Source organism: Candidatus Fermentibacter sp., from assembly GCA_030373045.1.
Taxonomy (GTDB): domain Bacteria; phylum Fermentibacterota; class Fermentibacteria; order Fermentibacterales; family Fermentibacteraceae; genus Fermentibacter.
In genome coordinates this window covers 1-57,671 of record JAUCPW010000067.1, presented here as the reverse complement: position 1 = coordinate 57,671, position 57,671 = coordinate 1, and the positions used below count along the sequence as shown (strand labels likewise).

The following is a 57,671-nucleotide window of genomic DNA, read 5'->3' as shown; positions in this document are numbered from 1 at the left end:
CAGGGCCTGGGCATCGGCCTCTCGATAGTCAGGAGGTTCACCGACGGCATGGGAGGCACCATCAACGTGTTCAGCCGGGAGGGCAGGGGATCGCGCTTCATGCTCCGCCTGCCGGTGCCGGGCAGGCAGGAGTAGGCTTGGGCCTGACCCGGAGCGACATCTCGTTCGATCTTCCCGTGGAGCTGATCGCCCAGCATCCCGCCCCCGAGCGCTCGGGCAGCAGGCTCCTCCTCGTCGAGAGGGAGGCCCGGAGGCTCTCGGACTGCATGTTCCGGTCCCTCCCCGACCTCCTCTCGCCCGGTGACCTGCTCGTGTTCAACGACACCAGGGTCACCAGGGCGAGGCTCAGGGGCAGGAGGAGGGACACGGGCGGCCTGGCCGAGATCCTCCTGCTGGAGAGGATCTCCGGGGATACCTGGTCGGTCATGCTCAAGCCGGCCCGAAGGTGCCGGCCCGGAGCCGTGCTCGATCTGCAGGGAGGGCTCGAGGGCACGGTCGTGGAGGTGACGGGGCCGGGAAGGGCGAAGGTCTCCTTCAGGGCCGCAGGAGACCTCGAGAACGCCCTGGATGCAGCGGGAGAAGTCCCGCTCCCCCCCTACATAAGGCGGGAGGCGGCCCCGGAGGACTCGGAGAGATATCAGACCGTGTACGCCGACCGGCCGGGCGCCGTCGCGGCCCCCACGGCCGGCTTGCACTTCGACTCCGGCATCCTGTCGCGGCTCCGCGAGCGCGGCATCGAGACGACGATGCTCACGCTCCACGTCGGCCCGGGGACGTTCGAGCCCCTCAGACACGACGAGCTCGACAGGAACTCTCTCGAACCTGAGCGGTACGAGATAGGGGAGGCCTGCGCGAAGGCGGTTTCGACCGCGCTTTCGGAGGACAGGAGGGTGATCGCCGTGGGCACCACAAGCGCCAGGGTGCTCGAGACGGCCGGCAGGGGGATCGCCCCGTCCGAGGGGCGCACATCCCTCTTCATCAGGCCGCCCTGCAGTTTCGGGGTGGTCGCGGGGCTCGTCACCAACTTCCACCTCCCGGGCAGCTCCCTTCTCTGCCTGGTATCGGCCCTGATGGGGCTCGATTTCATGCACGAGGCATACTCCCACGCGATAGGCGCGGGCTACAGGTTCTACAGCTATGGCGACGCCATGCTGATCCTCTGAGGACGCGACATGACGGTAACCGCCCGGAACATCGCCTGGCTCGGGAGGATCGGCCTCTCCACCAGGCAGCACCTCGGACTCGCCCTCATGGAGACATCCATCCTGCTGGCCTGGACCGTGCTCCTCGATTCCATCCTCAGGTTCGTCACCAGCATGTTCCTGAACGCCCTCCCCCTGACCTTCCTCGTGTCGGCCAACATCCTGGCTCTCCTCGAGAGCCCCAGTTACACGAGGATGGCAGACCCTCTGAGGGCCTTCGGCCTCGCGGAGGTGGACAGCCACGGCAGGGTGCCCTCCGGATGGCGGACCCTCCTGAGGGTACTCCTGACCCCGGTCTCCTTCATGCTCCTGCTCGCGGGATTCATCCCGGTCTTCTTCGGGAGGCGGTCTCTGCCCGAAGCCGCCGCCGGTGTAGAGCTGGTCTTCCTCGATCCATCCCACGACCCGAGGCCCCTCGACACCATCCTCGACGAGAGGAGGAGGAACAACAGGAACGTGCTCATCTACACCTTCCTCTCCCTGGCGATGGCCGCGGTGATCCTCTTCGTGCCGCTCGGGAGCGTGCACATCACGCAGACCGGGCGCGTGCAGCCGGACCTCGGCATATCCGCCGAGGACACCGAGCTCCTGACCATGTACCTCGAGATGAAGCAGAGATTCCCGGACAGCATCGAGTACCACGTGAGGCTCGCCAGCCTCTACTACCGCAACGACATGGACGATGACCTCGCGGCCGAGCTGAGGGAGATCGCCCGGCTCGACCCGGACCATCCCATGCTCCTGCTGGCGGAGGACTACGGCCTCTACGTGCCCGGCCTCATCGAGGAGGCGGGCGGCTTCCCCCCGGTCGAGGACACCGGCTTCGGCCCGGGCTCCCTGGAGATGCCCCAGTCTCCCGACTCGACCTCTGACTCGACGTCGACCGAACCGGTCCCGGCCGCGGAGATCCCGCCCGCGGAGCAGCCCGCGCCCGAACCGGACTCGACTCCCCCCGCCGGTCCGGAACCGTCGGGCGAAGCCCCGCAGGCCGGGTCCGACGCATCCACCGGATCTGGCCAGGGCGCGCCGGCCCCGGGAGAGGTCTAGGATTTGCCGGGCTCCCCGGGCTTCGAGCTGCTGCGCACCTGTGACAGGGCCAGGCGCGGGAGGCTCTCCCTGCCGCACGGCAGCGTCGAAACCCCGGCCTTCATGCCCGTGGGCACGCAGGGCACGGTGAAGACCGCCAGGGTCACCGACCTCGACGGATTCGGGATGATCCTCGCCAACACCTACCACCTCTACCTACGGCCCGGGGAGGATGTCATCGAGGCCGCCGGGGGGCTCCACGGGTTCACGGGATTCGGCGGAAACATCCTCACCGACAGCGGGGGCTTCCAGCTCTTCAGCCTCTCCACGCTGAGAAGGCGCACCGAGGAGGGCTACGAGTTCCAGAGCCACGTCGACGGTTCGCGCCACCTCCTCACGCCGGAGAGGGTCATCTCACTCCAGGACACCTTCAGGAGCGACGTCGCGATGGTGCTGGACGAGTGCCTCGAACAGCCCGCTTCGCGCGAGAGGACGGAGGAATCGCTCGCCCTGACGCTGCGCTGGGCCGGCAGGGCGAGGAGGGTCCACCCGGAGGACGGGAGGGCGATGTTCGGGATCGTGCAGGGCGGTGCGTTCGCCGACCTGAGGGCCCGCGCGGCCCGGGAACTGGTCGCCATGCGCTTCGACGGCTATGCGATAGGCGGGGTCTCCGTGGGCGAGCCCAGGCCGATGATGGAGGCCGCGGTGGAGGCATGCATCGACCTCCTGCCGGCTGACAGGCCCAGGTATCTCATGGGCGTGGGCAAGCCCGAGGACATCGTCGACTTCACAGCCATGGGGGTGGACATGTACGACTGCGTCGTGCCCACGAGGAACGCCCGCGGAGGCGGCTTCTTCGTCCCCGGCGGGCATGTCAACATCAGGAACGCAAGGTTCCGGAACGACCACCGGCCCCTCCAGGCCGACTGCGACTGCCTGGCCTGCACGAACCACTCCAGGGCCTATCTCAGGCATCTCTTCACGGCCAGGGAGTGGCTCGCGCCCATACTCGCCACGCTCCACAACCTCAGGTTCTACGAGAGGCTGCTCGCGGAGATCAGGAACGCCATTGCACAGGGCGATTACGCGTCCTGGCGCAGGGAGTGGCACGCCAGACGCGCCTCCTTCGATCCGGGAGCCTTCTGATTGGAGGAGCTGCTCGTCGAGTCTCTGGGGAACGGCGTGGGCGGCGTGGCGAAGCCCGCGGGGAGCCGGGTGACCTTCATACCGGGCGCTCTGCCCGGGGAGAGGGTGCTCTGCGAACCGGGCCCGCCGCGCGGGTCCTGGCGGGAGGCTTCACTCGTCGAGATCCTGTCACCATCGCCCGGCAGGGTGGAGCCGTTCTGCCCGCTCTCGGGGGAGTGCGGGGGGTGTTCCCTGCAGCACCTCCGCTATGACGAGCAGCTCGTCTGGAAGAGGGAATGGGTCTCCTCGGCCCTGTCCAGGGCGCGGATAACCCACCCCGGAGTCGAGCCGGTCAGGCCCTCGGTCGAGACCAGGGGCTACAGGAACCGCGTGACCTTCGAGGTCGAGCGCGGATTCCTGTGTCTGCACAGGCGCAGGGGGGATATGCTGGCCGCAGGTGACTGCCCCCTGCTGCACGGAAGGGGCAGGGAGATCGCGCGGGCGGTCTCGGGGAACGCTGGTGCGGGACCCTGCAGGATCGCCGTGAAGGCGAGCTTCCTCGACGGGCGTACAGCGGTCGAGCTCGACGGGGAGGCGCCTCCGTTCCCCGGGCTGCCTCCCGGCACCGCGGCATGGCGCAGGGGCCGCAGGGGCTGGGAGGGCCGGGCCGATGCGGAGCCGCTCCGCGAGGAGATCGCGGGTGCGACACTGCGGGTGCCGGTCGGGGGCTTCTTCCAGGTCAACACGAGAGCCGCTTCAGAGATGTCCTCGTTCATCGCGGACTCCCTGGGCGAAAGCGTGGGGCTGCGCGTCCTCGACCTCTACGGCGGAGCGGGGACCTTCTCGATCCCGCTCGCGGCGAGGGGTGCGAGGGCGCTCTGCGTAGATTCGTCCCCCGAGTCCATCGAGGCCTCCCGGGCGAGCGCCGCCGATCTCCGCCCGGCCGGCGCCTTCGAGGCCCTCTCGGAGGACGCCGGCGCCTTCCTGTCGGATGCCGGGCGCCGCGGCGGGTTCGACGCGGTGATAGCGGATCCGCCGAGGGCGGGGATGGGCGCCCGCGAAGCGGGCGAACTCGCCGGGCTGGAGGCCGGGATGATCGTCATGGTGAGCTGCAATCCCTTCACGCTCGCCAGGGACCTCCGTGTCCTGTCGGGATCGTACCGTGTCACGCGGGTCACCCCCTTCGACCTGTTCCCCCACACGGACCATGTCGAGACAGTCTGCTTCCTCGAGAGGAAGCCCAGGGAGGCGAGGGAATAGAACATGGCCGGCATTGCTCTTCTGGTTGTCCTTTCCGGGTTCCTCGGCGAAGGGTGGGTCCCCTCCGGGCACCCTCTTGCCGGATGGGTCCTGGCAGGCCGCGCATCCGATCCCGTCGTCCGGCCGGCGGTGTTCCCCGGCGATCTTCCTTCAGGAGCGGCGGACGGGCTGCCGGAAGGCCTGGTGGAAAGGCTCCGGTCGATCCTGAAGCCCGAAGGCAGCGAGGTGGACGGCCTGGGGAGGGCCGGGGCGATCCTGCTCGCCGCGGCGGAGGCGGAGGATTCGGCGTCGCTCGAGACCCGTGCAGGACTGAGCCTCGATGCGTTCCTCGAACCCGCCGGCGGGCTCCACCTCCGCGAGAGACTCTCGGTCTGGGCCTCCTCCGACGAGAGGCAGCCCGGCGGGTTCACTCCCTTCCACGAGGGGGCCGAGCAGGGCAGGCACCTCTACGTCGACTGGGGCTTCGCGGCCTGGCGCGGAGGCTCGTTCGAGGCCTCCATAGGCAGGATACCGCAGGTCTGGGGGCCCTGCCGCTACACGAACCTGCTCGTCTCCGACAATGCACCGCCCATGGACATGCTCAGGCTGGCGTGGGACCCGGCGCCCTGGCTGGCGTTCACGAGTTTCACGTCCACCCTCGACAGCGACTCGGGCACCTACCTCTCCGCCCACAGGCTCGACGTCTCGCCGTACCCGTGGCTGGGGTTCGGCTTGTCGGAGGCGATACTCTTCGCGAGCGAGGGGCTCGAGCTGGCCTACATGAACCCGGCGATCCCCTGGTATCCTGTACAGTGGAACGAGCGTGACGACGACAATGCGATGCTCGCGGCCGATGCATCCGTAAGGCCCTTCCGCGGCCTCGAGCTCTACGGCGAGATCCTGGTCGACGACCTCCAGTACCAGACCGAGTGGGGCAGGCCGAGCAGGCTGGGCTGGACCGCGGGAGCCGGCGCCCTGACCGGCGCCACGGCCGTCACGGCCGAGTACACCAGGATCGACCGCTTCGTCTACAGCCAGAAGCACCCCAGGAACTTCTACCTCCACGACGGAGACATCATCGGTTCGGCCCTGGGCCCCGACTGCGACAGGGTCACCCTCGGCGTCTCCACGGCGGAGATCTGGCCCGTCACCGCGGGTTTGAGGATCGAACACGCCCGCCACGGCGAGGGGACGGTCTACGAAGGCTATCCAGACTCGCTGTTCTCCGACGACGCCTTCCCCTCGGGAGTGGTGGAGCACTCCACGGGTGTGGAGCTGGATGCGTCCGTCTACCTCGGATGCGGCCTGGAGGCCCATGCCACCGCAGCCAGGAGGTGGATCAGGAACCTCGGGCACGCCCGCGGCATGGAGGGGGAGGAGACCGAGGCGGGCATCGAGGCCGTCGCGAGGTTCGGGCTCTAGTGTAACGCCCCGCCCCCGCCGCGCGTCGTTATGGGCGGTGGAACTCCGGAGGTGATGCGGATGGACGGAAGATTGGCAATGGGTGTCCTCGCCTCGGTTGCGGGACTCCTCTCGGGATGCGGCCGCGCCGGGATCATCGAGACGCGGCATCTCGCCTGGCCGGCGATGGAGGGGCAGGTGCTCTCGGTCTCCTCCTTCAACGGCGACGTGGTGATCAGGGTCGCCGAAGGCGACAGCATAAGGGCGACCGCCACGATCAGCTCCAGCCTGGGCGCCGCCGACGCAGCCCGGATAGAGACAGCCTTCGTGCCCGGCCTGGCCACCTCGCTCACGGCGTCGAGACCCGACCTGCTCAACGACGCAGGCGTGTCCTTCGAGATCGAGGTGCCCCCGTGCGTTTCACTGGGCTCGATCTCGACGAGCAACGGCAGGATCGAGGTCGAAGGCGGCAGCGGCAGCCCTGTGCTCGAGACATCCAACGGCGACGTGACCGTGTCGGGCTTCGCCGGAAGGGTGAGGATCGACACCTCGAACGGCGACGTGACTGTCGGCGGCAGGGACCTCGTGATCCTGGGCATCGACACGTCGAACGGCGACATCCAGGCCTCCCCGGCATCCTTCGCCGACGGCGCGGTGCTCGACACGTCCAACGGCGACATCGTCGCCGGCCTCGCCCCGGGCGCCTTCGCGGAGTTCACGATGGACACGTCGAACGGATCGGTGTCCGTCGAAGGGCCGGGCTTCAGCGAGGTGAGGCTCGACGACTCCGAAGGATCGGCTGTGATGGGTCCGGGAGGCCCCCGGGTGGAGCTCTCCTCCTCGAACGGGAACATCACGGTCTCTTCTCCGGGAGAGTAGCGCCGCACGCACGAGGGGCCGGGCATGCCGCCCGGCCCCTCTCCCGATCCGTGATCCCTTCTAGAACAGGCTCTTCAGAGCCCCCCAGGTCGTCTCCGTGAGTGACGATACCGGCAGGCCGTGGCACCTGATGAAGAAGTCGCCCATGTCCCACGGCTCCCAGACCACGATGTCATCGCTCGTGAAGCTGTGGAAGGCTCCGGTGAAGTTCGGCCCGTTGTCGCCGAACAGGTACGGCGCACCGCAGCCCGACATCTCGGTGTTCACCAGCACCCAGAAATCCGGGGGCACTTCGAGAGGCGGGTCGAAGTACACCAGGGTGGGCCCCATGTGGCTGGCCGTCACCGAAGTCTGCGAGATCTGGTCCGCAGGCCCTCCCTCGTCCCCACCGTAGACCTCGAGGTAGAACGAGGCAGTGTCCCAGGGATATGAGGAATAGTGGTAGAACCAGAGTTCCACCATGTACAGGCCCCAGACATCCTCGGGTTCCATGGGCTCGAAATCGGTAACGTCGAACCAGACGCCCCTGTAGAGCCCCCCCCAGGTCAGCCAGCATGCCGTACCGTCGTCGTACTGGAGCACGGTTTCCTCATCGCTCGGGCAGACGACCGGCCGGTCGAGCCGGAGGTCATCTCCCTCCCCTGCGGGGGCGGCAGGAGACGGTGCGGCCGAAGCGACTGCGAGACATATCGCGAGAACCGTCATATCGACACCTCCTCGATTCCGGTTCAGCATTCCTGATGCCAGAGCTGCAACGCCATGCCGTTCCGATATGTAGCAGATCAGCCCACCAGGCGCGCGCTCTCTTCTCCGCCATAATTTCCACGAATAGGGAATATTTCCCCGTTTTCTCGCACAGTAACCCGCATCACCGGTGCCATGGATGACAGTGGTCCGGGGTGCTGTTGCCATCATCTTGCCAACCTATACGTTGCCGGGTTGACCACCTGACTTGAATGCGGGATATTTTGGCATGCGAAAACCGAGATGCATCTCCAGGAGGTTCCTCCCGGGAGGCAGGGAGGAGGCGATATCGGAGTCCGGGAGCGGGCTGTCGCTCTCCAGGTCATTCACTTCCGGCATCGGGGAGAAGGCGGTCCGGGCCTGGTTCGAGGCCATATCACGGGTATCGGTCGAAGGGGTGGTCGTGCCCTCCTGCCTCGCATCGACGGGTACCGACAGGTACAGCCTCTCGATCCCCCTCGATGATCCCGGCGGCATCGACAGGCACCTCCCCCCGCCCGGGGAGGTGGCGCGATCCCTCGAGGCTCTTCATGGAGCCGGATTCCTCCATCTCGATCTCGCATCCCTCCCGTTCGCCGCATCGGGGGGCAGGGTCGCGACCATACTGTGGGGTGACGCCTGCATTTCGGCTCCACCTTCATCCATGGCCCCGGAAGTCGCGGCCGGGGGCTTCTGCGGCCCATGGTCCGACTTCTGGCAGTTCGGCTGCTACCTCAAGGTCTTCATCGAGAGGTTCGGAAGCGATCCCCGGCTCGCGCGCATCGCGGAGGAGCTGACCTCCCATTCTCCCCGGAAGAGGGCACATGCGGCCTACGAGGCGGGGCTGTTCCCCGGGCGGGCGGCGCCGGAGCCTGTTCCGAGACTTCCAGACCGGCCTGTTTCGGTCATCGTCGGAGGGGCCTGGCAGACACGGGACGCCGTGCTTGACGAGGCAGTCTGCGCCGCGACGAGGAGAGGGTGGCCTGCCAGGATCGTCCGATGCTCTCCGTTCGAGGAGGGCAGGCCCTTGCCGGGCATCCCGCCCGGCTCGAGGAGGACGGTGTCGGCGCCCGATCTCATCTCGAAGCTGTTCACCGGGGTCTCCGGCGTGACCCGCCTGCTGGTCGTCGACCAGGCGGACTTCGCCTCTCTGGATCTGCTCCACATGCTGTCCGAGATGGCGGAGACGAAACCTCCGCATCTCCGTCTCATCGTCTCCGCGGCTTCTGCCGGGTCACTCCCGGACCTGCCCGGAGCCCAGATGCTGGAACTCGATGACGGGCCTTCGCTTGCGGAGGACGTCCCTTTCGAGGCAGGCTCTCCGGGATGGGCAGGGCCTTCGTGCTACGGTCCCCTGACCAGGAGGTCCCACGGTGAAGTCCGGCGCCCGCCAGCGGCCGACACTGACGATCTCTGGGCCGAGGGGGCCTTCCGGCACATCGCCGCGGCATGGGAGAGGGGGCTGCTGCCTCCCGGGACGAGGGGGCGGGCCGCAGAGTGCTTCCTGAAGACGGGCAGGCCGGCGGAGGCCCTCGCCACGGCCGGCCCGGAGGACGGTCTGGTGAGAGCCGGGGCGCTCCTTCAGTCGGGCCTTCCCGCCGAGGCCGAGCGTGCCCTCACGGCTCCAGGGGTTCAGGGTCACCCTGCGGCCAGGGCCAGGCTGCTCTCGGACATCCTCCTCGACATGGGCAGGCTGGCCGAAGCGGAGGAGTGCCTCGCCGGCTTCTCGGACCCCGAATCGGTCACACGGAGGGCCTCTGTCGCAGACCTCCGCGGCGACCCCGCCGGGGCCCTGGCCCTGACCGAGGAGGCTCTCGCTTCCGGTGACACGGAGGGCAGATCAGGCCTGCTCTGTGTCCGGTGCACGATGCAGATGCGCCTGGGCTTCTATTCCGACGCCTCTGTGTCGGCGGACGAGGCTGTCGCGATAGACCGCGACCGCGCCGATTCCGCGGGGCTCGCGCGCAGCCTGCAGGAGAGGGGTAGGGTGCGCGAGGTGCTCGGCATGTGGAGGGAAGCCCTCGAGGACTACAGATTCTCTTCCCTGCTGTCCTCGGAACTCGGTCTCCGGGCGAGGCGTCCGGTCGAGATCGACATGTTCGTGCTCGAATCCAGGATGGGCCTCCTGGAGGATGCGGCGCGGACCAGGGCCGTCCTCGGGAGGCTCCCGGGATACGAGCCCGGCTCCACTGGCTCGATCACGCTGGATCTGGTCGACTCGTGCGCCGCAGCCCTGGTCGGAGGCGGACAGGAAGCCCTCTCCAGGGCCGAGAGGGGCGCCGCGAGGTCGGCCGAGCTCGGCATGCCGCTGAGCCAGGGGCTGTGTCTCCTCTACAAGGGAGTCATGCTCGACATGGCCGGCGAATCCGACGAGGCAAGATCCGCCCTCAGGCATTCCAGGGCGCTCGCAGGCCTCCTCGGGGACAGGCATCTCTCGCTCCTGTCAGGCATCGCGCTCGCGGAGACCGGTGAACCTCCGGAGCCGGGTGCGCTCCGCGGGCTCGCATCCGGACTCGGTCTGGCGAGTGAGGAGCTGGAGGCCGGGATCGTCACCGGGCCGGATGACGCACGTTCCGATGCCCTCTCGAGGCTCGTCGGGCTCCCCTCCCCTCTTCGGGCCTGCATTCTGGCATCCCGATTCGGACACGGCAGGGACCGGTCGGTCCTCGAAGCCCTTCGGGCGGTTCGCCGTGAACTCATGTCGAAGATGGACGAGGAGACCGCTGAGAGATTCGGCAGGATCACCTCGCCCCTCGAACCGCACTCGTCCTCATGCGTTCCCGGGACTGCGGAGCGGATAGCCGCGGTCCTGTCGGCATTTTCGGAATGGTACAGAGGTCATTCGGCGGGCCTCGAGGGCCTGGATGAACTCGCAGGCAGGCTCGGGCTCGAGAGCCTTTCGACGACGCCCGAGGCCGGCGTGCTGCTCGATGCCGGGCCTCCTCCAGTCTACGCCTCGGGCTCCGAACTCTCTGACGCGCGCATGATCGCCCCCCTCGTCTCCGCCGTCCTCGGCCAGTTGGTCGAGACTCCGCGGCCCGACGCTGCCGGAGACGAGTTCCCCGAGATAAGGGGCGGATCCGAACGCATGATGGAGCTGAAGTCGGCCATGAGCAGGGTGGCCAGGCTGGATCTGCCGGTACTCGTCACCGGCGAGACCGGAACCGGAAAGGAGCTGGTGGCCAGGGGACTGCATGGCGTCGGACGACCCGGGGGCCCGTTCGTCGCAGTCGACTGCGGGGCGATCCCGGAGGGCCTGCTCGAATCCGAGCTCTTCGGAGCCAGGAGGGGAGCCTATACCGATCTCCGCAGCGACAGGTCCGGGCTGCTCGCCGAAGCCGACGGGGGAACGCTGTTCCTGGATGAGATCGGGAACCTGCCGGCCGCCCTCCAGGCCAAGCTCCTCAGAGTCCTGGAGACAGGGAGGTTCAGGCCTCTGGGAGCGAACACCGAGATGAAAGCCGGTTTCAGGCTGGTGGCCGCCACGAATGCCGATCCGGCTGAACTCGCAGGTGGCGGTAGATTCAGACCCGACCTCTACTACAGGATTTCGGTCATCATCCTCAGAACGCCACCCCTGAGGGAGAGACCGGAGGACATACCCGAACTCGCCGCGCTCTTCGCGCGGCAGGTTTCTGGATCCCGGGACATCTCCATCCCGGGCCCGGTCCTCCGCAGGCTGAAGGCGCATCCCTGGCCGGGGAACGTCAGGGAGCTGCGGAACGTGGTGCAGAGGGCGGCGGCCTTTTCCACGGACACGAAGCTCGGAGAGAAGGACCTCGCATTCGACCCGTCCCCCTCTCGAACCGACCGTCATTTCCTGATGGAGCCCCTCGAAAGGGCGGTTGGAAGACATGTGGCGGAGGTTCTGGAGGCCTGCGGCGGTTCGATGGCCCGCGCTGCAGCGGTGCTCGAATGCGATCCCAAGACGGTCAGGAAGTATGCCGGGCTCTACGGTGACCGCCTCGAGAGGAAGAGGTTCCCGGAGAGGTAGAACCGCCGCGGCCAGTCCGCGGCCCTCGTGACGCCGATCCTGGGCGAGATGCCCACGCTCCCTCCGGGCACGTCCGCTGGAACGAGAAGGGCGGGCCCCGGGCCGGTGCCGAGCGAGAGATCGGCGCCGTCGTCATCCATGGTTATCCCCAGCGCCCGGCAGAGCAGCGCCGGGCCGCTCGCAGGCCGGGAACCGGGCAGCTCCCTCCGTCGCTGCATCTCCGCGAGCCCCTCGACGGGCTCGAGCGCCCTCACCAGCACGGCCTCCCCGCACCCGGCCGGCCCGGCGGCCACGTTGAAGCAGACGTGCAGGCCGTAGATCGAGTAGACGTAGGCGGTGCCGCCCGGCGCGAACATCGAGCGGTTCCTGCGGGTGGGTCCGCGGTACGAATGGCTGGCGGGATCGTCCATGGTGTAGGCCTCGGTCTCGACGATCACGCCCGAAGTCCGCCCGCCGGCGCGGTCTGTGAGGAGCAGGCAGCCCAGCAGGGCCGGTGCGAGTTCCGTCGTGGGGCGCAGGAAGAACCCCGGGGGGGGCCCGAGCCATCCGCCTGCGCCTTCCGGGCGCGCTTCCATCACGCTTGCGGTCATGCCTGGAGTATATCCCCGCCTGGGCCGGGCTGCACCGGCCGGCAACCGACGGGAGCGGGAGACATGACGCTGGTCCTCACAATCCTCGCCTCGCTCCTACCGACGGCTCTCCTGATGTGGTTCTTCTACCGGTCCGACCTCTTCCCCGAGCCGCCCAGGATGCTCTTCCGGACGTTCGGCCTCGGGGTGCTCGCGACCATCCCCGCTGTTGCCCTGGAATCCCTGGCCAGTTCCGTGTTCGCCCCCCTGGGGAACCCGGCAAGGTCTCTCCTCGAAGCCTTCGTCACCGCGGCCCTGGTCGAGGAGTCGCTCAAGCTGCTTGTCCTGCGGGGGTATTCGTTCAGGAAGTCCTCCTTCGACGAACCGATGGACGGCATCCAGTACGGGGTGGCCTCGGCCCTGGGCTTCGCAACCCTCGAAAATGTGCTCTATGTCGTCGAAGGCGGCCTGGGGGTCGCCGTCATGAGGGGGCTGCTCTCGGTGCCCGGGCATGCCTCGTGGGGAGCGATGCTGGGCTTCTTCGCGGGCAGGGGCGTGCTGTCGGGAAGGAAGGCGCGGTGGTCGCTCGCGGGCCTCGCCCTGGCGGTGCTCTTCCACGGCCTCTACGACTTCCCGGTCATGCTGGCGTTCCAGGGCGACAAGGCCTACTCCTCCCCCGGCACCCAGGCACTGATGTTCCTGCTCCTGCTCGCCGTGAGCGTTGCCGGGTGGGTCATCGTCGCGAAGACGGTGGCCCGGACCAGGAGGCGGCAGAAGGACCGGGTTCCGTCCGGAGAGGTCCCCGCCGCGGAACCTGTGACGAGGACGCTCTACCGCGGCTCGATGAGGGGATCGCCCGTCGGTTCCTGGCTTCTCGTGATCATCGGCGCGCTCGTGGGGATAGGCGGCGGGCTTATGACGGCCGGCCTTCTGATTGCGTTCGCCACGGGCCAGGTGGACGATCCGGCCTCCACCGCCATCGGCGGGGTGATCGCCGGGATCCTGCCGCTGGCCGCCGGGATCCTGATGTACGCCCTCGGCATGAGGGGTCTGCGCCGGAACCGCGCACCCACGCCGCAGACCGCCGGAGACTGCTAGTATCTGAGAGTGTAGTGGAGCTCCATGGAGGGCTCCTGTTCACCGTGCAGCGTGGACTTGGTGCTGCCCACGAGGTAGAGGTCGGGCCTGATGTAGTACTGGGCGCTGATCGTACCGGGCTCCGACGAGAAGATGTCGCCCTCGAACGCCACGAACAGGTCGGGCAGCACGTACTTGCCGATGTTGAGCGTCAGGCTCGTCGAGTCGGCCAGCAGGTCGGGGGTCAGCTCGAGCTGGTCGAGTCCGACGCCCTCGCGCAGGCTGCGGGCGAGGAGCTGGCCGACGTAGTTCTGCGCCGCCCCGCTTAGCTGGGTCTGCAGTGCCCCCGAATCCATCTGCTGCAGCTCCCCGTACGTGATCCCCACCGCCAGGAGGGCGAGGATGTCCTCCTGCGTGAGGCTCCCGGCAGGGCCCTCCCCCGAGAGGGTGATGACGGGATCGGTCGGTGATCCCTGGATGACGACGGTGATGGTGTAGGAGGCCCTGTCGATCGCGCCCCTGACCACAGTAATGGCGGTGATGTCGATCCTCTGCTCCATCGGGAAGCCGGGCAGGAACTCCACCGCGCCCTCGGTGATGTCGAAGTCCTTCTGCAGCAGGTGCACCTTGCCCCTGGACGACGTCAGGGTGCCCGAGACCGTCGGGAATCCCTGCTGTGTGGAGACGGTGAGGTCGAGGATCATCTCGATGTCGGCAAGGGAGCTGCGGAACCACAGGTCCCTCTCGCCGCGGATCGAGATGTGGAGATCGACGGGGAGGGGCTGCGGCTGCGACGTCTCCCCCGCCGCGACATCCCCGGGCATCCCGATGATGCCTTCGAGTATCTGGATCTTGCCCGTCACCTCGGGCCTCACCAGTGCCGGGTCGTTGCCCTCCGCCTCCAGGTAGCCCGAGAACATGACGTTGGCGAAGCCCCCGACGGAGGCCCGGAAGGCGTCGAAGTCGGCCCTGAAGTCGAAGGCGTCGAGATTGATGGCCGGCAGGGAATCCTGGTCTATGTCGAGCAGGAGGGTGGCCATGATGGTGCCCCTGGAGCTGTCGGCCGATGACAGAGTAAGCCTCGTCCCGAACTCCGAGGAGTCGGGCTGCAGGTGCATCACCACGTTGGACAGGTACATGTTGAGGGTCGTGATGAAGAGCCTCTCGATGGAGGCTACCGCCTCGACGGTGATCCTCCTGCCGGCCGGGGCGTCTCGCATGTACTCCAGCCGCGCCGAGATGTCGGCCCCCCTCGTGCGCAGGGGGATGGGCAGCGCGTAGAAGACCCAGTCGCCCAGGCGGTTGAGCATGAGCTCGGCCCTCACGATGTTGCCGGGCTCGAGCGAGTAGCCGTCGGCCGTCGCGACGTCCTCGACGTAGGCGTTGAGGGTCGAGGCCACGCCGTCGTCCCATGAGGATACCCGGTTCACCGTCAGGTCGCCTCCGGCCAGGTCGATGTCGAGCGTGATGCTGTCGGCCTGGTAGGCCCCGTAGGACGGCCCGGTGATCCTGCCATCGAACGAGGCCGTGCTCACTCCGTCGACCGTGTTCGCCGTCACGTCGAACTGCCCCGTTCCCGACACCCCCGTTCCCAGGTGGAGGAGCCCGCCGAGCTGTGACAGGTCGATGTGCCTGCCCGAGAGGGAGAAGTCCGAGGTCGTACCGGCCGCCTGCCCCTCGAGCGCGAGCGTGCCGTGGGGAGTCCTCACCCAGGCCGTGTCGACGGCCACCGAGGACGAATCGAGGATGCAGAGCATCGCGCCGTCCTGGATGATCCTCTGCTTCGAGCTGCCCACGCGCAGGCCCTCGACGAGCAGCAGGGCCGGGTCGCCCTCCCTGTAGGTCGCGCCTGCGGTGACGGTGATGCCGCCGCGCGAGACCGCCTCCAGCTCCGAGAGGGTGTATTCGCCGTCTCCGAACGCGAGCGAGGCATCCGCCCCGAAGGTGTCGAGCGGCGTGACCAGCGAGTCGATAGACAGGGTCAGGGAACCCCTGGGGGAATCCGCGATCTGGACGGCGCCCTCGATCGACGATCCCACGGCCCTCACACCCCCTCCGATGCCGATCTCGCCAACGGCCGCAGAACCCTCCACGGAAACGGACGACCTGTTCCCCGCGAAGGAGAAGTTCCCCGAGGCGTTCAGGACCGAGAGGCTCTCGGGTAGCGTGATGCCCGGGATCGAGGAGGCATCCTCGACCGCGACGCCCAGCCTTCCCGAATACGTCGAGGGGACGAGATCCATGCCGGCGGAGCCCGAGGCGTCGACCATCGCGGTGATCCCGGGGCTCGCTCCCTGGGCGGAGAGCGTCCACCTTCCGGGCTGCATGGTGGCCGAGGCGTCGAGACCGGAGATCGGGATGCCCTCGAACACCGAGCCGGCGAGGCTGATCGATGCGGAACCCGACCCGGGGCCCGCCTGCGTCCCCCGGAGATCCGCCGTCAGGGTGCCGTTGAGGTCGGCCCGGGGTGCATCGGCGGTCAGCGCCGACGGGTCGAACCCGTCCATGGCGGCGGTGGCGGAGGCGTGCCATTCGCCGCTCCCGAAGGCATAGGCGCATCCGGCCGAGATCCTGAGCCCCTCCCCGGACAGCTCCAGCCCCTCGAGCGAGACCGAATCGAGGGTCATCGAATCCACTGCGACGACAAGGGTGTCCACGGAGAAGTCCACGGGATGTCCGAAGGCCTCGGCCCGCCCGTTCCGCAGCAGCGTCTCGAGGACCGGGGTCCTCAGCGTGCCGCCGATCGTCCCCTCGAAATCCAGCTCGAGGTCGAGGGGGATCTCCGGCTCGTCGTAGGCGGCGGCCCCGGAGAACTCCACGGCAAGCTCGGAGGTCTCACCCTCGAGAGTTCCCTCGAAGTACAGGTTCCCGAAGGGGGTCGAAGCGCTGAATCCGCTGCTGGACACCACCCTGTCGGCAAGGCTCGCCTGCCCGCTCCCGGTGATCCTGCCGAGGTCGCGTATCCAGAGCGAGGCTCTGGCGGCCGTGACGTTCGCGCCCCTGTGCCTCGTCACGGACGCCACGAGGTTCATGTCGTCCAGCAGCGGGCCCAGCGAGTCGCGTATGGTGCCGTCGTACAGGAACAGCGAGTCGGCTCCGGTGACGATCCCCCTGTCGATGTTGTCGAGTATCCCGACCAGCGTGGAGGGTTCGCGCCCGGGCCGGGGCCTGGGGATGGTGATGTCCAGGCGGCTGACCTCGAGCGAGCGTATCCGGCGGAAGAGCAGGAACGTGTGCAGGGCGCCGCGGACCCTCGAATCCTCCACGTCCACCACCAGGCCGTTCGGATCGGTTACGTGCACGAGGTCTACGCTGGTGTTCCAGAAGAGGTCCGTCCTGGCGCCCTCTATCGTCACGGTGAGGGAGTCGTGCGAGAACCGCCTGCCTATGACGTCACCGATGGTGTCGGAGAGGAAACCGGTGAGGATTGCGAAGTAGGCCGACAGCAGCATGAGGACGAACCCCCCCGCCACCGATCTCGGAGGGAACGATCTGAAGCGGTTCCCGGCCATCAGAACGGGTGCCCCAGCGCCAGGTAGGGGCGTCCGCGTGTGAGGCCGTCCGTCCATGTCGGGGCGAACCCGTAGTCGAGCCTGAGCGGGCCGAACGGGGTCACGAATCTGAGCCCCATCCCCACGCCGAGGCCTGCCGTGTTCAGGGAGATCTCGTCGACCGACTCCCACAGGCCGCCGGTGTCGAGGAACAGGGCCACCCACAGCGAGCCCAGGATGCGCATCCGCGACTCGATGTTCCCGAGGATCATTACGCGGCCGCCGGTGGGGTTGCCCTCGGAGTCCTCGGGGCCCACGGTGTTGAAGGCGTATCCGCGGATCGTGGAACCGCCGCCGAGGAAGAACCTCTCGCCCGGCGAGATCTCGGTCTCGTCGCCATAGGGGAAGACCACGCCGCCCCTCGCGCGCCAGGCCAGTATGGCGTCTCGCACGACCGGCTTGAAGACCCGCGCCTCGCCTTCGATCCTGTAGAAGCTCCTGCCCCCGAGGAGCCCTCCGGAAAGGGCTCCGGCGCCCCTCAGGTAGTGCCCGGTCCTCGGGTCGAGCACCTCGTCCCGCGAGTCCAGCTCCAGGCTCGCGCCGATCTGGGAGGTCGTGGTCCAGTCGTACTCCTCCTCGACGCCGCCCGAACCCACCTCGTAGTACTTGTTCCTCGAAAGCGAGTATCCGACTTCGAGTTCGACGTCCTCGGCGAGGGACCTGGTCACCGCGACCTCGCCCCCGTAGCCCCTCTCCTCGAGGCCGGGCAGGCTGAAGTACAGGTAGCTGAGCCTGAAGCTCCCCTTCCACCTCGTCGAGGCTATGTAGGGCTCCTCGTAGAGCAGCTCCGGCTCCACGATGTCGCCGCCGTCCTCCTCGAAGTACCTGGTCCACCCCGAGCCGATGGTCAGGCTCTGGTTGTTCCCCATGATGTTGGGATGCATCCAGTAGGCGCTCAGGATCAGAGCCGATGGAGAGGCGTAGCCCGCGCCGAGGTCGAGCTGCCTGTAGGGCCTCTCGGTCACCTGCACGCGCAGGTCGACGCTGTCGCGGCCTTCGGTCAGGCCGTCGTAGACGAACCTTACGTCGCTGAATAGGCCGAGGTCGTAGATGGCGGATATTGACCGCCTCATCATCTCCATGTCCAGGGAGTCGCCCTCCGAGAGGAGTATCTCCCGCGTGACGACCATCTTGCGAACCGTCTCGAGACCCTGCACGTCGACGCTCCCGAGCCTGATCTGCCGGCCCTCGGAGATGTCGCACTCCACGCCGCGGTAGGCGGGCAGGCTGTCGGGCGATGCGGGATCGAAGGGTAGAAGGGATGTCTCGACGGATGCCAGGACGTAGCCGTGCTTCGAGTAGAGCTCGAGCAGGGACGAGCGCAGGTCGTCGATGACGCCGGGCGTGAGAGTGACTCCGCTCGTGAAGTCGACCGCCGTGAGGAGGTCGCGCGCGCTCATCACCGAGTTGCCGGTGAAGACGAGGGGGCCGAGGAGGCTCCTCCTGCCCTCGGACACCTCTATCCTGACAATGCCCGTTTCTTCGTACCACTCCGGCCACTGGACATCCACGGTCGCCTCGATGTAGCCCTCGGAAGTCAGGTTCGAGAGGATCGCGGACCGGACTTCGGAAGGAGTGATCTCCATCAGGGATGCACCGATGCGGAGCCCGGAGCCGTCTAGCAGGGCACCCCTGCCGAAGTCCTCCGCACCGGAGATGGAGATCGAGTCGACCACCGCACCGGCCGTGGAGCCGGATGCGGAAGCGAGTGCGAGTGATGCGAGCGCGGCCTGGAGCATCTGGAGCAGGATTCCCCCGTGCGTCTATCCGGGCTCGGGCCCGGGCCTAGGGTTGCGACAGTCGAATATAGGTCGTGGGTGCCGGTGTAGTGCCCGGGTTTGTCCCGGCACGCTTCATTGGTTAGGAATAACGGGTCTTTCGCGGGAGGGAGCTATGTCGCAGACGAGGACGAGACCGGGTCCGCCCGTGGTCCTGCTCGTGGGGGGGACGGACCCCAGCGGCGGGGCCGGCCTGGCCGCCGACCTGAAGGCGGTCGCCGCCGCAGGCGCCCACGGCGAGATCGCCGTCACTGCAGTCACATTCCAGAACAGCGGCTCGGTGGAGGGCTGGGAGCCGGTTTCACCCGGCTCGCTGTCGCGGCAGATCGGGGCCGTCCTCGCGGACGGCTTGCCCGGAGCCGTGAAGTCGGGCATGCTCGGAGGCGCCGGGGCGGTGAGCGAGCTGGCCTCGTTCCTGCAGGGACCCCTGGCCGGGAGACCCTACGTGCTCGATCCGGTGCTGGTCGCAGGTTCCGGCGACTCTCTCCACGAGGGGGGAATGCCGGGCCTCGTGCGGGATGCTCTCGTCCCGCTCTCGGCGGTCTGTACGCCCAACCTGGACGAAGCCGAGGCACTGACCGGCCGCCCCGTGCGAGACAGGGCCGCGATGGAGCGCGCGGCGGACGAGATCGCATCCATGGGCGCCGGGGCCGTGCTAGTGAAGGGCGGCCATCTCGCGGGCGAACCCGCCGACTTCCTTCTCGAACGCGGCGAAGGCCTCTGGTTCGAGGGCCGCAGGACATACCCGGGAAAGCTCCACGGCACGGGCTGCACCCTGGCCTCGGGCATAGCGGCCAGGCTGGCATCGGGTTGTTCCACAGCCGGGGCGGTCGGGGGCTCTCTCCATTACCTCATGCAGGCGGCCGGCTCCTGGTTCGAGAGGGCCAACGGAGTCCTCCTGGGGCATTTCCCGGCGGCCGGGCCCGCCGGAGCAGGCGATTCCACCGCTTTCTACTCGATTCCACGCTTCTGCAGCAGATGCGGCATGCCTCTTTCCGGCGCCCCGTCATCCGGCCACCTGTCGTGTCGGTCGTGCGGCTTCATCCATTACCGGAACCCGCTCCCGGCCGTTACGGTGGCCGCGGTCGAGGGCGGCCGGGTCATGCTCGTCGAGCGGGCATGCAACCCGGGGAAGGGCTTGCACTGCCTGCCCGGCGGATTCCTCGAGCTCGGGGAAACCGCAGCGGAGTGCGCCAGCCGCGAGCTGTTCGAGGAGACGGGCCTTTCGGCCTCCTCGATGGTCCTCGCCGGGGTCGAGACCGACCTGACCGAGTACGGCGGGATAATGCTCGCGGTCATGCGGGCTTCCGGCCTCTCGGGCACCCCCGTACCGGGCGACGATGCATCCGCGGTGGGCTGGTTCCCGCTGGATTCGATCCCCGCGCTGGCCTTCGGCGCCCATGCCAGGATCATCGAGTCGCTCCGCGGAAGGGAGGCGTGATGATGATCACTGCGACCCTCGTCGCCCTCGCCGCTCCGGCCGCCCCGCAGTGGGCGGCCGCGCAAGCGCCTCCGGCCTGGGAGGTCGTGGAGGGAACCGGTGGATACATGTCGGCCTGCGCGCTCGGTGACGGATTCCTCTGCCTGACCTGGGGCGGAGGGGCGGTCTGGCTCGTCAGGCCCGGCGAGGATGCCTCCGTGCTGGCCTCCACCGAAACGGACGGCGTGGAGCGCCTGTCCGAACCGTCGCCGGGAGGCGGGCTCGCGGGATTCGTGATCTCGGACCCACGGGGAGACAGCGTATGCATAGTCGACTCGACGGGAAACGTGGTCTCGGGCTGGGCGGGCGGATCGGCCGGGCGACCGGCATGGACGGCCGACGGGAGGCCATTCTCGACGGTAGACGGCTTCCTGGCGGAGGGCGGCTCGGCCGCGGCGGTAGAATCGGACGCTTATGCGATTGCGCCATCACCGGGCGGTTCTATGGCCGCCTGGGCCGACGGCGACACCCTCGTTACAGCCCTGGTTTCAGATTGTTCAGATGTGTCGGTAAGTTCAATCGCTCTAACGGCTTCACCAATTCGCACGGTCTGGATCGACGGATCGTCTCCGATCGTCTTGCTTGTCGACGGTACGATGCGGAGAGTGTCACTCGAGGAAGGCACTACAGAAGTCTTCGCATCGGGTGACGGGCTGGCGTGGAACTTCGGTCTGGGGGCGGGCCTCGTCACTGATTCGAGGGACGACGGCCACATGCTCCTGGGGTCCGACTCGTACCTGGTGATGCGCGGCGGGAGCATCCGGAAGGTCGCGTCACCGCCGGGCACGGCTCCGATGTCGCCCGAGCCCGCCCCCTGGGGCTTCACGGCCGTCGACGGCCTGACCGGCGCCGTGTTGCTGCTTCGCCTGTGATCGGGGTCAGACTACCCTCGGAACCGCCCTTGCATACTCATGTGGCCCTGCCATTTACAACCATAGTCATTTTACAGGTTATCCCGTGAAGAAAAGTGCACTTCGTGGATTTTCTCCAGAATGGCATCTCCAGCAGGCCTCAATAAAGGAAACCTGGTCAGATCGCTCGAGAAAGCCGATCCATCCAGTGTTTCGTTAGTAGCCTGACCCCGGGTACTCGGGTACCGGGTACTGACCTCGGGTATCGGGCACCCGGGCAGACCCCGGGCACCCGGGAACTGCATTGATCAAATAAACCAAAGTGTATTTGGGTATTGATCGCATCATTATTGCACCCGTAGAACCGGACAAGACGTTTGTTCGTTGACAAGCAATGATTTACCGCTGCATCTGAAGCATCTAAAACCAGGAATCGCCCGCCGCTCCAGCCCCCTAGGTGGCGGGAAGGGTGACCGTGAAGGTGGCGCCGGCGCCGGGGGTGGATTCCACCTCGACCCTTCCGCCGTGCTGCTTGAGGATGGAGGCGGTGACCGCCAGGCCGAGGCCCGTGCCGCGCGCCTTGGTCGAGAAGTAGGGGTCGAAGACCCTCTCGATCACGTCGTTCCGGATGCCCGGCCCGGTATCCCGGATGGAGACCTTCACCTCGCGGTCGCCGCTCCTGGCGACCGCATTCCAGAGCCTGATCTCCAGGCTCCCCGAGCCGTTCATGGCCTCCCGGGCGTTCACGATGAAGTTGCTGAAGGCCTGGACCATCTGGCCCTCGTCGGCCTCGACGGCCCAGAGGCCGGGTGCGGGGGAGACCGAGAGCGAGATGCCCGATCCGCTCAGCACGAGCCTCGCCGTGCTCTCGAGCATCGCGCCGAGGTCGACCCGCCAGCGCTCGGAGACGGAAGTGCCCCGCGAAAGCATCTCGAGCTGCTTCAGCATGAGGAGGGCCTTGTCGCAGGCCTCCAGGGCGCTCTTCAGATAGCCGGCCGTCTCGCCCGTTCCCGGTTCGGAGGTCATCCCGAGGTCGATGTTCCCCGTGACCGCGGACATGATGTTCTTGAAGTCGTGCGCGATCCCGCCGGCCATGAGGGAGAGCGACTCCTGCTTCTGGGCGTTCAGCAGCTCCGCCTCCATCCTGCGCTCCTCGGTGACATTCCGCAGGATGCAGACGACGGAATCGTTCTCGAACGGGGCGAGCCTGCACTCGTACACGCCGGAAACCGGCCCCGAAGGGAAGGTGATCTCGACAGTCTCGACCGAACGAAGCCTGAGGCATCTCGAGAGGGCCTCCCTGCCCCGGGCGAGATCCTCCGCCGGGAGCCCGACCTCCTCGAGTGACCCGCCCTCCATCCGCTCTCGCACGAGCTGGGCGGCGGCGGACGAGCCGGCCTTGAACTCGAGGATGCGGCCATCGTGCGAAATGACGAGGACGCTCTCGGGGATGGCCGATAGAATGGCCTCGTTGCGCATCTCGGAGCTGAGCAGCCTCTCTTCTATCCTCGCCCTCTCGGTGACGTCGGTGGCTATTCCGCCGAGGAGCAGATTCCCCTCGTGGTCGGGCCCGATGGGGAACGAGTGGAACAGCAGCCTCCTGACGCCCTTCGACCCAATGCGCACATCGAGCTCCGTCAGCACCGGCCGCCTGCTGCGCAGCGCCTCGTCGTCGCTGCGCCCTATGACCGAAGCCTGCTCTGCCGGCCATATGTCGCCCCAGTCCATCCCCTCCCAGTCCTCGCGCGCTCCCAGGAGGTCGCGCCTGAAGCCGTCGTTGGCGTAGACTAGCTTCCCGTCAGGCTTTCTGATGTAGGAGTATCCTGGCAGATACCTCGCGAACAGGTCGAAGCGCGATCTGCTCTGCCTCAGATCGGCGGAGGCCTTCTCGAGCTCGTCGAGCGTGCCGTCCAGAGTGGAGGCGAGGAGGCCCAGCTCGTCGGAGCCTCCGATCCCCGACCGCATGGCGGGGTCGCCGCTCTCGCCGATCTCGGCGATCCTGCGGGTGAGCCTCCTGAGGGGGGCCATGACAACTCCCTGGAACAGCAGGATGGTCACGGCCACGAAGAAGACCCCCGACAGCAGGACCATGAGCATCACCGTGTCGGCGGAATCCCGGCCGAGCCCGTAGATCTCCCTGGGGGATCCGATCTTGAGGATGACGTCGAGCCCCGGTCCCTCCCCCAGTGTGGCATAGACGACGGCGCTGTCGGGACCGGTTCGGATGATCATCTCGCCGGGGCCCTCTCCGGACAGCCCGTGCGGCCCGGCCTCCGGGGCGAGGACATCCGTGGTGTTCCCAGGGATGAGGTTCAGGCGACCGATGGCCGCCCCGTCCAGCCTGTCGACGAAGAGCACCATCCCCGTGGGCTCGCCCGACCCCGGAGAGGGTCTGACCTCGCATGTCCCGATGATCCACGCCGACCTGCCGGCGAAGAGGATGCCGCCCCTGGTGTCGCCTCCGTCACGCGGCACCGAGAACTCCGACCTGGAGATCTCCGCCGTCAGCCCGGCAGGGAAGGGGGCCGATGCCGATCCCTCCACCAGACCCGAGGCGAAGGCGAGACCGCCCGACGGATCGTATACTGCTATCGCCTCGAGCCCGTCGCATGCCCACGAGGATGACTCGACGAGCCTCCACGCTATGTCGACGTTGCGCGTATCGAGGAACTCGGCCACCTCCGGCAGGAGGGCCGCCTCGACCGCGGGCGACACCACCGCCCCGATCATGTCCATGGCCTGGCGCCTGGTTTCGACCGCGGTCCTGGTGAGCTGATCGTCCTCCAGGTCTTCGAAGGTCCCGAGGAAGACGAGCCGGAATGTGAAAGCAGTGACGGCCGCGACCACCAGCAGGGAGAAGGCCAGCGCGAGGAACAGCCTGGCCCCGAGGGTCACTCCCGCCTGCCCCTGTGCCCGCCCGCGCCTCCTGCGTCGTCCTCCATCCTCGACCTGAGAAGCCTCCTGACGGTGGAGCTGAGCTCCTCGAGGTTGAAGGGCTTCCGGAGCGCCGCCTTGAACCCGTGCACCGCGAATTCCGACAGCACTGAATCGGAGGAGTAGCCGCTCGAGACTATGGCCTTCACGTCGCCGAACTTCGCCCTGGCCCGCGCGAGCGTCTCGAGACCGCCGATCCCGCCGGGCACCACGAGGTCCAGGATCAGGATGTCGAACGGCCTGCCCGTCCTCTGCGCCTCGGCGATCCGGTAGAGCGCGGCCCCGCCGTCCGTAGCGGTCTCGACCGAGTAGTCGAGGGTCTCGAGCATCTCCTTGATCGTCTCGAGCACCTGGAGGTCGTCGTCCATGACGAGTATCCTGGCGTTGCCGCCGAGGGGCGTGTAGGGGAGCGGATCGCCGGAGTCGACGGTGTCGCGCGCCGCTGGGATCTGGAGCAGGAACCTGCCTCCGGGACCGGGGAGGGCCTCGAGCCAGCCGCCGTGCTTGACCGCGATCGAATGGCACATGGACAGCCCGAGCCCGGGCGAGTCCTCCTTGGTGGTGAAGTACGGCTCGAAGACCTTCTTCAGCAGGTCTTCCCTGATCCCGGGGCCGGAGTCGCAGAACTCCATCGTCACGTAATGCCCGGGCTGGAGCCCCGCTCCCTGCGGGTCGATGGAGTTGTACGCCTTCACCTCGAACCAGCCGAAGCCGGCGATCGCCTCGATCGCGTTCGTGGCCAGGTTCCTGAAGAGCTGCGACATCTGGTCCTCGTCGGCGTCGATCAGCCAGGTGCCGGGCCTGACGTCGATGCGGAGCGTCACTCCGATGCCCCGGAAGAGCGGGTCGAGTGCCTCGTGCGCGAGGTCGCCCACGGTCACGGGCTTGAAGTAGGGCGAGCCGCCGGTGGAGAAGGTGAGCAGCTTCCTCGCCAGGTCGCCTGCCCTGGTGCACGAGTCGAGCGCCCGCTCGAGGCTCTTGAGCACCGTGGGGGACGGGACCGGGATGTCGGCCATCGCGAGCTCGATGCTGCCGATGGTCGTGGAGAGTCGGTTGTTGAAGTCGTGAGCTATCCCGCCGGCGAGGAGCCCGAGAGATTCGAGCCTCTGGAGCCTGGCGGCGGCCTCCTCGGCCTTCATCCTCTGGGTGACGTCGCGTGCGACGACGAGGACCGTGTCGGGACCGAACGAGACCACCCGTATGTCGTAGTACATGGTTGCATCGGTGCCCCTGACCCCGAGCGACATGCTCTCCACAGTGCCCTCTTCGAGCACCTTCGCCACCAGGGCGAGGAGGTCGGCATGCTCGGCTCCTACGAGCTCGAGTTCGGTCAGGCGCATGCCCTCGAGCCTCTCGACGGGGAGCGGGGGCTCGAAGCCGTAGCCCTGCTTGACCGAGAGGATCGTGCCGTCCCTCCGGAGCGTCACCATGAAGTCGGGTATCATCCTGATCAGCGTCGCGTTGTTCTGTTCGCTCCGCCTGAGGACGTTCGTCATGGTCTCGAGCTTCTCGAGGACAGGGCCGATGGCCATCCCGATGCTGGACAGCTCGTCCGTCCTGGCGCTCCCGGAGACATCAGCCGCGGCTCCGGACTCCCTTATCTGCCCGAGGAAGCCCCTGAGCCTCCTCACTACCAGGAGCTGCAGGACCAGGAGCGTGACTGCGGCGAATACGACGCCCCCCGCGACGTTGATCAGGACGAAGCGGTCGAGGATTACCCCGGCCTCGGAGAAGAGGTCCCTGTCCAGCGCGGAGCCGAGGACGAAGATGCTGCCGTCCAGGCCCGGATACGGCGCCGAGACTGCCAGAGTGTCCCCGCCGCGCAGGGTGAAGGCCGTATCCTGCGCGGCGCCCTGCGGGGGTTCGGAGATCCATGCGAACAGGGCCGGCCCGGCGGGGATGACCGCCATGCCCGCCGAATCCGGAAGAAGGCGGACGAAGGCCAGTGAGCCGGATCTGGGTCCGGTCGCCTCTGTCGTGAGTATGCTCCGGATCGAGGCGAGGGCGGTCCTGTCCCCGACCAGCATCAGGCCCGAACGCTCGCCGGCATCGGCGGCCAGGAGCGAGAGGACTCCGCCCTTGCGCCAGGCGTCCTCCATCGCGGGATCGGAGTAGACGAGCTCGTCTCCGGATGACCCGATGGCCAGAACCGGCGTGCCCGACGTGTCGAAGAAGACCATCTGGTCGAGGGCGAGGCGTCCGAAGGTCTCGGGCCGGATCTCCTGTTCCACGAAGGTGCTGTCGAGGCCGAGCAGGAAACGGTGCGGCTTGTCCCATCGCGCCCAGTCGGCATTCGAGTTCTCGAGGCCCTCGATCTCGGTCGAGAGGAGTTCGGCAACCCCTTCGAGGTCCTTCATGGCCTCCTCCCGCTCGAGCCTTTCGAACTCGGGGCGGAAGACGAGATAGGATACGAGTGCCGCGGTCCCGGAGAGCACGAGCAGCGTCCCCCCCAGGAAGACAATCGTCTGGCTGCGGAGCCTCATACGACCGTCTGCCGCCCTTCGATGCGGATACGGGACGGATATACCAACAGGTCAGGCCCCGGACAACACCCCGATCGTCTCCTCGAGGGATTCGGCGGTGGATGTGCCGAAGAGCCTGATCCCCTCGAACCCCTTCATCAGCCCCTGAAGGACGCTTCCGGGGCCGACCTCCACGAAGGTGTCGTAGCCCTGCCCCACCAGACGGCGCATGGACGCGGCCCAGAGCACCGGCGAGGTGACCTGGCCTATCAGGAGCGATCTCGCCTCGGCGCCGGAGCCCGTGAAATCGGCGGTGACGTTGGCCATGACCGGCATGGCGGGATCTCCGAATGGCACGCGGTCCAGGGCCCGTGCGAGGCCCTCTGCGGCCTCCCTCATCAGCGGGGAGTGCCAGGCCCCCGAGACCTTGAGCGGGATCACCCTCCTCACGCCCGAGGCCCGCGCGGCCAGGGAGGCGGCCTCCACCGCGGCCGTCGACCCCGAGAGGACGATCTGCCCCTCGGAATTGATGTTGGCTATACCGATCGGGCCGGAATCCTGCGCGGCGGCCACTGCAGCGTCGGCCATCTCCCGCGTGGCCCCGATCAGGGCGACCATGCCCCCGGGGTAACTGTCGGCGCACTGCTGCATGAGCACGCCCCTGATCCTCGTGAGCGACAGGGCGTCACCGGGCGACAGGACCCCGGCGGCCACGAGGGCCGGGTACTCGCCGAGGCTGTTGCCGGCGGCCGCGGATGCCTCCACTCCGGCCTCCTCGAGCACGGCGAGTATCGCCAGGCTCACCGCGGTGATGGCAGGCTGCACGTTGTCGGTCCTAGTCAGGAGTTCCTCGGGACCTTCGTTCACCAGGGAGAGGAGCCCCGGAGCGGACGCGAGCTCGTCCAGCCGGGCGAGAAGGGATCCGGCCGCAGGGCGCCCGGCCAGGTGGGACGCCATGCCGACGCGCTGGGAGCCCTGTCCCGGGAAGAGGAAAGCTGTCTTCGCCATCTAGTCTCCTTGCTTCTGTCGGACGGCCCGGTCCGGGCGGCATGCCGTCCGGGCCCCCGGGTTCAGGGGGCCTGATCCACGCCCAGGGCCGCCGCCAGCATGCGCGGACGCGGCCAGTCCGGATCGGCCGCCACCGCCCTGTCGATCATCGAGAGGGCCGACGGGAGATCGCCCCTCGCGGCGAATCCCTCCGCCGCCGAAGTGAGGGCCAGCGAGAGCCATCTCGCGCCCATGGCCCCGGAGCAGATCCCGAGAGCCTCCACCGCCTCGGGGAGCCTCCCGGACCAGTACAGCATCTGGGCCTCCCTGACGGGATCCGCAGCGCCCTCGATCGACAGCAGGAAGGCCGCGCACGGAGCTATCGTCGCCTGCGGGTCTGCCGGAACCCTGCGCCTGATGAACTGGCACGGGGCGTGGTCGTCGGTGTTGATCCCCGCACCTTCTACGGCAGCCAGGATGCCGGGTCCCGAGGCGACGGGCATGAGGTACTCCGGCTCCTCCGGGCTGAAGGCGGCTCCCGTGAGGGCCGAAGCCGCCCTCTCATCCCCGAACATCGCTTCGATATCGAGTTCGAGGGGCTCTGTGGAACCCGCGAGGATCGCATGCCGCCCTCCCGCCAGGTGCACCGCCGAGTAGGGGAAGACCGCGCTCCAGGTCGCGAGGATCCTCCTGAGGTCCTCGACGGGGAGCTGGTGAAGGGGGACCCACTGGGCGGCCACGCCCCCGGGAGTGAGATGGGACAGCATCGAACCGTAGAATTCCGAGGTGTAGAGGACCCAGCTGTCCGATGAGCCGGGGTGCGTGGCGTCGCACACGACCAGATCGTAGAGCGAGCGGCTCGCGGCCAGGTAGTTGCGCCCGTCGTCGCCGACAAGCGTGAACCTCGGATCGAGTTCCGGCCTCCCGTTCTCGGAGGCGAACAGTGGAGACGCCTCGACGACCGAGGGACAGATCTCGACGCAGGTCAGGGACTCGACGGGATGGCACAGCAGCGAGCCCGAAGTGATGCCCCCGCCCAGTGCGATGACCAGCACGTCGCGGGCCTCCGGATCGTAGCCCCACGGGAGGTTCCCCAGGAGCAGGAAGGCCTCGAGCGATGCCTGGTCGATGGGCACCTCCTCGACGCCGTTGATCCTGAGGCTCCGATATCCGTCCCAGCTCCGCGAGAACACGCTGACCGTGGCGGCCCTGTCCTCGTCGAAGAATGCCAGCGAGAGGTCCTCCCCGGGTGCGCGCGAACCCGGCGGCGGCAGGAGCAGGGCCGAAGCGGCTGCCGGCAGCACCAGCGCCGAGGCGGCCAGGGCCTGCACTGTTCTTCCCCGAGGCATTGCGGAAGCCCCGATGACAGCGGCCAGAAGAGCCAGGATGCCGGTGCCCGGTGTCGGGCCGGCGGCTTCGAGGAGCAGCAGCGAGGCGAAGAGCGGACCCGCGGCCGCGCCGAGGCAGTTGGCCATCGAAAGGGAACCGACGTCCCTCCCCAGGCGGTCGGGCCGGGCGGCGGCCCTGACCATCAGCGGGAACGTGGCGCCCATGCAGATGGATGCGGGGATCATGGACGCGCAGGCGATGACCGTGCGGAGGAAGCCGGGCTGTCCTGCCAGCAGTGCGGAGGTTTCCTGCTGGAGCGATGCGGCAGCGAGCGGCAGGGCTCCGAGGAGGCCCTCGAGCGCGACGGCGAAACCGAAAAGCCCGTTCGCGTCGCCCGGCAGCCTGCGCCCGATCCAGCTCCCGGCGCCCATCCCCACGAGGGCCGAGGCGCCCATGGCCGAGAATGCGTAGGTGCTGTTCCCGAGTATGAACGTGAGCTGCCGCGACCAGACCGCCTCGAGGGAGAGGGCCAGCAGTCCGCTGGCGGCGTAGAGGACGAGGTGGCGGGCGCGGGGTCCGCCTCCGCCGTTGTCCCTCGCCACCACAGGCATGCTGGGGCCGGCCGACGCGGCCAGGGCCAGCCCGGAGACGAGCATCAGGCCCGAGGACGAGACGAGCGAAGCAGTGGCTCCGAGATGCTCCAGGAGGAGGAATCCGGTCAGGATGCCGCCGGCCGCAGATCCGAGAGTGTTGAGGGCGTAGAGCCCGGCTATGCCGGAGACGGCCCTGCCGTCCTCGGAGAGCCTCGCCATGAGCGGGATTAGCCCGCCGCCGAGGAACGCGGGAGGGATGACGAGGGCGAATGCCACCAGGGCCCTCACCACCGGCATCGGCAGCCCGGATGAGGCCAGGGCGGGATAAGCCCCTGCCGCGGCTCCGGCCAGGAGGGCGGGCATGAGGAATGCCGGAACGCAGGACAGGGCGAGGAGACCAAGCGCCCTCCGGGGGTTCCCGGACCCGTCCCCCGCGCGTCCGAACACGGCCCCGCCGGCGGCGAGGCCTGCCATCACCGCCGAGAGAACGATCATCGAGGAGTCGGCGCTCCCGCCGGCGACGGTCAGGAGCGTCCTGTTCCAGACCACCTCGGCCGACATCAGCGCGAGACCGGTGGAGAAGGCGAAGATCCCCTTCCCGGACCTTCTCATCGTTCGTATCCCGCGGCGCGGTCGGGTCCCGGCCCGGCCGCCCTCATCGCCGGAACACTCCCGTCCCGACTCCTCCTCACTGGTTGTAGCCCAGGGCCCGCACAGGCTCGAGCCTTGCCGCCCTCATCGCGGGGAACACCCCGGCCCCGACGCCCACCATCGCGCTGACGAGCACTGCCACTACCACGCTCCAGGCTTCGAGCCCGGCGGGGATGGGGGTCAGGGCCGAGACGCCCAGCGCGAGGAGAGAGCCGGCCATGATGCCGAGGATCCCTCCGACCAGCCCGAGTATGACGGATTCGGTCAGGAACTGGATCAGGATCTGTGCGCTCTTCGCACCAAGGGCCTTGCGGAGGCCGATCTCCCGGGTCCGCTCGGTGACGCTCACCAGCATGATGTTGGCTATGCCGATGGAGCCCACGATCAGCGCGATGGCGGAAATGGCCAGCATCGCGGCATAGATTCCTGCGGAGATGTTGGCGTAGGTCTCCAGGAGCTGGTCGGCCGTGACGAGCTCGAAATCGTTGTCCTCGTCGAGGGAGAGCCCGCGGAGGCGCCTCATGCAGGCCTCGATGCGCTCGAGCATCCTGTCCATGTCGGCCCCGGATTCGATCTCGACCGCGAGCGACAGATGGTCACGGGGGTCGGCCCAGTTCCCGAACACGGTGTACGGTATGAAGATGATATTGTCGCGGGTCTCGCCCATCACCTCGCCGAAGCTCTCCATCACGCCCAGGACGGCCATGCGCCTGCCCCCGACGTCCATGATCGACCCGGTGGGATCCGCGGAGCCGTAGATCCGCTCGGCCACGTCGGCCCCGAGCACGCAGACGTCACGGCGGGAGTCGACCTCGTATTCCGTGAAGAACCTGCCCATGACGGTGCTCTTGTGGCTGACCAGCGGATAGTCCTGGGTGGTACCGGTCAGGGCTACGGCTATCTCCATGCCGTCCGGAGCCTTGAGCAGGATGAAATAGTCGGTCTCCGGAACTGCGGCGGCGACCCCCTCGAGCTGCATGAGCGCTTCCACGTCCTCGAACCTGAAGTCCTGCCTGCGCCAGTACTCCCTCGAGCCGCCCATCATGACGCCCGGCGTCTTCTGGATGTAGACAGTGCTCGCCCCGAGCCCGCCCAGGGCTTCGGTGACCTGCCTGTTCAGCCCCTGCACGAGGCTGGCCACCCCTGTCACCGTCATTACCCCGATGACGATGCCCGTCGTGGTCAGCACGCTGCGCATCCTGTTGGCCCAGAGCGTGCGCAGCGCGGATACGACGTTCTCCATCTCGAGCTTGAGCGCGGTCTGGAAGCGGTATGCGCGCCTATTCATACCTGAGGGCCTCCACCGGATCGAGCCCGGCGGCCTTCCAGGACGGATAGATGCCGAAGACTAGACCGACTCCCGAGGAGAACGCTATGGCGAGCAGCGCGGCGAACGGGCTCGCAGACGCAGGTACGGGCGTCAGAGCGTCCGCGGCGGTGACGATCGCGAATCCCGCCAGGAGGCCGAGCACCCCGCCGATGAGGGAGATGACCACCGACTCGACGAGGAACTGACTCACGATGTCGCCCCTGGTGGCGCCGAGCGCCCGCCGGGTCCCGATCTCGCGGGTGCGTTCGGTTACGCTGACGAGCATGATGTTCATGATGCCTATCCCGCCCACGAGGAGCGAGATTGCTGCTATCCCTATGGTCACTATGGCCGCGCCGCCCATTATCTGATTCATCGAATCGAGCATGGCCTGCTGGTTCGTGATGTAAAAGTTGTCCTCCCCGTCCCAGGGGATGCCCCTGAGCCTCCTGAGGATCTGCCTGGCCTCCTCCTGGCTCTCCTCCTGGGAGACATCGGCCCTGGGAAGGACCGCTATCTCGACGTCACGGCCCGGGGTGGCGAAAAGGCTCACGAACGTGGAGAAGGGGATGGCGGCGTAGTCGTCGAGGGCCTGGCCGAAAATGCTCCCCAGTGGCTCGGCTATGCCGATCACGGTGAACCGCTCGCCGCCTATCGAGACGTCTGAACCTATCAGGGACGGGGGCGTCCCGAGCGAGTCGGCCAGGGAGGAGCCGAGGATGCAGACCCTGGCCCGGTTCCCGTCTTCCGCCTCGGTGAAGAACCGGCCCGTCGCGATCGTGGTCCCACCGACGTCGAGCTCGGTGGGGGCGAGGCCCCTGATCCATATCCCCTCGGCGGTCCGCCCGCCGTTGGACACGGAACGGGACGTACCAACCCTCCAGGTCACGCCCTCGGCGGTAGTCATCATCTCCGAGAGCCGCTCGGCATCGTCCGCGGTCAGGCGCGGCCAGGTCCTCGACCGGAGCCATGACTCCATGTCGTCGAAACCGCTGTTGAAGCGGCTGATCTCGAAGACGCGGGCGCCCACGACGGTGTCGAACTGCTCGCCGACGTAGTTCGAGAGCCCCGTGACCAGGCCCACCAGCGACACGACCGACGTTACGCCGACCATGACGCCGAGCGACGTCAGGGCGCTGCGCAGCCTGTTGTTCCGGAGCGAGCCCAGAGCGCTCGCTGCCGCCTCGGGTAGCATCATGCCCGCCATGTCAGCTGCGCGTATCGCTCTCTATGAGGCCGTCCTTGATGCGCACCACCCTGCCGGCCTCCCTGGCGATCTCGGGGTCGTGGGTTACGAGGAGGATCGTGTTGCCCTCGGAATGGATGCTGTGGAACATCTCCATGATGACGCGCCCGGTCCTGCTGTCCAGGTTGCCCGTCGGCTCGTCGGCGAGGAGAAGGGCGGGGCGCGTCACGAGGGCCCGCGCTATCGCCACCCTCTGCCTCTCGCCTCCGGAGAGCTGGTTCGGCCTGTGTCCGGCCCTGGACGCGAGCCCCACCTTTTCGAGCATCGCCATGGCCCTCTCGCGCCTCTCGCGCGACTGCACCCTCGCGTACACCAGGGGCAGCTCCACGTTCTGCAGGGCCGACGAGCGGGGCAGCAGGTTGAAGGTCTGGAACACGAAGCCGATGAACCTGTTCCTGACTTCGGCCAGGTCGCCGTCTTCCATCGAGTCCACCGAGCGGTCCATGAGGCTGAAGGTCCCGGAGGTGGGCCTGTCCAGGCAGCCCACGATGTTGAGGAGGGTGCTCTTGCCCGATCCCGAGGCCCCCATGATGCACGAGAACTCGCCCGGGTCGATCCGCAGGTCGACGCCCCGGAGCGCCTCTACCTCGACCTCCCCCATCCGGTAGGACTTCCTGATCCCCCTGGCATCAACGACGGCGGGGCCGGCCACCCTGGCTCTCCGTTCTGATCCTCTCCCCGTCGGCCAGGTCGCGCAGGGCCTCCACCGGCCCGGATACGACGCTGTCGCCGGCGGATATGCCGAGGACCTCGATGTCCATCGCTCCGGAAACGCCGGTGACGACGGGTACTACTTCCACCACGCCGCCCGAAATCCTCAGCACGGCGTCCATCTCGGCCGTGCTGTCGGCGGGGTCGGGCCTGGGGACCACGCACTGCACAGGGACGAAGACGCAGTCGCCGGAGGTGGCGGTGATGATGTCGACGGACGCGGACATCCCGGAACGCAGCCTGGGATCACCGCCGTCGAGCTCGATGGTGACCTCGTACTCGGCCACCTCGCCGGCCATGACCGAGGTCTCGTTCTCGGCGGCGAGCCCGACGCTCGTGACCGTGCCCGCGAAAACGGTATCCTGGAGCGCATCGAGCGTGACCTCGGCGGGCATGCCCTGCCCGACGCTCACGACTTCGCTCTCCACCATCGTCACCCGGACTACGAAGCGCGACATGTCCTCGATCTTGAGCAGGACCGTCCCGGGGTTGTTCATGGTCCCGACCACGGCCATCTCGCCCTCTTCGACATTGAGGGCCGTGACCACGCCGTCGATGGGCGACGAGTACGAAGTCTTCTCGAGAGTCTCCGAGGCGCTCTCGCGGGCCGCACAGGCCTGCTGGAGCCTTGCCTGCGCGGTCTGCCTGGCCTCCAGCGCCTGCATTATCTCCTCGTCGCTGGCCAGCCCGGCTTCACCCAGCGCGAGCATCCTCTCGTACTGCCTCGCGGCCTGGTCGCGTGTGATGTCCGCCGCGTAGACCGCAGCCGAGGCATCGTTCACCGCAGTGACGGCGCTGCTCTGGTCGAGCGTCAGGAGGATCTGCCCGACTCTGACGGTGTCGCCCTCGCTCACGTAGATGCTGTCGATGATGCCCATCTGCTCGGCGCTTATCTCGACGCGCGAGACGCCCTCGAGCCAGCCGCTGCCGCTGGCCTTCTCCTCTAGGCTGCCGCTGTCCGCCACGGCGACCATGACGGGCGTGCCGCCGCCCTTCGGCCTCGCGACGATGGAGATCACGACCGCCAGCACCACTATGCCGGCGATAATCCAGATCGCTCTCCTGGGTCTCTTCCTTTCGGCCATCATCACTCTCCGAGCCTCGGGCTCCTGCCGAGGAGCACCCAGTAATCGACCTCAGCGACGAGGCAAGAAGTCCTCGCCGTCACGAGACCCGCCTCCGCCTGGGAAAGGGCGGCCTGCGCGTCGAGCAGGTCGGTGACAGCCATGTCGCCCAGCTCGTAGCTGAGCTGCGACAGGTCCATCCTGCGCCTGGCGTATTCCAGCGTCATCTCCGCGAGATCGAGATTGTCCGAGGAGGCCAGGAGGTTGTCGTAGGCCGCCCTGACGGACGCGGCTACATCGTCCTCGGCCGACCTGACCTCGGCTTCGGAAGAAAGGCGCCCGGCGCTCGCCGACTGGATGCGGCTCTCCCTCAGCCAGCCGTCGAAGATGGACCACGACAGGTTCAGGCCCACGCTCCAGGAGTCGTTCATGTGGGCGTCCCCGGGTTCGAATTCGTCGTCGCTCCAGCCCCAGGACGCGCTCGCGCCGAGGGAGGGCCAGTAGGCTCTGCGGGCCGAGCTCAGGTCGATCTCGGAGGACTCGAGGGAGAGCCTGGCGGCGTGGAGGTCGGGATTGTCGGAGTAATCGGATGGAAGGCCGAGGATGGCGTCACGGGAGAGAGGAGTCAGCACTGCCGCCGTATCGACCGTGAACGTGGTGTCGCCCGAGAGCCCCGACACCCTTCTCAGCTCGGTCAGGGACTGCGTCATGGACTGTTCGCTCCTGAGGAGGGCCAGTCTGTCGGAGGATTCCTGCATGCGGGCCTCCAGAAGCTCGAGTTCGCGGGCCGCACCAAGCTCGTAGAGCATCTCGATCCTGCTCAGGATCGCCCCGCTGCGCTCCAGGGCGGCGCGCGAGGACTGCACGAGCATCAGCGAACCCACCGTCTCGTAGTAGGCCGCCGCTACCGACCTCTGGAGCAGGAGCACGGCGGATTCGAGCCGGTATGCCGCCTGTTCCCTTCCCAGAGATGCGGAGTGCAGTTCGAGCCAGCTCGAACCGCCCGAACGCAGTATCTCCTGGCTGAGGGTCAGCCCGGCCGTGAAGCGGTCCGATTCCGTCTCCAGGACACCGGCCGGCTCGATCTCCGTCGACGACCAGTTGTGCCCCGCGGATGCGCTGAAGACGAGCTGCGGCAGCAGGGCCGCCCTGGTGCCCGAATAGGCCGCGCCGGCCTGTTCGACCGCCGCTTCCGCCCGGACCACGTCACCCGAGCCGTCCAGGGCCATGGACACCCAGCCGGCAAGGTCCACCGGCCTGCCGGCGAGTGCGCCGGCCGAGGCCAGCATTATAAGGATAGGGTTCATCTGTCCTCCATGACCGGCTCCCCCTCGGCGCACGGGGCGGGGGGTCCGCCGGCGCCTTCCTCCGGAGCCAGGCTGTATCCATACCGTTCTGCGGTGAAGAAGACGTTTCGCTCATGTAATGAAACGTTACGCGCGCTCATGGGAATTGTTCCAGCATCCTATCCCCCCAGGAAGACAGGTGACGAGAATAGGACCAGGCCGAAGAGATAGATGCCAGATGCCGTCGACAGCCCGTTGCGCGGCGGCCTGCCCGTGGCGGAGGCCATCCCCAGCCCCCAGAGAACGACGGCGGCCGCGGCAGCGGGGTTACACCCGGACAGGATCAGGCCTGCGAAGACGGACAGCCTGCCCGACGGGGCCGGGGGTCCTGCGAGAAGCATCTCGGGCCTCGTCAGGAGGACCGCATCCGGGGCGGCGTGCTCCAGGGCGTTCGTGAGCGCCCAGACGATCGTGAATCCGGCCTGGGCGAGAACCGCGGCCCTGAGATGGGCCGTGTAACGGTCACGGGCGCCCCAGGCCCTGTAGACGGCGAAGGCCGAGGACGCAGCCAGAACCGCCATGACGGCGCGCTCCAGCAGCAGGGACCCGGGCAGGAGTACCGGCACCCCGAGACGCGCCTCCTCCATGCCGGCGGCCGCAGCGCTGTCCGCCTGCGCGGGGGTCATTCCCTCCAGGAGGGCCTGATGCCTGACCTCCTCGCCCAGCTCTGCGACCGCGGGGCCGAGGTCGACGTACAGGAGAGGGGAGGCGCAGGCGAGGACGGCCACGAGCAGAGACGCCGCCATCGCGCATGCGGCTGCGGCGGGATCGCCCAGGAGGCGGCCCGTCCTGCCGGGCGCGAAGAACTGGGTGAACGGAGCCAGGGCTCCGGCGGCGGCGGACTTCACACCCCGGCCCCTCCGGCGACGAGCCTGTAGAGTTCGAGATATGAGGGGACCCTGGCCTTCCAGGAGTTGTCGATCCTCATCGCCCTCCTCTGCAGGGCCCGCCACGCCCTGGGATCGGCGGCTGCTGCTGCTGCCCTGCCCACCGCCTCCCTGAGCGCTTCGGGCTCGGCGCTGTCGAAGACGAAGCCGCAACCGCCCCCGGAGACGTCGGGCACGGTGTCCGCCAGCCCGCCGGTCCTGCGGACGACGGGTACCGCTCCGTATCTCATCGCTATCATCTGCGAGAGGCCGCAGGGTTCGAACCTGCTGGGCATGAGGAAGATGTCCGATCCGGCGTAGATGCGCCGCGACAGCGGGTCGTCGTATCCCCGCTTGAAGAAGACGCGGCCGGGGAAACGCCAGGATGCCGAGGCGAGGGGCCCCTCTATCCAGGGCTCGCCCGTTCCGAGGACGGCCAGCACGAGCCTCCCGTCGGCGATGAGCCTCTCCAGGGCGGGAAGCACGAGGTCGAGCCCCTTCTGCCAGGTCAGCCGCGACACGACGCCGGCCAGCAGAGCCCCGGCGGGGATCTCGAGACCGCACTCGGAGGCGAGGGCCTGCCTGCAACCGCCGCGCCTGCGCAGGCTGTCGGAGGTGAACCACGGGCTGATCGAGGGATCGTCCTCGGGCCCCCAGAGGTCGCAGTCTATGCCGTTGAGGATCCCCCTGAGACCTCCGTCCGACATCCTCGCCAGCAGGAGCCCGTCCATGCCGGCTCCGCCCTCGCTGGTCGTCACCTCCGCGGCATAGGTCGGGCTCACGGTGGTGACCGCATCGGCAAAGAGGATGGCACCCTTCATGAAGCTGAACCCGCCGTGGTACTCGAGGCCGTCGATGCCGCGGTACTCCTCCGGGAGGCCCGTCACAGGGTACTGGTCCATGGGGAAGGTGCCCTGGAAGGCGAGATTATGGATCGTGAAGACGGTCGGGGGGCCGCCCGAGAGCCTGCTCATGGCCGGCAGGAGGCCGGTATGCCAGTCGTGGCAGTGGATCACGTCGAAGCCGCCCAGCCGGGAAGCGGCTTCCAGCACGGCGCCGCAGAAGAACGAGAACCTGGCGGCGTTGTCCTGATAGGGTTCCGATTCCGAGGGGCCGTAGAGCCCGGGCCTGTTGAAGAACTCGTTGCTCGCCACGAAGTAGACGGGACATCCCGTACCGGGGATCTCGCTCCTGCCGAGGCCGAACTCCATCCCGCCGGGAGTCCTGAACGGGCCGTCGAGCCATTCGAGATCGATGCCGTCCTGCCTGTGGAGGGGCGTGACCACCGCAGCGTCGTGACCTGCGGCGCGGAGCGCGGACGGGAGAGAGGAGGCCACGCTCGCGAGGCCGCCTGTCATCGAGAACGGATGAACCTCGGAAGCTGCGTGGAGTATCCTCATCGTCCGGCATCCCTCCCGCTTCTGAGACGTCCGGCCGCCCACACCGCCAGGGCCGCCGCCGCGGCGATCCAGACCACGGTCTCGTAGCGCCTCATCAGGTTCTCCAGGGCTGTAAGGTTGTAGCCGAGCTCCATTCCTGCAACGGCCATCAGAACATACCACAAAAGGGCGCTGGCCCCCCCGAAGAGCATCGCCCGGCCCGCTCCGACGCCGGAGTAGCCGGCAACCACTACAAGCAGGGACCGTATGCCGGGAAGGAACCGGCTTGCGGCGAGTATCGGCGCGGCATGCCTCTCGACGAGGCGCTCGGCCTTCCCGAGCCTTGCTTCGCCCGCCCGGGATGCGAGGAACGCCCTTATCCTGCTCCGGCCGATCCTGGTTCCCGCGAGGATCAGGAGGATCGACGCCGAGAAGCATCCTGCGAATCCGCAGGCTGCAGGCAGCGCCACCCGCCCGGCCCACCCGGCGGAACCCGCCGCCCATCCCGACAGCAGCACGAAGAGCACGTCGCCGGGAAAGGGCGGGAACAGGGTTTCGACGAATGCCGTGGCGCTCATGGCGGGATAGACCCAGGGTCCCGGCTGGTGAGCCTGGAGCCAGGCCAGCACGGCTGATATCACCCCCGCACGACCCGCCTGGAGATCTCCACGAGCGCCAGTGCACCCAGGCCCTCGCCGCGGCCCAGGGCCCCGAGAGTGTTGGTCGTGGTCCCCTTGATCCAGACCGCGTCCGTCGGGAGCCCGAGCGCCCGGGCAAGCTCCAGCCTGAGCTCCTCCCTCACCAGGGAGATCCTGGGCCTCTCGCCGATGATCGTCAGGTCGAGCGACTCGACCCGCCAGCCCTCACCGGCCGCCCTGCCGGTCACCTCGCGCAGGAGGACCGAGCTGTCGGCCCCCTCGAAGGCGGGGTCAGAAGGGGGGAAGAGCGTGCCGATGTCGCCCAGCCTCGACGCGGAGAGGATCGCATCCATCACGGCATGCAGCGCGGCATCGCCGTCGGAGTGTCCGCTGAGCCCGCCCCGATCGTCCAGCCTGCATCCGCAGAGGACGAGCGGCCTGGATTCGTCGAAGGGATGGAAGTCGAGCCCGATGCCCGTCCTGCTCCCGCATCCCTGCGAGAGCGCCCGCACGAGTTCCATGTCCATCGGCGTGGTGATCTTGATGTTGGTCTCCTCGCCCTCGACCCGTGCGACGCGCGCCCCGGAAGCCTCCACGGCCTGCGCCTCGTCGGTGAAGTCGCCCCCCGACTCCAGCGCGGCCTCCAGGAGCCCCCTCTCGAAGCCCTGGGGGGTCTGGCTCCTCATGATCCCGGTCCTGTCTACGGTGGCCTCGATCAGCCCCCCCGACACCTTCTTCAGGGTGTCGGTGACCGGGACTGCGGGCACGGCGGCCCCGGATTCGAGACATGCCGCCATGACCCGCCTGAAGAGGGCCCTGGAGGCGAGGGGCCTTGCGGCATCATGGACCAGCAGGTGCGTGCAGTCACCGAGGGCCGCCAGCCCGCTGGCCGCCGAATCGCGCCTCCTGGCACCCCCTGCCGCGACGGTCACTCCCCGGGGCAGGTCGTCGCCCGCGAGACCGGGCGGGAGGACTACGCAGACATCCTCGATGCCGCCGGCGGACATCGCCGTCTCGATGCTCCAGTGAAGGACCGGCCTGCCTCCGAGGGGGAGGAACTGCTTCGGGACCCCGCCTCCGAACCTGTCGCTCCTGCCGGCGGCAACGATGATGCAGCCCCAGCGGGGCCGTTCAGTCGGCTTCATCGTCTCCGGTCCCGGCCGCGGCCGGTTCCGGCACGGATTCGCGGAGATCCTCCTCGGGCTGGGATGCTATCCTCGAGAACACCATGGTGCCGCCGGAGGCCCTGAACGTGGTGTGCGCAACCGCCTCCACCATCTTGCCCAGGAACTCCTCGCCGTCCTCGACGACGATCATCGTGCCGTCGTTGAGGTAGCCCACCGCCTGCCCCTGGTTCCGCCCTCGGCGGACCGGCTTTACGTGTACCCTCTCGCCCGGGAGCACCACGGCCCGGGCAGCGGCGCCCACCTCGTCGAGCCTGATCACCTTGTTCCCCTCGCGGGCCGCGGTGTCGAGCATGGTGACCTCGCTGCTGACGAGAGAGGCATGCTCCCTGCGGAGCCAGTCGAGGATGCGGAAGGTCTCCTTCTCTGGAGCCCCGAAGTCCCGGTACTCGACGCCGCCGGATTTGCCGGCGGCCTCCTCGAGCCTCTCCAGCGTCTCCAGACCCCGCCTCGCCCTGCCTCTCTGGACCATGTCCTTGGACTTCATCAGGGCTTCGAGGGCCGGCTTCACGGATGCGGGCACCACGAACGGCCCGGACAGCAGGCCCACGAGCACCAGATCGGCCACCCTGCCGTCTATGATCGAGGACATGTCGACGAGCGTCGCCGTTGCCCTGGCTGCATGGGAAGGAGCGACTGTCTCCCTTCCCGGGACGCCCTGAGCCCTCGGCACCTTCGCGAAGGCCACCTGGGCGAAGGCATAGCCCAGGGCTAGCGGGACGAGGAGGAAGGGGTCCACTCCGCCGACTGCGCCGAGCCTTACGTTGCCCAGCCTCAGCAGGAGCATGACCAGGAGCCCCAGCCCTATCCCCGTGGCGGCGCCGACTAGCATGTAGACGGCGTCGACCATGGGCAGCCTGACGAACCTGGTTTCGATGATTATCGCCAGGGTGCCGACGGCGAGCCCGAGGAGGAGCCCCAGATGCCAGTCGCTGGTCGACGCCGAGACACCGACGATGCAGAGAACGAGCAGCAGGAGGAGCCTGGGGCCCCACCCTTCGGTCTTGATGGCTTTCATGAGTCCGCTTCCCCTCCGCGGCGCCCCCGAGGTGCAAGAATGTCCTCGATGCAGCCGCACAATGTCGAATGCCCTCTGAGGGCCCCGTCCTCCTCGACGCAGTCGTCACTGCACGCTGCGAAGAGGTTGAATCCCAGAGTCCTGGCCTCCCTCAGCCGCCTGTCGAAGCCAGAAACGGGGCGGAGTTCCCCGCCCAGCCCCACCTCGGCGGCAACGGCCAGCCCGGCCGGGAGCGATCTCTCGAGCCTGCTCGAGGCCACGGCGAGGCATATCGCCAGATCGGCCCCGGGGTCTGCGAGAGTGGCGCCTCCCGCGACGTTCACGTACACGTCCTGCGCTCCGAGTTCCAGGCCGCAGCGCTTCTCGAGCACGGCGAGGAGCATGGGAAGGCGCCTGGAATCGATGCCGTTGGCGCTTCTCTGCGGGAATCCGTACCTGGTCGGAGAGGTCAGCGCCTGGATCTCGACCAGGAAGGGCCTGGTGCCCTCCATGACGGTGCACACCACGCTCCCCGGGAGGTCTTCGAGCCTCCTGCCGAGGAAGAAGGCGGAGGCTTCGGCGATGCCGGTCAGGCCGTGCTGCGTCATCTCGAAGATCCCCAGCTCGTTGGATGGCCCGAACCGGTTCTTGAGCGCCCTCAGGAGCCTGTGTGAACGGTTCGAGTCGCCCTCGAAGCTCATTACGGTGTCCACGAGGTGCTCCAGCACCCTGGGTCCGGCCAGGGTCCCGTCCTTCGTGACGTGTCCGACAAGGAGGCTGGTCCTGCCTCCGGGCTTCGTCAGCCTCATGAGCTCCGAGGCGCAGTGCCGCACCTGCGCCACCGATCCCGGGCCGCTCGACAGGGCTTCGGAATACACCGTCTGTATCGAGTCGACCACGAGTATGCCGGCTTCCGTCCTCCCGAGCGCGTCTTCTATGTCCTCGAGCCTGGTGGCCGGGAGGACGAGCACGCTGCTCCCCGTGCACCCGATCCGCCTTGCCCGGTTCGCCACCTGCCCGGGCGACTCCTCGGCGGTGGCGTAGAGCACAGTCTCCCCGGCGGCCGCCAGGAAATGCGAGAGCTGGAGCATCAGCGTGCTCTTGCCTATGCCCGGCTCGCCCCCGAGCAGGGCCATGGAACCCCTGAACAGCCCGCCTCCGAGGACCCTGTCCAACTCGGGTATCCCCGTGGGGATCCTCTCTCCGTCGCCGGCCGGGATGTCGTCGATCAGGACCGCCTCGGCCTTCCCGCCCGATCCGCCCCCGGGTCTGCCGGCACCCTCCTGTACCGGCTCCTCCACGATCGTGTTCCAGGAGCCGCAGGCTTCGCACCTGCCGCTCCAGGAGGGGCTGCCGTTCCCGCACTGACTGCAGAAGAAGGCTGTCCTGCGGCGTGGTTTCAAGCTAGTCCCGCGCCATCTCCAGGAACCTCCCCAGCTCGGTCTGGAAGACCATGTCGATCTCGCCCCTGGGGCCGTTCCTCTGCTTGCCGATCACGAGCTTGACCGAGCGGTCACGGGGGTAGCTCCTGTCGGCATACGCCTCCTCGCCGCCTTCCTCGTGCAGGAAGATGACGAGGTCGGCATCCTGCTCGATGGCACCGCTCTCCCTCAGATCGCTGAGCCTCGGGAGCCGGGCGGGGCCTTCGTGCGAGACCGCCCGCCTGGAGAGCTGGGAAAGGGCGATCACCGGAACGTCGAGATCCTTGGCGAGCGCCTTCAGGTCGCCGGAAATCCTGGCTATCTCCTGCTGTCTGTTCTCCTCTCCGCCAACCCCTCTCATGAGCTGGAGATAGTCGACGAAGACGGCGGAAAGGCCGAACCTCTTGCGCAGCCTCCTCGCGCTGGCGCGGAGCTCGAGCGAGGTGATGCCGGCCCGCTCGTTGACGAACATGGGCAGCGAGGAGAGCCAGTCGCAGGCATTGGTGAAGTCGAGCATGGCCTGGCTGGACATGTTCCCGCCCTTCCACACGTCCATCCCGACCTTGGATTCGGAGGACAGGATCCTCTTGATCAGTTCGCGCCCGGCCATCTCGAGGCTGAAGAAGCAGACCGCACCGCCGCGTGGCCGGTCTGTGCCGTCGCTCTGACGATCGGTGTCGCTGCTCTGCCTTGCGATGTTGAGGGCCATGTTGATCGCGAGGGTCGTCTTCCCGACGGACGGCCTCGCCGCGATGATCACCAGCTCGCCGCCGTGGAGGCCGGTGGTCATCCAGTCGAGCCTGTCGAAGCCCGTGCTGAGCCCCGTTATGTGGGTATCGGACTGGCTTACCCTCTCGAACTCCCTCATGCCCACCCCGACCAGCTCCTCCATGGAGAGGAAGTCCTGGTCGGCCGTCTTCTCTGCGATGTCGAACACCCTCTTCTCGGCCCTGTCTATGATCTCGGCCGCGATGAGGGTGCCTTCGGTTATCTCGCGGATGGTCTCCCGGCTGGCGGCCCCCAGGCGCCTGAGCATCGACTTCTCGCGGACTATCTCGGCATACTGCCTGACGCTCGCCAGGATGGGGATGTCGTCGGCCAGGCCCGTCAGGTAGTCTATCCCGCCGGAGAGCTCGAGCCACTTCTGCCTCTCCAGCTCCTCGGCGACGGTCACCAGATCGATGTAGCGGTTCCTGGAGTCCAGGGACATGCACGCCCTGTAGACGTACGAATGCCTTGCGTCGTGGAAGTCCTCGGGGGTGAGCAGGCCGAAGACCTCGACGGCTATCTCGGGGTCGGTCATCACACCGGCCAGTACGCCCCGCTCTGCGTCGACGCTCCTGGGAGCGGCGGAATCCGGATCAACCCGCATCTATGCCCGTCCTCCTGGGAAGGCCGGCTTCGTCCATCAGCCGGCGGAGCTTCTTCATGTCGTCCCACACCGGCCTCTTGAGGGCTTCCGTGCGGAGCAGCGCCGCAGGATGGTACGTGACTACCACGGGGATCCCGCGATAGTCGTGCACGGCAGCCCGGGCCTGGCCCAGGGGGCACTTCAATCCCAGCAGCCTCGCCATCGCGGTGGCCCCCAGGGCTAGGATAACCCCGGGTCCTATGGCTTCGATCTGGGCGTCGAGCACCCATGCGCAGGCGTCCGCCTCGTCCTGGGAGGGCACCCTGTTGGCCGGGGGCCTGCATTTGACCACGTTTGCTATGTAGCAGCACTCCCTGTCCAGCCCCACCGAGGCCAGTATCCTGTCGAGGAGCTGCCCGGCCCTGCCGACGAAGGGCCTGCCGGTCTCGTCCTCGCTGGCCCCCGGGCCTTCGCCGACGACGAGCACGCCCGAGCAGGGGTTCCCCTCGCCGAAGACGATGCTGTTCCTGGTCTTCGACAGCCGGCAGGCCTCGCAGGAGCCCAGCCTTTCGCGGACCCCGGCCATGCCGTCGAGAGCGGAGGGACCATTCTCGACCGCTGTCCGCCCGCTGCCGCGGACGGGGGCGGGGGTGTCGCCGCCGGCGGCTTTCGCCGGGCCGTTCGCCGGGTCCCAGCCGGAAGGCCTCCTGCCAGCCGGGAGATGGACGGTCTCGATGCCGAAGCTGCCTATGGCGGCCCAGAGCGGGTCCACCTCAGGCTCCGCGCCCGCCGGGGACGGGCAGCGAGGAGACTATCGACTCGGCGACGAAGCGCTTGGATCCCTGCGGGATGTCCACGGCTCCCCCGCCCTCGAGCAGGAGCACGCCGGAGTTCGCATCGGCGTCCATCCCGCTGCCTTCGATCCCGCCTGCATTCACGAACGACGCGAAGGCCCCCTTGGCCTCCATCTTCCTTCTGGCGCGCGAAAGGGCCTGCACCCGCTCTCCGAACTCGAGGCTGAAGGAGAGAAGGGGGCAGAGCCCGGACACCGACGCCGAGACATCCTCCACCTCTTCGAGCTGGAGCTGGACCCCCCCGCCGCGGGGCATCTTCCCCGGGACCCTGCGGGTGGGCCTGAAGTCCGCCACCGCCGCGGGCATGGCGAGGATGTCGTGGGATCGAGCCAGCCTCCCCAGGAGGCCGGCCAGATCCCTCGAGTCCGTGAAGCGCTCGAGAGCGACCGCCCTGGGCGGCACGGCCCGGCACGGACCCAGGAGAAGCGTCACCGCGGCTCCGGCCGCCCGGAACGCGGATGCGAGCTCGCAGCCCATCACGCCGCTGGAGCGATTCGAGATGAACCTGACCTCGTCGATGTACTCGCGCGTCGGGCCCGTGGCGATCAGGACCCGCCTCCCGCGCCACTCCTCACGTTGAGAACCCCGGATGAGCGGCGAGAACCCGGCGGGTCGGGGATAGTCGCATGCACTGATCCTGGCCGACTCCGCCTCCACGATGGCGAACAGCCTCGCGGCAGCCGCCTCGAGGTCCGAGTTGACGATCAGGTAGTCGAAGGCGCCGGCCCAGCGCATCTCGGAGGCGGCTGCATCGATCCGGCCCTCGAGGAGATCCCCCGACTCCGTCCCCCTGCCGCGCAGCCTCCCTTCGAGGACCTCCAGGGAGGGAGGCGCCACGAACACCAGCACGGCGCCGGGGACGGCCCGGCGGACGTTCCTCGCACCGACGACGTCTATGTCGAGGACGACGGACCGGCCTGCGGCCAGCCGTTCGCCCACCCAGTCCCTCGAGGTGCCGTAGCGGCGCCCGTGGACCCCGGCCCACTCGAGGAAGTACCCGCACCGGACGAGCTCGTCGAAGCGGTCGTCGGACACGAAGAAATAGTCGGTGCCGTCACGCTCCTCCCCCCTCGGGGGCCTGGTAGTGGTGCTGACCGAGAACTCGAAGCCGGGGACCTCCTCCACCAGCCTCCTGGCGAGGGTGGTCTTGCCTGCGCCGGACGGGCCGGCCAGGACCACCAGCATGCCGGCGTCACTCGACATTGGCGATCTGCTCCCGGAGCGTGGACAGTTCGTTCTTCATCTCCACGACGATCATGGTGCCCTCGGGTGTTTCGAGCTTGGATCCGAGGGTGTTGATCTCGCGCTGCAGCTCCTGCAGGAGGAACCCGAGCCGGCGGCCCGCGTCGGGCTCGTCCGAAGACGCGAGCGCAAGCGAACTGGAGATGTGGCACTCGAGCCTCTCGAGCTCCTCGCCGACATCCAGCCTGTCGGCCAGTATTGCCAGTTCCTGGAGCATGCGCTGTTCGTCCACCCCTGCGCCGTCGAGAAGCCTGCGCACCCTCTCCCTCATCCTCTCGAAAGCCGCGGGGACCGACTCCTGCTGAAGGCCGGCCACCTTCGAGGCCAGATCCCTCATCCTCACGAGCCTGGCGGATAGAAGGGCCGCGAGGGCCGCACCCTCCGCCCTTCGCGACTCGGCGAGGCTGTCCAGGCAGGCTCTCACGCAGTCCATGACTGCCGGACCCTCCGGCGGATCCACCTCCCAGGCGGGCCTCGCGACACCGGGCATCCTCAGGAGGTCGGCACCGGTGATGCCGGCGGGGATGCCGAACTCGCCGGCCAGCAGCGAGGCTGCCTTCGCGAATTCTCCGGCGCGGGCGACATCCACGGGAGGGGGGGCCGATGCGCCGGCCGGGACTCCGAGAGTCAGCCTGAGCTCGATCCTTCCGCGGGAGAACCTCCACCTCACCTCTTCGCGGACATCCTGTTCGAGGGCCGCGAGCTGTTCCGGCAGGCTGACGAGTATGTTGAGACCCTTCTGATTCACGCTCCGCGCCTCGGCGGAGAGTCTGGCCGGACCGGCATCCGCGCCGGCCCTGCCGAATCCCGTCATAGATTCCAGGGGTCACCTCCAGTGAAGGGCCAGTCGGTATATTCTACCCGATTCACGGGAGAGGATGGTACAGTCTGGACGGTGTGTTCTACGCGGTGGTGGCCGGGAGGCTCGATGAGCTCCTTTCGGGCGCCGGGACGGCGTCTGCCGGCGCAGGCCGCGACGGCCGGGTGGTGCTGAGGCTCTCGGGGGGAAGGGGCCGCCTGGTCCTGTCCGCCTCACCGGAGAACCAGAGCGTCTCGATCGAACCGGACTCGCAGGCGGACGGAACGGAACCGTGGGACTCCCTTCTCTCGGGATGCGTTCTGACGGGCGTATCGCAGCACGGCTCCGACAGGCTCCTCCTCTTCCGCCTGAAGAAGGAGAAGGCCTACAGGTCCTCGGCCTTGACCCTCAGGTTCGAGGCGGCCGGCAGGAATGCGAATGTCGTACTCACACGCGACGGCGACGACCGGATACTGGCCTGCACCAGGATCGTCACCAGGACGATGAGCAGGTTCCGCACGATAGCTCCGGGGGGGATCTACGCGCCTCCGCCCCCTTCGGGGCTCCCGCCCTCGGAATGGGGCTCGCGCGAGGCGGCTGCGGTCCTCTCCGGCGCGACCTCGCCCCGGCCGATATACACGCTCCTTGAGGGCGTCGGGCCGCAGACCGCCTCGGCCATGCTGGCCGAGGCCTACGCAGCGGGAACCGACCCCGCAGGGGTCGCGGAGATCCTCGCGGAGGCCCTGACGAACCGGAGCTTCAAGCCATGGAAGGGCCCCTGGGGGCCCATGCCCGTGCCGCTGGGCCCGGGAGAGCCCCTCGAGGATCCGCTGTCGGCCTTCGATTCCTCCCGCGGGGCCGGGGAGGGGGCCAGGCTCGCCTCCTTCCTGGCCAGATCGGCTTCCTCGGCCCGGGAGGCGCGCGAGAGGCTCGACCACCTGCGCGCCATGCTGGCCGGTCTCCCGGATTCGGACACTCTCAGGCTGTGGGGGCAGATGCTCCTCGCCTCGGCGGGCGCCATACCGCGCGGAGCCTCGGAAGCCCGCCTGGAGGACTGGGAGGGAGTGATCCGGACCATACCGCTGCGCCCCTCCCGCTCCGCCGCCGAGAACGCCGCCAGGTACTTCCGGAAGGCCGGGAACACCGAGGCCGAGGCGTCATCCCTCGCCGGTCGCATCGCCGCCCTGGAGGAGAGGATCGAGGCCATCGAGAAGGCTGCGGCGGAGGCGGCCGAGGAAGGCGCCGCACCCGCGGCGGAGCCTTCCCGGAGGCGCCCGCCGGGTCCCGCCGGACCCATGCCCGTCGAGATATCGGAGGGCTGGACCTGCTTCATCGGGAGGAACTCCAGGAACAACGAGGAGGTGACCTTCAGGGTGGGCAGGAGGGGCGACTGGTGGCTCCACGCGAGGGGAGTGCCAGGGCCGCACGTGGTCCTGAGGGGCGAACCCGGCAGGGGGAACCCGCCGGCCTCCGTCCTCAGGAGGGCGGCCGAGCTGGCCGCGGAGGGAGCGGCCTGCACATCCTCGGTGGTCCCGGTGGACTGGACCATGGTGCAGCACGTCAGGAGGATGAAGGGCGGAAGGCCTGGCGAGGTGACCTACACGCAGGAGAAGACGATCTTCGTAAGCCCGTCCGGTGCCGGCGGGCGCAGGATCAGGGGGAGGGGGAGGGCTTTTGACCCGGATTGAGAAGCAGATGCACGGGGACGTGTTCAGGTCGGCATACCTGTTCAAGGACCTCCCCGCCGAGGAGCTGGATCCTTTCCTGGAGGCGGCCAGGTTCCTGTCGTTCGCGCCAGACACCACGGTGATCTCCGAGGGTGCGGACGGCGGCGACCTGTACCTGATCCTCTCGGGCAGCGTGAGGGTGACCAAGGGCATAGAGGGCGGGGGTGAGCATGTCATCGGCCTGCTGAGGAAGGGCGACTTCTTCGGCGAGATGGCGCTCATAGACAATCTCCCGAGGAGCGCGACGGTCCACGCGCACGAGCGGGCGGACCTGGCCGTGATCCCCCGGCGCGACATCGCCAGGATATTCGAGACCCGGCCGGTCACGGCCTACAGGGTGATGAGATCCTTCGCCGAGGTCCTCTCCTACCGTCTCCGTGAAGCCAACGACAGGATGCGGACCCTGGCCCATCTCGAGAGGACCTTCTGATGATCCGGAGCGGGAGGGCCGTGCTCCTCGTCCTCGACGGAGTGGGAGCCGGCGCCCTCCCGGATGCGGCCTCGTACGGAGACTCGGGGGCCGACACGCTGGGCAACCTCTCCAGGGCCGCCGGGGGGCTTTCCCTGCCGAATCTCGGGGCCATGGGCCTGGGCAACCTGCACCGGATCCTGGGGGTGGATCCCGTCCCGGCGCCGACGGCGTCCTGGGGCAGGCTCGCCGAGCTCTCCGCCGGCAAGGATTCCACGACGGGGCACTGGGAGATGATGGGCCTGGTGAGCCGGGTGCCGTTCCCCACCTATCCGGCCGGCTTCCCGGCCGGGATCATCGGGGCATTCGAGCGCGCGACCGGCAGGCCCACCATCGGGAACAGGCCCGCCTCGGGCACGGGCATCATCGAGGAGCTCTGCGCGGAACACTTCCGGACCGGGGCCTTCATCGTGTACACCTCGGCCGACAGCGTATTCCAGATCGCCGCGCACGAGGACGTCATCCCGGTGGACGAGCTGTACGCCGCCTGCGAAGCGGCCAGGAGGATACTCGTCGCGCCGGACGGAGTGGCGAGGGTCATCGCCCGGCCCTTCAGGGGGGTCTGCGGCGCCCTCGAACGGACCCCGCGCAGGAGGGACTTCTCCCTGCCGCCTCACGGGCCGACGCTCCTCGACGCGCTCGAACGGGCGGGGATCCCCCGCGGCGGGGTGGGCAAGATCGACGACCTCTTCGCGCACAGGGGGATCGGCACGAGGCACGTCGCGGACAATGCGGAGGCGCTCCGGGAGCTGGGCTCCATGCTGGCCGGCGGTGCAGGGGGGCTCATCTTCGCCAACCTGGTGGACTTCGACATGAAATGGGGTCACAGGAACGATGTGGACGGGTTCGCCAGGGGCCTGGAGGAGGCCGACCGGGTCCTGCCCGGGCTCCTCGGAAGGCTCGGGCCGGACGACATCCTCGTCATCACTGCCGACCACGGCAACGACCCGACGACGGACGGCACCGACCACACCAGGGAGTACGCGCCGCTGCTCTGCTACTCGCCGGGAGTGCCGGGAAGGGCCCTCGGGGACAGGGGGAGCTTCAGCGACATAGCAGCCACGCTGTCGGAGTTCTTCGGGCTCGATGCCGGGCTCCCGGGGATCTCGTTCCTCCAGGGGAAGGGAGGGCCTTCGAGATGACGGATGCGATGGCCGGGGCGGCCCGCGAGGCGACAAGGTTCTGCCATGCCCCCTATTCCGGCTTCAGGGTCGCGGCGGTGCTCGAGGACGCCGGAGGCTGCCTGCACACGGGAGTCAACGTCGAGAACGCGTCCTACGGCCTGTCGATCTGCGCGGAGCGCGCTGCGGTGGTCGGCGCGGTCTCCCGCGGGGCGACCGTCTTCAGGAGGATACTGGTGCACTCCCCCGACGGGAGGGCGGTCCCTTGCGGAGCCTGCCGCCAGGTCCTGGCCGAGTTCTGCGGGGACGACACGCCCGTGGTCATCCTGCTCCCGGACGGCCGGACAGAGGAGACCACCCTCGGAGCGCTCCTCCCGGATGCGTTCCGACTCGACCCCCCGGATGCTTGACGCACCCCGACGGCCGCCCGTATTCTCATTCGGATACGCGTGCGGAGCATGCCCGTCCGGGGCTCCGGCGCGGTTCACGGTGGCATGATCCAAGGATGGAGGATCGGATGAAGAAGTACTCTGGTTTGACTGCAGCGGCTCTGGCCGTGTTCGCGTTCGCATGCCCTGCAGGGGCGGACTGGTCCGACAATTTCGATTCGTACTCCACCGGCGGCCTGATGGGTCAGGGTGGCTGGGACACATGGGAGAGCAACCCCGCTGCAAACGCCTACGTAGTTACGACTCCCCACCGCAGCGCCCCCAATTCCGTCCAGATCACGCCCACGACCGACCTAGTGCACGAGTTCACCGAGACCTCGGGCACATGGGAGATGAAGGCCTGGCAGTACATCCCCACCGGCGCCCAGGGTGACCAGTACTTCATCCTCCTCAACACCTACACCACCGGCGGGCCTTACGACTGGTCGCTCCAGATCCAGTTCAACTGCACCACCACGCAGTTCATGATAACCGATCCGGGCACCTACGTCGGAACCATCCTCTACAACCAGTGGGTGGAGATCAAGGTCGTCATCGATCTCGACGGCGGCATGCAGACGATCTACTACAACGGCACGCTCTGCGAGACCATCCCCTGGCAGCTCACCGGAGTGAACGAGCTGGCGGCCCTCGACCTCTACTCCGACGGCGGCGACAACATCTACTACGACGACCTGACGCTGGCCAGCATGGGAGCCCTCTCGCCGACCACCTGGGGACAGATCAAGGCGAACTTCTAGCAGTCCAGCACAGACTTCGACGGGGGGCCGGGGAGACCCGGCCCCCTCGCGTTACGGCACAACTGCACCCGCATGCGGACAACCCGCCCTTGACGGCGGGGAAGCCGCGGGGTCAGCTTACGCGCCAAATACCGGAAGGAGACGGGATGGACAAGACCGTTCTGGAGATCGAGAAGGGCGAGGATCTGATAAGGCTGGTCCTCAAGGAGTTCAAGGGCAGGCAGTACGTCGACGCCAGGGTCTTCTACATGTCGGAGACAGGCGAGTGGATGCCCACGAAGAAGGGCCTCAGCATGACCCCGGAGATAGCCGCGAAGATCTCGGAGGGGATCACGAAGGCCCTCGAGGAGCTCGGGACCCGGCCGGCCGACGAGAAGAAGGCGGCCGCGCCGAAGAGGACGAAGGCCGCCAAGGCCGATCCGGACTACTAACGCCCGGTCAGCCGCATTCCGAGTAGCCGCAGTTCAGGGCGCAGGCCACACATCCCGACTCGTACTTGAGAGGCCCGCCGCAGTTGGGGCAGGCCCCGGCGTGGTTCTGGAGGTCGTCCTCCAGGGTGACCGTCTCGGGGATGGCCTCGGGCCCGCCGACCGCGCCCTCGACGGTGTCCGTGCGCTGCCCGCTGTGCCATTCCAGTGTCCTGCCTATCGCATCGGCGCAGGAGAGTATCCTGTCCCCCCCCTGCCAGACCACCCTGTGGCAGCTTATCCCCTTCAGTTCCCGCACGACCGCCTCGAGCGGGGTGTGCGACCTGAGGGCCAGCGAGACGAGCCTGCTTATGGCCTCGGCCTGTGAGGCGGCGCACCCGCCCGCCTTGCCCATCTGCGTGAAGATCTCCACCGGGCCGTACTCGTCCTCGTTGATCGTCACGTACAGGTTTCCGCAGCCGGTCTTCACCCGCCGCGTCACGCCGGTGGTCACCTCGGGCCTCGGCCTCGGCCCCTGCTTCACGGCCTTCGCCGGAGGCGCCGGTTCCACCGAGACGACCCTGGCGCCGGGCGCCTTCCCGATGTTCAGCACCTGGCTGTCCCTGCTCCTGTCACGGTACACGGTGACACCCTTGCAGCGCAGCCTGAACGCCAGCCCGTAGACGTCGGCCACGTCCTCCACGGTGGCGGACTCGGGGAGGTTGACCGTCTTCGAGACCGCGTTGTCCGTGTACTTCTGGAATGCCGCCTGCATCCTGACGTGATATGAGGGCGTGACGTCGTGCGAGGTGGCGAACACGCGCTGTATGTCGTCGGGCACCCCGGAGACCCCGCGGCAGATCCCCTTCTCCCTGACGGCGGCCAGGATGCCGGGGGTGCAGCAGCCCCTCCTGACGACGGCGGCCTCGAAGGCGGGGACCATCTCGGTCAGTTCGTCGCCTTCGTCGAGGATGTTGCGCCTCTCGTAGGCCAGGGCGAATGCCGGTTCTATGCCGCTCGAGCACCCCGCAAGGATGCTGATCGATCCCGTGGGGGCTATCGTGGTGACCGTCGCGTTCCTCATCGGCGGGAGCCCCTGCATCTCCAGCGCACTGCCCCTGTAGTTGGGGAAGGCGCCCCTCTCCCGGGCCAGGTCCTCGCTGGCCCTGCGCGCCTTCGAATGAACGAAGGACATCAGCTTCTCGGCGAACTTCAGGGCATCCTCGGAGTCGTAGGGGATGCACATCTCGAACAGGGCGTCGGCGAAGCCCATCAGGCCGAGCCCTATCTTCCTGTTCCCCTCCACCATCTTCTCGATCTGCGGGAGGGGGTAGCGGTTGACCTCTATCACGTCGTCGAGGAAGCGGACGGAATTCCTCACCGTGCGGTCGAGGGATTCCCAGTCGAGGATCCTCGAGCCGTCGGGTGCGTTCGCGAGGTGAGCCGCGACGTTCACGGACCCGAGGTTGCACGCCTCGAACGGCAGGAGGGGCTGCTCACCGCAGGGATTGGTGGCCTCTATCCTGCCGAGCTGGGGGGTCGGGTTCGCCTCGTTCATCCTGTCGATGAAGATGATCCCCGGTTCGCCGGAGGCCCATGCGGAATCGACGATCTTCCTGAATACGTCGGAAGCCCGGAGCGTGGACACGGGCTCGCCGGTGCGCGGGTTGTTGAGCGTGAAGTCGGCGTCGCGGTCGAGGCAGTCCATGAATCTGTCCGTGAGCGCGACGGAGAGGTTGAAGTTGTTGAGGATCTGCATGTCGCGCTTGGCGTCGATGAATTCGAGGATGTCGGGGTGGTCGACGGACAGCACGGCCATGTTGGCTCCCCGCCGCACGCCGCCCTGCTTTATGGTCTCGGTGGCCTTGTCGAACACGGTCATGAATGATATCGGGCCGCTCGAGATCCCTCTGGTGGAGAGCACGACGTCGTCCTTCGGACGGATCCGGGAGAACGAGAACCCCGTCCCTCCGCCGCTCTTGTGGATGAGCGCGGTGTTCTTGACCGCCTCGAAGATGCTCTCCATGTCGTCCTCGACAGGCAGGACGAAGCAGGCCGAGAGCTGTCCGAGGTCCCTTCCCGCATTCATGAGGGTAGGGGAGTTGGGCAGGAATTCGAGCCTGGCCATCATGTTGAAGAAGCGGGTGGTCCAGCGGTCGGCGCTTCCGCCGTTGAAGCGGGTCTCGGCCACGGCAACGCTCGCAGCCACCCGCCAGAGCATCTCGCGGGGGGTCTCGAGGATCTCTCCCTCGGGCGACCGCTTCAGATATCTTTTCCGGAGAACGACTTCGGCGTTTCTGGAGAAGCCGGGTTCCACGGGCGCCTCGGCCGGTTCCTCCGGCGGAGCCTCCGCGATACGGCCGAAAAGATCGGATTCCATGGAGGAGGCTTCCCTCATCGCCATCTCCAGACAACCCCCCTCGAAGGTGACGACAGCCCCGGACGCATTACGGTGCAACGTAAGCCTGACGGGCCTGCTTGTCAATATGCTGTGTGGCTCCGTCCGCCAGGACACAACCAGTTGTGCCATGCCCCGTTCCGGGTCCTGCTGGCCACGGGGGCCGTCAGTCCGTAGATTACCGGCATGACCACAGCCGTCCCTCCCGCAGGAAAGGGCATCCAGGCCGACCGATTCGAGTCGGAGGTCCTGCAGTACGTCGACGGGCTCTACGGATACGCCATCCACCTGACCCGCAATCCCGACGACGCATCCGACCTCGTTCAGGAGACCTATGCGCGGGCCTTCAAGGCCAGATCGCAGTACAGGCTGGGAACAAACGCCCGGGCCTGGCTGTTTGCTATCCTGAGGAACACTTTCCTGAACGACAGAAGGGCCGCATGCAGGTCACCCAGGACCGTCTCGTGCGACTGGCTGGACGAGCTGGCCGGGGAGGACCAGGACGGATTCGAGTCGCCCCGCTCCCCGGACCCGCAGAAGTCCTTCCTCGCCGGGCTGATGAGGGAGGACATCGAGAAGGCCCTCAACAGGCTCCCGGAGGAGTTCAGGAGCGCGGTGGTGCTCTGCGACGTGGAGGAGATGTCCTATGCGGAGATCTCCCAGATTCTCAGCATCCCGATAGGTACGGTGAGGTCGAGAATCCACAGGGGTCGTGCGATTCTCAGGAAGCTGCTCGTGGAATGGCAGTCTGCGATGATGGAGGGGTCTGGCGGTGAGGTGCTCGCAGGAGGCTAGCAGAATCCAGGACTACATTTCCGGAGAGCTCGGGAGGGAGGACCGCATGATGCTGGAAAGCCACCTCTCGGGCTGCGAGGAATGCAAGACCTGCGCGGAGACCATGCTCTTCTTCAGATCCAGGCTCAGGGACCTCTTCAGGGTGACCGCCCCGGTCGAACTCAGGAACCGGATCGCCACCCTGTCGGCCGGAGGCGGGAAGAGCTAGTTGCATCCCCCACGCATGCTGACAGGCGCCGCCTGGGTCGCGGTCGCCCTTTCCGTCCTGATGACGCCTGTCCTCTTCAGGCGCCCGGCCACCACGATATCGACCCAGGCCGAGATCGGGCCCATCGCCGCGGACCTGGCCCGGATGGGAGAGCCTCGCGGCGACGGTTCCGTCCGGGGCGTGTGGACCATCTTCCCCTACCGGATAGGCACGATCCTTCTTCCGGATTCTTCGGTTCTGGCGATAATCCGTTCACCTGCGCCCCTCTCCCCCGGCCGGCCCGCCGGCGCGACCACAGCCAGGCACCTGGGAGGCTGGACCTACGCGCTCGCCATGCCGTCCCCCTCGGGTTCGTCCTCTACGTCGGCACGGCTGCTCGGCGCGCTCGAAGCGGACTGCCGATGATCATCCGGCGGATTCCGTCAGGGGCTCCGGCCGCGCCGCTGCTGCTCGTGCTGCCCCTTCTTCTCGCCTCCTGCGGGGGCGGCGGAGGGATCGAGGACGCCCCCCCGGAGGTCCTCGAAGTGCCCGGGACCCTCACCGGACCTGACGGGCTGCCTCCCGACCTCTCCCTCGACAGCGCCCTGGTCGTCTACTACTGGATGCCCCTCGACGGATACGCGGCGGTCGATTCCGATCTCGTCTCGCTCGCCGGGCTGGCGGACCGGGGGGTGAGGGCGGTTCCCGTCCAGTTCACGGTCGAGGGGAGGAACGCCTCCCAGGCCCACCTGAACGCCATGGGAGTATCGATGCCGGTCTACCTGGCGGACTCCGTCCTGGCCTCGTGCATCCCGGGCGACGTGCTCCCGGCGGCCGTCCTCTTCCGAAGAGGAGCCCCGCCCGCTGTCGAGACCGGTTTCGGCTGCACCGGGCGGCTCCTGGCGCGATGAGGGGCCCGTTCGTCTACTTCGCCGGAGACGTACACCTCCTTCCCGAACCCCTGCCCCACCCCGGGAGGGAGCGCTTCCTATCCTTCCTCGCGGGGCTGCTCGACGAGGAGCCCGGCGAACTCTGGATCACCGGCGACCTCTTCGACTTCTGGTTCGAGTACGGCAGCGCCATCCCCGCCGGATACGAGAGGCTCTTCCCTGCCATGTCCGCGCTCGGCCGCGCGGGATGGCGGACGGTGTTCCTCCCCGGCAACCACGACTGGTGGGTGGGCAGCCATTTCGAGAGGGCTTCGGGCTTCATGATAGACAGGACGCCTGTGGTGGAGACGGTCTGCCACGGCATCAGAACGGCGGCAGCCCACGGTGACGGGCTCGGAGGCGGCGACTTCGGATACAGATACCTCCTGCGGCCGGTGCTCCGGGCGGGGCTTTCCCGATTCCTGTTCAGGCTCCTGCATCCCGACGCGGGAGCCTTGCTCGGCACCCTCGCCTCTGGCACGAGCCGCAGGATTCTCCGGAGGGAGATCACCGAGATCCCCCCGGGCATGACGTCCTGGGCCGGGGGGATGATCTCCAGGGGCTTCGGGGCGGTGGTGACGGGGCACATCCATGCCGCCGGGATCAGGCGCATCGGACAGGGCGTCCACATCTCCACCGGCGACTGGGTGACGACCTTCACCTGCGCCAGGTTCGGCCCCGACGGACCCTCGATGCTGGAGTTCCCCGGCCCGGGCTCTCGTTGACGAAGGGCTCCCGGCGCTCGATCTTCCGCAGCGCAGAGCAGGAGGAACCGGCATGGACATCTCCGTCGTAGTCCCGGCTAGGGACGAGGAAGCCAGCATCGCGACCCTGGTCGGGGAGACGGCGAAGGCCCTGGACGGCTTTCGCTGGGAGATGATCATCGTAGACGACGGCAGTGTCGACCGCACCTGGGCCGCCATCCTCGAGGCATCCTCGTCGTATCCCGTGAAGGGCGTGAGGTTCGGCCGCAGCATGGGCAAGGCGGCCGCCCTCTCGGCGGGTTTCGCCGAGGCATCCGGGTCTCTCGTCGCCACCATGGACGCCGATCTCCAGGACGATCCGGCCGAGCTCCCGGCCATGGCCTCCATGATGGCCGAAGGCAATCTCGACCTCGTCAGCGGATGGAAGAAGACCCGGCACGACCCGCTCTCCAAGCGCATCCCCTCGAAGGTCTTCAACTGCATCGTGCGCCTGGCCACCGGTCTCCGGCTGCACGACTTCAACTGCGGGCTGAAGCTCTACAGGGGCGAGACGGCCCGAAGGCTCGACCTGTACGGCGAGATGCACAGGTACACGCCGGTCCTGGTGGCGCAGCTCGGGTACAGGGTCGGCGAGAAGGCGGTCAACCACAGGCCCAGGAGGCACGGCAGGAGCAAGTACGGGCTCTCCAGGTTCTTCAGGGGCTACGCCGACCTGCTGACGGTGCTGTTCCTCCACCGATACTCGTTCAGGCCCCTCCATTTCTTCGGGGGCATCGGCACGACCCTGTTCGCGACGGGCCTCGCCATCACGGCATATCTCTCCGTCCTCTGGCTGGGCGGCGAGTCCATCGGCAACCGCCCCCTCCTCCTCATGGGCGTGTTCCTGATGCTGATAGGCTTCCAGCTCGTCTCCCTGGGCCTCCTCGGCGAGATGATGCTGAGGTTCCTGCCCGGCAAGAAGCCGTTCAACATCGTGGAGAGATCCGTATCGGGAACCCAGGGGACCAGCCCCTGATGCGCCTTGCCCTGGCCGGTCCCTTCCCGCCGTGGCGCGGGGGGATAGCCCAGTTCACGCTCCGCCTCGAACAGGCGCTCGCCGGATCGGCCGAGACCTCCAGGATATCCTTTTCGCGCCTCTACCCGGGCTTCCTGTTCCCCGGCACGTCCCAGCTCGAGCCGGGGGCCGGCGGCGGGCACGAGGCGGACGTCCTGATCGACTCCTCGAACCCCCTGTCCTGGCGGCGGTCGGCGCGCAGGATCGCCCGGCTGGGAGCCGGTGCGGTGATAGCGCAGTACTGGCATCCGTTCTTCGTCCCGTCGCTCGCCGCGGGGCTTCCGGCGAACCGCCTGCTCCCCAGGGTCGCGGTGTGCCACAACGTGATGCCGCACGACAGGTTCCCCTTCGCGGCCGGCCTGGCGCGGGCCTTCCTCGGGAGCTGCGGGCTCCTGGTCGTGCACGGCGCCCCGGATGCGGAGGAGGCCCGCGC

General features: G+C 67.9%; 48 protein-coding genes (1 of these 48 running past the window's edge). 24 read left to right on the top strand and 24 right to left on the bottom strand.

Features of this window, described 5'->3' with window-relative positions; genetic code table 11:
- The 7 genes in view from QUS11_11505 to QUS11_11475 are tightly spaced (at most 60 nt apart) and all read left to right on the top strand, a layout consistent with a single transcriptional unit that may run on beyond the window.
- Positions 1-135, top strand: partial view of a PAS domain-containing sensor histidine kinase gene (locus QUS11_11505; GenBank protein ID MDM7993923.1) — the 3' end only. It extends 2,385 nt beyond the left edge of the window; only the last 135 of its 2,520 coding nucleotides appear in the window; its start codon lies off the left edge, out of view; the stop codon is at positions 133-135.
- Between the two features lie 2 nt (positions 136-137).
- Positions 138-1,163 carry a tRNA preQ1(34) S-adenosylmethionine ribosyltransferase-isomerase QueA gene (gene queA, locus QUS11_11500; protein ID MDM7993922.1) on the top strand — a complete coding sequence of 342 codons (1,026 nt, stop codon included), beginning with the start codon at positions 138-140 and terminating at the stop codon, positions 1,161-1,163.
- Positions 1,164-1,172: 9 nt separating this feature from the next.
- A complete protein-coding gene (locus tag QUS11_11495) occupies positions 1,173-2,249 on the top strand; it encodes a hypothetical protein (protein ID MDM7993921.1) in 1,077 nt (358 codons plus the stop codon).
- A 3-nt stretch (positions 2,250-2,252) separates the two neighbouring features.
- Positions 2,253-3,374, top strand: coding sequence for a tRNA guanosine(34) transglycosylase Tgt (tgt, locus tag QUS11_11490; GenBank protein ID MDM7993920.1), 1,122 nt, complete (start codon positions 2,253-2,255; stop codon positions 3,372-3,374).
- Positions 3,375-4,613 (top strand): RsmD family RNA methyltransferase, encoded by a 1,239-nt coding sequence (locus QUS11_11485; protein ID MDM7993919.1) that lies wholly within the window; start codon positions 3,375-3,377, stop codon positions 4,611-4,613.
- 3 nt (positions 4,614-4,616) lie between these two features.
- A complete protein-coding gene (locus QUS11_11480; GenBank protein ID MDM7993918.1) occupies positions 4,617-6,014 on the top strand; it encodes a capsule assembly Wzi family protein in 1,398 nt (465 codons plus the stop codon).
- 60 nt (positions 6,015-6,074) lie between these two features.
- Positions 6,075-6,872 (top strand): DUF4097 family beta strand repeat-containing protein, encoded by a 798-nt coding sequence (locus QUS11_11475; GenBank protein ID MDM7993917.1) that lies wholly within the window; start codon positions 6,075-6,077, stop codon positions 6,870-6,872.
- A gap of 60 nt (positions 6,873-6,932) precedes the next feature.
- Here the strand turns inward: QUS11_11475 and QUS11_11470 are convergent, their stop codons facing one another.
- The gene (locus QUS11_11470) at positions 6,933-7,577 is read right to left on the bottom strand and encodes a hypothetical protein (protein ID MDM7993916.1); all 645 of its coding nucleotides are present in this window, start codon (positions 7,575-7,577) and stop codon (positions 6,933-6,935) included.
- A gap of 268 nt (positions 7,578-7,845) precedes the next feature.
- Here QUS11_11470 and QUS11_11465 point away from each other — a divergent pair, with 268 nt between their 5' ends.
- On the top strand, positions 7,846-11,589 hold the full coding sequence (locus QUS11_11465; GenBank protein ID MDM7993915.1) for a sigma 54-interacting transcriptional regulator: 3,744 nt from the start codon (positions 7,846-7,848) through the stop codon (positions 11,587-11,589).
- Here QUS11_11465 and QUS11_11460 read toward each other — a convergent pair.
- On the bottom strand, positions 11,547-12,179 hold the full coding sequence (locus tag QUS11_11460) for a DNA-3-methyladenine glycosylase (GenBank protein MDM7993914.1): 633 nt from the start codon (positions 12,177-12,179) through the stop codon (positions 11,547-11,549). The genes QUS11_11465 and QUS11_11460 overlap by 43 nt on opposite strands.
- A 63-nt stretch (positions 12,180-12,242) precedes the next feature.
- On the opposite strand from QUS11_11460, the gene QUS11_11455 reads away from it, so the two are divergent.
- Entirely contained in the window at positions 12,243-13,256 is a 1,014-nt protein-coding gene (locus QUS11_11455) for a PrsW family glutamic-type intramembrane protease (GenBank protein MDM7993913.1), read from the top strand.
- On the opposite strand, the gene QUS11_11450 is transcribed toward QUS11_11455, so the two are convergent.
- Both QUS11_11450 and QUS11_11445 read right to left on the bottom strand, forming a co-directional pair.
- A complete protein-coding gene (locus QUS11_11450) occupies positions 13,253-16,747 on the bottom strand; it encodes a translocation/assembly module TamB domain-containing protein (protein ID MDM7993912.1) in 3,495 nt (1,164 codons plus the stop codon). The genes QUS11_11455 and QUS11_11450 overlap by 4 nt on opposite strands.
- Positions 16,747-18,525: a BamA/TamA family outer membrane protein gene (locus QUS11_11445; protein MDM7993911.1), complete on the bottom strand. Its 1,779-nt coding sequence runs from the start codon at positions 18,523-18,525 to the stop codon at positions 16,747-16,749. The genes QUS11_11450 and QUS11_11445 overlap by 1 nt, the downstream gene beginning before the upstream one ends.
- A 154-nt stretch (positions 18,526-18,679) precedes the next feature.
- Here QUS11_11445 and QUS11_11440 point away from each other — a divergent pair, with 154 nt between their 5' ends.
- The gene (locus QUS11_11440) at positions 18,680-20,005 is read left to right on the top strand and encodes a bifunctional hydroxymethylpyrimidine kinase/phosphomethylpyrimidine kinase (protein ID MDM7993910.1); all 1,326 of its coding nucleotides are present in this window, start codon (positions 18,680-18,682) and stop codon (positions 20,003-20,005) included.
- A 2-nt stretch (positions 20,006-20,007) separates the two neighbouring features.
- On the top strand, positions 20,008-20,916 hold the full coding sequence (locus tag QUS11_11435; GenBank protein MDM7993909.1) for a hypothetical protein: 909 nt from the start codon (positions 20,008-20,010) through the stop codon (positions 20,914-20,916).
- Positions 20,917-21,348: 432 nt separating this feature from the next.
- Here QUS11_11435 and QUS11_11430 read toward each other — a convergent pair whose 3' ends face one another.
- The 19 genes from QUS11_11430 to QUS11_11340 form a co-directional block, all read right to left on the bottom strand.
- On the bottom strand, positions 21,349-23,790 hold the full coding sequence (locus QUS11_11430; GenBank protein ID MDM7993908.1) for an ATP-binding protein: 2,442 nt from the start codon (positions 23,788-23,790) through the stop codon (positions 21,349-21,351).
- Positions 23,787-26,312 carry a CHASE4 domain-containing protein gene (locus QUS11_11425; protein ID MDM7993907.1) on the bottom strand — a complete coding sequence of 842 codons (2,526 nt, stop codon included), beginning with the start codon at positions 26,310-26,312 and terminating at the stop codon, positions 23,787-23,789. The genes QUS11_11430 and QUS11_11425 overlap by 4 nt, the downstream gene beginning before the upstream one ends.
- A 51-nt stretch (positions 26,313-26,363) precedes the next feature.
- Positions 26,364-27,299 carry an ACP S-malonyltransferase gene (locus QUS11_11420; GenBank protein ID MDM7993906.1) on the bottom strand — a complete coding sequence of 312 codons (936 nt, stop codon included), beginning with the start codon at positions 27,297-27,299 and terminating at the stop codon, positions 26,364-26,366.
- A 62-nt stretch (positions 27,300-27,361) separates the two neighbouring features.
- Positions 27,362-29,812 carry a hypothetical protein gene (locus QUS11_11415; protein ID MDM7993905.1) on the bottom strand — a complete coding sequence of 817 codons (2,451 nt, stop codon included), beginning with the start codon at positions 29,810-29,812 and terminating at the stop codon, positions 27,362-27,364.
- Positions 29,813-29,888: 76 nt separating this feature from the next.
- Positions 29,889-31,139 carry an ABC transporter permease gene (locus QUS11_11410; protein ID MDM7993904.1) on the bottom strand — a complete coding sequence of 417 codons (1,251 nt, stop codon included), beginning with the start codon at positions 31,137-31,139 and terminating at the stop codon, positions 29,889-29,891.
- Positions 31,132-32,358 (bottom strand): ABC transporter permease, encoded by a 1,227-nt coding sequence (locus QUS11_11405; GenBank protein MDM7993903.1) that lies wholly within the window; start codon positions 32,356-32,358, stop codon positions 31,132-31,134. The genes QUS11_11410 and QUS11_11405 overlap by 8 nt, the downstream gene beginning before the upstream one ends.
- A gap of 10 nt (positions 32,359-32,368) precedes the next feature.
- Entirely contained in the window at positions 32,369-33,058 is a 690-nt protein-coding gene (locus tag QUS11_11400) for an ABC transporter ATP-binding protein (protein ID MDM7993902.1), read from the bottom strand.
- Complete coding sequence (locus tag QUS11_11395) at positions 33,036-34,202, bottom strand: efflux RND transporter periplasmic adaptor subunit (protein ID MDM7993901.1); 1,167 nt, start codon at positions 34,200-34,202, stop codon at positions 33,036-33,038. Before QUS11_11395 ends, QUS11_11400 begins: the two co-directional genes overlap by 23 nt.
- A gap of 2 nt (positions 34,203-34,204) precedes the next feature.
- A complete protein-coding gene (locus QUS11_11390) occupies positions 34,205-35,488 on the bottom strand; it encodes a TolC family protein (GenBank protein MDM7993900.1) in 1,284 nt (427 codons plus the stop codon).
- A gap of 158 nt (positions 35,489-35,646) precedes the next feature.
- The gene (locus tag QUS11_11385; GenBank protein MDM7993899.1) at positions 35,647-36,375 is read right to left on the bottom strand and encodes a hypothetical protein; all 729 of its coding nucleotides are present in this window, start codon (positions 36,373-36,375) and stop codon (positions 35,647-35,649) included.
- Positions 36,372-37,793 carry a glycogen synthase gene (locus QUS11_11380; protein MDM7993898.1) on the bottom strand — a complete coding sequence of 474 codons (1,422 nt, stop codon included), beginning with the start codon at positions 37,791-37,793 and terminating at the stop codon, positions 36,372-36,374. Before QUS11_11380 ends, QUS11_11385 begins: the two co-directional genes overlap by 4 nt.
- Positions 37,790-38,413, bottom strand: a complete 624-nt coding sequence (locus QUS11_11375) for a hypothetical protein (GenBank protein MDM7993897.1) — start codon at positions 38,411-38,413, stop codon at positions 37,790-37,792. The genes QUS11_11380 and QUS11_11375 overlap by 4 nt, the downstream gene beginning before the upstream one ends.
- Positions 38,410-39,555, bottom strand: coding sequence for a 2-C-methyl-D-erythritol 4-phosphate cytidylyltransferase (ispD, locus tag QUS11_11370; GenBank protein ID MDM7993896.1), 1,146 nt, complete (start codon positions 39,553-39,555; stop codon positions 38,410-38,412). Before ispD ends, QUS11_11375 begins: the two co-directional genes overlap by 4 nt.
- The gene (locus QUS11_11365; GenBank protein MDM7993895.1) at positions 39,542-40,612 is read right to left on the bottom strand and encodes a hypothetical protein; all 1,071 of its coding nucleotides are present in this window, start codon (positions 40,610-40,612) and stop codon (positions 39,542-39,544) included. The genes ispD and QUS11_11365 overlap by 14 nt, the downstream gene beginning before the upstream one ends.
- Positions 40,609-41,994: a DNA repair protein RadA gene (gene radA / locus QUS11_11360; GenBank protein ID MDM7993894.1), complete on the bottom strand. Its 1,386-nt coding sequence runs from the start codon at positions 41,992-41,994 to the stop codon at positions 40,609-40,611. The genes QUS11_11365 and radA overlap by 4 nt, the downstream gene beginning before the upstream one ends.
- Before the next feature lies 1 nt (position 41,995).
- Complete coding sequence (gene dnaB, locus QUS11_11355; GenBank protein ID MDM7993893.1) at positions 41,996-43,384, bottom strand: replicative DNA helicase; 1,389 nt, start codon at positions 43,382-43,384, stop codon at positions 41,996-41,998.
- Positions 43,374-44,135 (bottom strand): uracil-DNA glycosylase, encoded by a 762-nt coding sequence (locus QUS11_11350; protein ID MDM7993892.1) that lies wholly within the window; start codon positions 44,133-44,135, stop codon positions 43,374-43,376. Before QUS11_11350 ends, dnaB begins: the two co-directional genes overlap by 11 nt.
- Before the next feature lies 1 nt (position 44,136).
- On the bottom strand, positions 44,137-45,420 hold the full coding sequence (gene gmk, locus QUS11_11345; GenBank protein ID MDM7993891.1) for a guanylate kinase: 1,284 nt from the start codon (positions 45,418-45,420) through the stop codon (positions 44,137-44,139).
- Entirely contained in the window at positions 45,410-46,273 is an 864-nt protein-coding gene (locus tag QUS11_11340; GenBank protein ID MDM7993890.1) for a YicC/YloC family endoribonuclease, read from the bottom strand. Before QUS11_11340 ends, gmk begins: the two co-directional genes overlap by 11 nt.
- 83 nt (positions 46,274-46,356) lie before the next feature.
- Between QUS11_11340 and QUS11_11335 the strand changes: the two genes are divergently transcribed.
- The 6 genes from QUS11_11335 (at position 46,357) to QUS11_11310 (ending at position 51,195) form a co-directional block, all read left to right on the top strand.
- A complete protein-coding gene (locus tag QUS11_11335) occupies positions 46,357-47,946 on the top strand; it encodes an NFACT family protein (protein ID MDM7993889.1) in 1,590 nt (529 codons plus the stop codon).
- Between the two features lie 7 nt (positions 47,947-47,953).
- Complete coding sequence (locus tag QUS11_11330) at positions 47,954-48,415, top strand: cyclic nucleotide-binding domain-containing protein (GenBank protein ID MDM7993888.1); 462 nt, start codon at positions 47,954-47,956, stop codon at positions 48,413-48,415.
- The gene (locus QUS11_11325) at positions 48,415-49,596 is read left to right on the top strand and encodes a phosphopentomutase (GenBank protein ID MDM7993887.1); all 1,182 of its coding nucleotides are present in this window, start codon (positions 48,415-48,417) and stop codon (positions 49,594-49,596) included. Before QUS11_11330 ends, QUS11_11325 begins: the two co-directional genes overlap by 1 nt.
- A complete protein-coding gene (gene cdd, locus QUS11_11320) occupies positions 49,593-49,985 on the top strand; it encodes a cytidine deaminase (GenBank protein MDM7993886.1) in 393 nt (130 codons plus the stop codon). Before QUS11_11325 ends, cdd begins: the two co-directional genes overlap by 4 nt.
- A gap of 107 nt (positions 49,986-50,092) precedes the next feature.
- Positions 50,093-50,764 (top strand): hypothetical protein, encoded by a 672-nt coding sequence (locus QUS11_11315; protein ID MDM7993885.1) that lies wholly within the window; start codon positions 50,093-50,095, stop codon positions 50,762-50,764.
- 146 nt (positions 50,765-50,910) lie between these two features.
- On the top strand, positions 50,911-51,195 hold the full coding sequence (locus QUS11_11310; GenBank protein ID MDM7993884.1) for a transcriptional coactivator p15/PC4 family protein: 285 nt from the start codon (positions 50,911-50,913) through the stop codon (positions 51,193-51,195).
- A gap of 7 nt (positions 51,196-51,202) precedes the next feature.
- Here QUS11_11310 and QUS11_11305 read toward each other — a convergent pair whose 3' ends face one another.
- Entirely contained in the window at positions 51,203-53,551 is a 2,349-nt protein-coding gene (locus QUS11_11305; GenBank protein MDM7993883.1) for a vitamin B12-dependent ribonucleotide reductase, read from the bottom strand.
- A 204-nt stretch (positions 53,552-53,755) separates the two neighbouring features.
- Here QUS11_11305 and QUS11_11300 point away from each other — a divergent pair, with 204 nt between their 5' ends.
- The 7 genes from QUS11_11300 to QUS11_11270 all read left to right on the top strand — a co-directional run.
- Complete coding sequence (locus tag QUS11_11300) at positions 53,756-54,364, top strand: sigma-70 family RNA polymerase sigma factor (protein ID MDM7993882.1); 609 nt, start codon at positions 53,756-53,758, stop codon at positions 54,362-54,364.
- Positions 54,365-54,410: 46 nt separating this feature from the next.
- Positions 54,411-54,572: a hypothetical protein gene (locus tag QUS11_11295; GenBank protein MDM7993881.1), complete on the top strand. Its 162-nt coding sequence runs from the start codon at positions 54,411-54,413 to the stop codon at positions 54,570-54,572.
- Positions 54,573-54,977: a hypothetical protein gene (locus tag QUS11_11290; protein ID MDM7993880.1), complete on the top strand. Its 405-nt coding sequence runs from the start codon at positions 54,573-54,575 to the stop codon at positions 54,975-54,977.
- Positions 54,974-55,462: a hypothetical protein gene (locus QUS11_11285; protein MDM7993879.1), complete on the top strand. Its 489-nt coding sequence runs from the start codon at positions 54,974-54,976 to the stop codon at positions 55,460-55,462. The genes QUS11_11290 and QUS11_11285 overlap by 4 nt, the downstream gene beginning before the upstream one ends.
- Positions 55,459-56,205 carry a UDP-2,3-diacylglucosamine diphosphatase gene (locus QUS11_11280; protein ID MDM7993878.1) on the top strand — a complete coding sequence of 249 codons (747 nt, stop codon included), beginning with the start codon at positions 55,459-55,461 and terminating at the stop codon, positions 56,203-56,205. Before QUS11_11285 ends, QUS11_11280 begins: the two co-directional genes overlap by 4 nt.
- Positions 56,206-56,257: 52 nt before the next feature.
- Positions 56,258-57,199, top strand: a complete 942-nt coding sequence (locus QUS11_11275) for a glycosyltransferase family 2 protein (protein MDM7993877.1) — start codon at positions 56,258-56,260, stop codon at positions 57,197-57,199.
- The coding region (locus QUS11_11270; GenBank protein MDM7993876.1) for a hypothetical protein at positions 57,199-57,671 on the top strand (473 nt) is incomplete at its 3' end. The genes QUS11_11275 and QUS11_11270, both read left to right, overlap by 1 nt.

Excerpts from the sequence above, each read along its gene's own strand:
- QUS11_11460 (MDM7993914.1), bottom strand. The coding sequence starts at position 12,179 with ATGACCGCAAGCGTGATGGAAGCGCGCCCGGAAGGCGCAGGCGGATGG.
- gmk (MDM7993891.1), bottom strand. The coding sequence starts at position 45,420 with ATGTCGAGTGACGCCGGCATGCTGGTGGTCCTGGCCGGCCCGTCCGGC.
- QUS11_11365 (MDM7993895.1), bottom strand. The coding sequence starts at position 40,612 with ATGAAAGCCATCAAGACCGAAGGGTGGGGCCCCAGGCTCCTCCTGCTG.
- ispD (MDM7993896.1), bottom strand. The coding sequence starts at position 39,555 with ATGAAGCCGACTGAACGGCCCCGCTGGGGCTGCATCATCGTTGCCGCC.
- QUS11_11405 (MDM7993903.1), bottom strand. The coding sequence starts at position 32,358 with ATGATGCTACCCGAGGCGGCAGCGAGCGCTCTGGGCTCGCTCCGGAAC.
- QUS11_11480 (MDM7993918.1), top strand. The coding sequence starts at position 4,617 with ATGGCCGGCATTGCTCTTCTGGTTGTCCTTTCCGGGTTCCTCGGCGAA.
- QUS11_11410 (MDM7993904.1), bottom strand. The coding sequence starts at position 31,139 with ATGAATAGGCGCGCATACCGCTTCCAGACCGCGCTCAAGCTCGAGATG.
- QUS11_11280 (MDM7993878.1), top strand. The coding sequence starts at position 55,459 with ATGAGGGGCCCGTTCGTCTACTTCGCCGGAGACGTACACCTCCTTCCC.
- QUS11_11455 (MDM7993913.1), top strand. The coding sequence starts at position 12,243 with ATGACGCTGGTCCTCACAATCCTCGCCTCGCTCCTACCGACGGCTCTC.
- QUS11_11440 (MDM7993910.1), top strand. The coding sequence starts at position 18,680 with ATGTCGCAGACGAGGACGAGACCGGGTCCGCCCGTGGTCCTGCTCGTG.
- QUS11_11415 (MDM7993905.1), bottom strand. The coding sequence starts at position 29,812 with ATGAGAAGGTCCGGGAAGGGGATCTTCGCCTTCTCCACCGGTCTCGCG.
- QUS11_11425 (MDM7993907.1), bottom strand. The coding sequence starts at position 26,312 with ATGAGGCTCCGCAGCCAGACGATTGTCTTCCTGGGGGGGACGCTGCTC.
- QUS11_11390 (MDM7993900.1), bottom strand. The coding sequence starts at position 35,488 with ATGAACCCTATCCTTATAATGCTGGCCTCGGCCGGCGCACTCGCCGGC.
- QUS11_11325 (MDM7993887.1), top strand. The coding sequence starts at position 48,415 with ATGATCCGGAGCGGGAGGGCCGTGCTCCTCGTCCTCGACGGAGTGGGA.
- QUS11_11435 (MDM7993909.1), top strand. The coding sequence starts at position 20,008 with ATGATCACTGCGACCCTCGTCGCCCTCGCCGCTCCGGCCGCCCCGCAG.
- QUS11_11330 (MDM7993888.1), top strand. The coding sequence starts at position 47,954 with ATGCACGGGGACGTGTTCAGGTCGGCATACCTGTTCAAGGACCTCCCC.
- QUS11_11300 (MDM7993882.1), top strand. The coding sequence starts at position 53,756 with ATGACCACAGCCGTCCCTCCCGCAGGAAAGGGCATCCAGGCCGACCGA.
- QUS11_11340 (MDM7993890.1), bottom strand. The coding sequence starts at position 46,273 with ATGACGGGATTCGGCAGGGCCGGCGCGGATGCCGGTCCGGCCAGACTC.
- QUS11_11275 (MDM7993877.1), top strand. The coding sequence starts at position 56,258 with ATGGACATCTCCGTCGTAGTCCCGGCTAGGGACGAGGAAGCCAGCATC.
- QUS11_11310 (MDM7993884.1), top strand. The coding sequence starts at position 50,911 with ATGGACAAGACCGTTCTGGAGATCGAGAAGGGCGAGGATCTGATAAGG.
- QUS11_11450 (MDM7993912.1), bottom strand. The coding sequence starts at position 16,747 with ATGGCCGGGAACCGCTTCAGATCGTTCCCTCCGAGATCGGTGGCGGGG.
- QUS11_11420 (MDM7993906.1), bottom strand. The coding sequence starts at position 27,299 with ATGGCGAAGACAGCTTTCCTCTTCCCGGGACAGGGCTCCCAGCGCGTC.
- dnaB (MDM7993893.1), bottom strand. The coding sequence starts at position 43,384 with ATGCGGGTTGATCCGGATTCCGCCGCTCCCAGGAGCGTCGACGCAGAG.
- cdd (MDM7993886.1), top strand. The coding sequence starts at position 49,593 with ATGACGGATGCGATGGCCGGGGCGGCCCGCGAGGCGACAAGGTTCTGC.
- QUS11_11470 (MDM7993916.1), bottom strand. The coding sequence starts at position 7,577 with ATGACGGTTCTCGCGATATGTCTCGCAGTCGCTTCGGCCGCACCGTCT.
- QUS11_11380 (MDM7993898.1), bottom strand. The coding sequence starts at position 37,793 with ATGAGGATACTCCACGCAGCTTCCGAGGTTCATCCGTTCTCGATGACA.
- QUS11_11445 (MDM7993911.1), bottom strand. The coding sequence starts at position 18,525 with ATGCTCCAGGCCGCGCTCGCATCACTCGCACTCGCTTCCGCATCCGGC.
- QUS11_11465 (MDM7993915.1), top strand. The coding sequence starts at position 7,846 with ATGCGAAAACCGAGATGCATCTCCAGGAGGTTCCTCCCGGGAGGCAGG.
- QUS11_11395 (MDM7993901.1), bottom strand. The coding sequence starts at position 34,202 with ATGGCCGAAAGGAAGAGACCCAGGAGAGCGATCTGGATTATCGCCGGC.
- QUS11_11475 (MDM7993917.1), top strand. The coding sequence starts at position 6,075 with ATGGACGGAAGATTGGCAATGGGTGTCCTCGCCTCGGTTGCGGGACTC.
- QUS11_11315 (MDM7993885.1), top strand. The coding sequence starts at position 50,093 with ATGAAGAAGTACTCTGGTTTGACTGCAGCGGCTCTGGCCGTGTTCGCG.
- QUS11_11285 (MDM7993879.1), top strand. The coding sequence starts at position 54,974 with ATGATCATCCGGCGGATTCCGTCAGGGGCTCCGGCCGCGCCGCTGCTG.
- QUS11_11295 (MDM7993881.1), top strand. The coding sequence starts at position 54,411 with ATGATGCTGGAAAGCCACCTCTCGGGCTGCGAGGAATGCAAGACCTGC.
- QUS11_11305 (MDM7993883.1), bottom strand. The coding sequence starts at position 53,551 with ATGGAATCCGATCTTTTCGGCCGTATCGCGGAGGCTCCGCCGGAGGAA.
- QUS11_11495 (MDM7993921.1), top strand. The coding sequence starts at position 1,173 with ATGACGGTAACCGCCCGGAACATCGCCTGGCTCGGGAGGATCGGCCTC.